Raw genomic sequence first — 56,639 nt, 5'->3', positions numbered from 1 at the left:
ATATTTTGTTGTTCGTTTTTAGCAACGATAAGTACTGATAATTCAATCATGTGTTACCTCTGAACATTGATTTATTGTTGCTAGGTGCTGACTCAGCCCATGTTCACAATAACAGACTTGATTTTTGATGGCGAGTTCAAGCCGTTGGTCATTATCGTTAAGGTTATTTCTTGAATTTTCGTTGTGGTAGAGATGATAAGCAACGCCACCAAAACGTAAATCTTGCCGTACAATATTATTATTGAGTAGTCTGACTACGAATTCGCTATCTTCACGCCCCCAGCCAATAAAGTCTTCATTAAAACCGTTAATTTGCATAATATCTTTATGCCAAGCCGCTAAGTTACAGCTACGAATCGATTGGTGAGATTTTTTAGTCAGTAGTGGACTCAATGCTGTTGATAGGCTCGGGCAACAAATGGCGTTAAGTTTATTTTTGACATTAGATGATAGGAATGGAACATTAATATTTTTATTTTCAAAGAGTTTGTCTGTCAATTGCTGCGTTAAAATAACACGACGGCCTTGAACAAAATGGCTTGGTTTGGCTATTCGTTTATGGTCACGAATAAAATGGCGGTGTAAAACCATATCACCATCAATCATGATGATGTAATCACTAGAGTTCTTAGCAATAGCAAGATTACGTGAACGGCTAGCGCGAAAGCCTAAGTCTTCTTGCCAACTGTGGATAAGAGGAACGGGAAAAGACTGTTGATAGTGCTCAATTAGCTTGCGCGTCTCTTGTTTTGATCCATCATCGGCAATGATCACTTGATTAGGTAGTATTGATTGTGCTTTAACTGATAATAATACTAGCTCAAGTGCTTTAGGCCAGTTATAGGTAGTGACAATTAAAGACACTGATTTTGGTTGCATAATATAATCCAGACAATGTGCTGCGTTATTGAAAGTTAGTATTGTTAGTTTTATTTTAGCTTAATATAATTAAGTACTATATTCGCTAACAATTTTAGCTAAATTTCGGTATGATATAGCTCACAATATCTTTATATCATACACAGGTTTTCAGATGAAAAAAATGCTTACTGCTATTTTTCCTGGTACATTTGATCCAATTACCAATGGGCATGTCGATCTGATTTCAAGGGCGTCTTTACTTTTTCCTCGTTTAATTGTTGCCGTTGCTCAAAGTCCAAATAAAAAAACGTTATTCTCGTTAGATGAGCGGGTTAACCTTGTTTCAACCGCCCTCGAACATTTATTGAATGTCGAAGTTATCGGTTATACAAATTTAATGGCGAATTTTGCTAAAGCGCATCAAGCAACGGTTTTAATTCGCGGCGTTCGTACTACCTATGATTTTGAATATGAAAGACAACTCGCTGAAATAAATCGTAGCTTAAAAGATGATTTAGATACGATTTTTTTAATGCCTTCCATTGCAACAGGTTTTATCTCATCGACGATCGTTAAAGATGTTGCATTACACGACGGCGATATTTCAACACTGGTGCCAAGGCATGTTGAAGTCGCATTATTACAACGCATTGCATAGTTTTGATTAATCATGGTTTTATTTTATTCTCCTCCCAAAAAAGCATTATCAGCGCCAAAAGCGATGACATTAACGGTGCACGCTCTTGATGGTTTTGGTCAAGGAATTGCACATTATCAGGGCAAAACGGTATTTGTTAGAAATGCATTGCCCGGCGAGCAAGTTGATGTGCGGTTAACTGAAGATAAAAAACAGTACGCGAAAGCAAAAGTGTTAAAATATCGGACTAAAAGTGAACAACGCATTGTACCTGTTTGTCGCCATTATACGATTTGTGGTGGCTGTGAAATGCAGCATATGTCAGCCCAAATGCAGCATCAAGCGAAAGTTGATGCTTTCACGTCATTAATTCAAAAAGAGACGGGCCATGATATTGCAGCGATAGATGTTAAAGTGATTAATTCTGCGCCATACCATTATCGGCGCCGAGCCCACCTTGCAATTATGTTTGAAAAAAATCAGTTAGTGGTTGGTTTTCGGCAATTAGAGTCAAAGCAAATTGTTGATATTAAGACTTGTCCAGTTTTAGTTGAGGAATTAGAACAGTTATTAGTGCCATTAAAAGCGTGCTTAAGTTCTTTAAAAGATAAAAAAGTATTAGGTCATCTTGAGCTTATTCATACAGATAGTGGCACGATTTTTGTATTAAGACATATACGTAAGTTTACGGAAAAAGACACTGAGCTGTTAATTGATTTTGCGCAGCAACATAATATCAGTCTTTATTTACATGGTGATGAGTTAGTTCACTTAGTCGGTAGTAAAATACACTATTATTGTATTAATCAATTAAAACTGGTTTTTAGCCCGCTTGATTTTATTCAAGTTAATGAAAATGTTAATTTGAAAATGATTGAGCAAGCAATGAACTGGCTTGAATTGAAGCCACAAGATGATGTTCTAGATCTTTTTTGCGGAATGGGAAATTTTACCTTACCGATAGCGACAATTTGCCGTAATGTAGTTGGTGTTGAAGGGGTTGATGCGTTGGTTGATAAAGCCCAGCAAAATAGAGATCTGAATCGGCAACACTTAGCCGGAGATAGTCAATTTTTTGTAAGTAACCTTGAGCATATTGCTAAAAATCCGGTTTGGTTTTCCGCTGAAGTTAATAAAGTGTTGCTTGATCCAGCAAGGCCTGGTGCTAATGAGGTAATGACTAAAATTGCGCAATATAGCCCGACGCACGTGGTCTATATTTCATGTAATCCCGCTACATTAGTGCGTGATAGCAAAATATTATTAGACGCTGGTTATCAGATCGCAAAAATATCAATTTTAGATATGTTTCCACAGACTAAGCATATTGAATCAATGTTATTGTTTATAAAATAGGAACAAAATAAGATGGTATCAATAAGAGAAGCACATCAGCATAATAATGAGCACTACTCATTAGAGCAGTTCGATGTTGAGCAGTGGGCTAAGCATATATTATCTTTAAATAATCAAAAATCTTATGATAAGTTCAAAACGGTTTGGGATTTTTGTTTTGAAAATAGCGCAGGTTCGTTAGAGCAGCATCACTGTTTTGACAATGCAATTGAGATGGTTGAAATCTTATCGATGCTAAATATGGATATCGATAGCTTATGTGCTGCCTTATTATGTCCTTTTCTTGATGCCAAAATTATTCGCCGTGAAGATATTAGTGAAGAGTTTGATCGTGAAATATTACATTTAGTCAGTAGTATTATTCGAATGAAAGAGATCCGTCAGCTGCGGGCGATTCGTAACGGCACGGCAACTTCTGAGCAAATTGATAGTATTAGGCGAATGCTACTTGCCATGGTTAATGATTTTCGTAGCGTGGTGATTAAACTTGCTGAGCGTATCACTTATTTACGAGACTTGATTGATGCACCAAGAGAAAAGCAGGTGCTTGCAGCTAAAGAGTGTTTTAATATTTATGCACCACTCGCTAATCGTTTGGGAATAGGTCAGCTAAAATGGGAGATTGAAGATTTTTGTTTCCGTTACCTTCAGCCTGATGAATACCGGCTTATTGCTAACCAATTACATGAAAAACGCATGGATCGTGAGCGATATATCAATGATTTTGTCGCTAATTTGCAAAATGTAATGAATCAAGATGATATTAAGGCTGAAGTCTATGGCCGGCCAAAACATATCTATAGTATTTGGCGAAAGATGGAACGAAAAAACCTAACCTTTGATTCACTGTATGATATTCGTGCGGTGCGTATTATTTGTCAGCGCGTTGAAGATTGTTATGCCGCTTTAGGTATTGTTCATAGCCAGTATAAACATATTGCCAAAGAGTTTGATGATTATGTGGCTAATCCAAAGCCAAATGGTTATCAATCTATCCATACGGTGATTTATGGACCAAAAGATAATGCGATTGAAATTCAAATCCGTACAGAGCAGATGCATAATGATGCTGAGTTGGGGATTGCCGCTCACTGGAAATATAAAGAGGGCAGCACCGATAAAATGACGGCCTATGATCAGCGCATTAGCTGGCTTAGAAAACTACTTGCTTGGCAACAAGAGATGTCAGAGAGTGGTGAAATTCAAGAGCAAGTGCGTAGTCAGGTATTTGATGATAGGGTTTACGTTTTCACCCCAAAAGGTGATGTGGTTGATTTACCAACAGGCTCAACGCCACTCGATTTTGCTTATCATATTCATAGTGATGTCGGGCATCGCTGTATTGGCGCTAAAATTGCAGGGCGGATAGTCCCTTTTACCTATCAGTTAAAAATGGGTGACGTTGTTGAAATCATTACCCAAAAACAGTTAAATCCAAGTCGTGATTGGTTAAACCCAAATACCGGATTTGTTAATAGTAGTAGGGCTCGTGCAAAAATTCAAGCATGGTTTAAAAAGCAAGATCGTGATAAAAATATTGCTGCAGGTAAAGAGATCTTAGATAGTGAACTAACACAATTAGAACTGCTAATGAAGGACGTTGAAAAGCTTTTAATCAACCGCTATAACGCGCATAGTTTTGATGAGGTATTAGCGGGAATTGGTAGCGGTGATATTCGTATTAATCAGCTAGTTAATTATCTTAATGCGCAGTTTAATAAACCAACCGCGGAAGAGGAAGACGAGGCTGCGTTAAAACAGTTAACCCAAAAATCGAATACTCAAGCTAAAAATAGTAAGAAAAATAATAGCGAGATTATTATTGAAGGTGTCGGTAATTTGATGATGACGATGGCGAAATGTTGTCGCCCAATTCCCGGTGATGATATTATTGGCTTTGTTACACTAGGGCGCGGTGTATCGATTCACCGTGCAGATTGTGAACAATTGTTGGAATTAAAAGAGCATGCACCAGAACGAATAGTTGATGCTTTGTGGAATCATCAGCGCTTGGGCAGCTATACTATGGTGATGCGGGTTATTGCAAGTGATCGCAGTGGCTTGCTACGCGATATCACAACCATTTTAGCTAATGAAAAAGTCAATGTGCTTGGGGTTTCAAGTCGAAGTGATATTAAACAGCAAATTGCAACGATTGATATGGATATGGAAGTGTCTGATCAAGAATCGCTTAATCGTGTACTTAATAAGCTTACGCAGCTACCTGATGTTATTGAGGCAAGGCGGCTATCTAATTGATGATTTTGTTTGCCTGTTAGCTAATTATTTACCGATTTGACTCGGCTAAAATGCGGTAATTGCTTTATTTAACGTATTGCTGTTCATTGTAATTTAGTGATAAATTTATATGGTGAATTAATCATTTACTATTATTCTTTTTATAAATTAAGCGATATAATGAGCAACTTTTTATTTGGCTATTTTGCTTATGTTTAATATAAAATCATCTTCACGCCATAGTGCTTGGATTAGTGTAATTAGTTTGGGGTTTGCTGCCTTTATTTTTAATACGACTGAGTTTGTTCCTATCGCTTTGCTTTCAGACATTAGTCATTCATTTTATATGAATAAGCAAGATTCAGGAATAATGATAACAGTTTATGCCTGGGTTGTAGCGGCTATGAGTTTACCGCTTATTTTATTATTAGGTAATACTGAGCGTAAACGATTACTCATCTTCGTATTTATTTTATTTATTCTTGGTCATGTCCTGTGCTATTTTGCATCATCGTTTAATTTATTACTCGTTGGTCGAATTATTATTGCAAGTGCCCATGCTATTTTTTGGTCTATTACGGCGGCTCTTGCGATCCGCGTAGCGCCTTATGGTAAAAAATCACAAGCATTAGCCATTATTGCAACGGGGACATCATTAGCCACAATTTTAGGGATCCCAATTGGCCGAGTGATCGGTGAATGGTTAGGCTGGCGTAGTACATTTTTAATGATAGGTGTGCTTGCATTTTTAGTCTTGTTGATTTTAATGAAAGTATTACCTAAGTTACCGAGTATTAATACCGGATCAGCTAAGAACTTACCAATTATAATGAAACGAGGCGCTTTAGTCGGCATTTTTATTATTGCGGCAATCGCGGTATCAGGTAGCTTTACTGCTTATACCTTTATCGAGCAGTTTTCGATTGATTTAGTTGGTATGACGACAAATGAATTGACTGGACTACTACTTTTCTTTGGTATTTCAGGAATTATTGGTAGTGTTATTTTTGGCAAAATTAACCCAAAATATCCGCTAAGTGTGTTACCTATAAGTATTGCATTACTGACTTTGGTATTATTCGTTTTGTATTCTTCAATTATCAGTCTACCGCTATTTTTTATAGTCTGTTTCTTTTGGGGAATTGCATTTACCTGTATGATGTTAAGTCAGCAGATAAAAGTACTTGATCTTGCCTCTGATGCAACCGATATCGCAATGGCAATCTATTCAGGTATTGTCAATGTGGGTATAGGGGCTGGCGCACTTATTGGACATCAAGTTATTCACTATACTAAGGTTAATTGGATCGGTTATGTTGGTGGTGCGATTGTATTTATCGCTTTATGCATAACGCTATTTATTACCTTGCGATATAAAAAACTGTTTATTGAACGGGCTAAAGCAAATACCGGTGCAGAGATTATCCATCATTAATGTATTTAAGGAACTTTAAATTAGTCACTTATGATGCGATTATATTTTATTGATTAATTTAAATAATATATTAAAAAAGCGTGCCAAAACACGCTTTTTTAACTTTTGAATAAAAACATTAATCGTATTAATAAGCACATTTTTTGATGTGAATTAATTGATTATAATAACAAGTGGCATCTTTGTTTCAATCGTAAATAGCGTTAGCGCTTGTCTAAAATCTCAAAAGTATAGTCGTAAGGATTTTTATCGTCAGCTAGGTGTTTTTCTGCCAATGTTTGCTGCCACTTTGCGATAGCCTCGTAATTGGGGAACCAAGTATCACCATCTAAATTGGCATCAATATGAGTTAAATAAAGGCGATTTACATCAGGTAGCGCTTGTTGATAAATATTGCCACCACCAATAATAAATACTTCCTCGCTTTTTTTAGTTGCATCAATTGCGGCAGCAAGTGATGTAACCCAAGTAACTAATGGGTTATCGCTACTTTGCGGCGTTCGGCTAATAATGATATTGTGCCTTGCTGGAAGCGGGCGACCAATTGATTCAAAGGTTTTTCGCCCCATAATGATAGGTTTATTTAAGGTGTTTTTTTTGAACCAGGCTAAATCTGCAGGTAAATGCCACGGCATTTGGTTATTAAGTCCAATAACGCGGTTGTTTGCCATTGCGACGATAATACTTAAAATCATAATTTTCTCTTATTTCAATTTGTTCATTATATTGCGTAACCCAGCGCTTTGATTCTTTGCTGCACATTCGCTGGGAATACAGTTTGTTGCCATAATCGATTGCTGAGTGAAGATAACGATTCTTGCTGATTTGACACGATCCAATTAGCGAGCTGCGTCGCTACATCAGGATAAATAACCGGTGATGGGGATGGCTTAGTTAACCATGTTTGTACTGTTTTTTGATCAAGAAAATCCATTACGGTCGCAAGGTCGAGCTTTGCTAAGCAATCCGCATTATAGATCTGTTCAAATTGCCCAGAAACTGGCTTAGTTAAAATCTTTTTACCAAGTACTAATGCTTCTGAAATAAGTGCAAATCCGGTATTGGTAATAATTCCTGAACAACAAGAAACAGCATTAGTAAATTCATCACGACTTAATGGTTTTAGATGAACGTTGTTATTTATAGTTTCTTGCTTGATTTGAGGATGAAAGCATTCAAACTCATAATCGTGACTAAATGGAATGAGTAAATTAATAATATCTTCAAGTGATTCAAACGGTAGATAAACAATAATTTTGCCATTTTCCTGCTGGCAAACAAGAGGATCTATCATTGGGGGAACTAGCGCATGGCCGAAATGAAACCAGTGTAGGCCAACAGGTTTGGTTACCGGAGCATAAAATTTCATGATAGTATTGGCAACAAAGCCATATTCTTTAGGCTTAAAGTATTGGCAAACGGCTTGATTACTGATCCCTAAACTTTCTCGTCCTTGGTGGTGGGCAGCCCAAGCACTGACAGGTTCAAAATCACTAATAATTGTATCATATTGTGATAAATTAAGATCGCGAACGTCTTTAATTAGGCGAAAGCCTCGGATGCGTTGGATAGTTTTACGCAGGTTTATTTTGCCATTTTTGGTTGCAAAGCTCATACCTTCATAAATTTTATAATTACCAAATGCATCCATACCAAAGTAATCTTTGGCATCTCTGCCGCTAAAAATATAATCAACTTGGGCTCCAGCCTCATCGAGTGCTTTGGCGAGTGTTCTGCATCGGCTAATGTGGCCATTACCCGTTCCTTGAATCCCAAATAGGATCTTCATCATATTTCCTTGCTCGTTGTCGATGATTTCTCTATCAATATGATTATCATACCAGAATTGTCCATCTTTTTTATATAATTGTGATAAGTAAAACAAAATAAGTTCGTTTAGCAGTTTCGTTAATTGATTTGTTGTAATGTAATGTGTTTTTATATCAAGTTATTGTATTTGTGATAATAATCTAAAAACTTCATCTTATAAGATTTGTAGTATACTATGGGGCATTTAGAATTATGATAATTAAATACTATGTTAGCTTTATTCCCGATTAATGCTTGGATTGCTTTTCCTTTATTGCTTATCTCGATGTTATTGGCCTCTTTTCTTCGTTCAAAAAAAGCGAAATTACTGATCATTATTTTAATGACTTCATTGTTAGTTGCAGAATTGATTTCGATCTATTTTAGTGGTGGATTTATTGATTATCAGTTTTATGTCAATCTTAACATTAATGACATTATTGAAGGCCTTGCAATTTTTAAGCTACAGGCTGTTTTGGCAATTTTTGCTTTTTTTGCCTTTCTTATTGTGCAGTTTAAATTGGCGAATATATTACAAGAAAAACTTAATATTTTACTTCGCCTTGTTATTTTAGTGATTGCCGCCTTATCACTGAATTATCGTCATGGGCCAGTTGATAAACTTATTGAAATATATCAAGTCATTAGTGCACCTAAGATACCGTTCACCGAGTCATTAGAAAAGCTGAATATTACTAATTACCCAACTAAAGCACAGATCGAAACGCTTGCAGGTAAAAATATCATTGTTATTTCATTAGAGTCTTTTGAGCAAGGTTTTTTAGGCTTTGGTGATATTACCCCTAATTTGAATCAGTTAACGCAAAAATACACATTTTATCCCAATATTCCGATGGCGACAGGAAGTTCTTGGACCACCGCATCAATGTATACTTATATGACGGGTATGCCATTTTTAGTTGGTGGCACCAATACCACGCCGTTAAGTGATATTACAAAGACCCATTTAGTTAGCTTGGGTGATGTACTACATAAAGGCGGCTATCAAACTCGTTATATTATCGGTAGTCCAACCTTTGCAGGGATCGGTCATATTATTTCGATGTTTGGTATTGATGTTATTTGTGAAAAAAATTATCTAGGTGAATATCCTAAAGCACCATTTGGCTTATATGATAAAGATACTTTTGATATTGCCAAAAGGCAGCTTGGTGAATTGTCGACAAGCGATAAGCCTTTTGCGTTATTTATCTCAACTATTTCAACCCATGCACCTAATGGTTTTTATGATAAAAGAATGGAGCCTATAATTGGTCAAAAAGAGAGTGATATATTATTTTCAGCAGCTTCTTTAGACTATAATTTAAGTCAATTTATTCATTATTTAGAGCAGCAAGGGATCCTTGAAAATACGGTATTCTATATTTTCCCTGATCATTTAATGATGGGATCTGGTACACAAACTATTGCTAATTTATCGCAAAAAGAACGGTTTTTATATTTATTAACGAATGCAAAATCAGCAGATATTGCTGAAAATGTGCAAAGTACGATCTATCAAATAGATTTACCTCGCATTATTTTAGATGGTGCAAAAATTAAAACCAATGCCCGTTTTTTAACTGATTATTTAGATCATAATATGGATAAAAAACAGTTTGTTATCGATCACAAATCAGCTATAGCGACAATCAATCGTTCTGCCGGTAGTGCTGATTAGTTGTTTTAAACCGGTTTCACGGGGTCTGGATTAAATTTAGGATAAAGGCGTTATGCTAAAATTTATTTTTGATAAATTACTCGGCGCTATTCTTACCTTTTTAGGCGTAAAAGTTGCTCTGGGTATTTAATCTATTTTGTTTTCTTCTAGTAAGTTTTGATAAAACGCTTTTTCAAATTTAACAATCGCGCTGTTTTTAGGTTCATTTGGATTATTAAGGTGATTATAACCAGAAATAAACTGAATAAAGGCAATATATTGATTCTCGTTGGTTTTTAGAAAACCAGCAAGGTTATAGTTGCCTTCTAAGTAACCTGTTTTTGCATAGATAATTGACTTTAATTCATTATTCGCAAAGCTTCTGCGGTATTGTAATGTACCATCAATACCTGCAATGGGTAACATTTCAACTATTTTTAAGGTATCGTTATTTGCCGCGATATATTGTAGTACCTGCATGAGTTTATCTGCATCAATAAGATTTAGCCTTGATAGGCCTGAACCATCAACAATTACGGCATTAGCTAAGTCAATATCGGCTTTTTGAAGTAATATTGCTTTTATCGCATCACTTGAGTTTTGCCATGTTCCTGGGATCTTAAAATAGTGAGCACCGATTGTTCTATAGAGCGTATCCGCGATTAAATTATGTGATTTTTTGAGCATAATTGTCAGTAATTCAGATAATGGTGCTGACTGATTAATCGCTAAAGGTACCAGTGATTTTGTGATCGGCTCTTTTGTTTCAGTAATTCGACCAGAAAACTTGATCTTTTTTTGTGCAAGCTCGGTTTTTAGTATTGATGATAAATAGTCAAATCCATCAGTTATGGCAAATTTAAGGTAACTTTTTTGGCTGCTATGCTTAACGCAGCCCGCCAAATGATAGCGATTTTTTTCGCTGGCGATCATGTCAAGTTCACAGTATTTGTCGGCAAATGACTCCGACTTATTACTTATCGTTAAAATATTACTAGTGAGCGTCACCGGGTAAATCGATGATACTGAAGTTGTCGCTTTTTCACCTATATTTTGTGCCGGTAATATTCCAGCATAAAAACAGTTCCCATCAATGATGGTGGCTGATGGTGCAGTATTATAACATGAAGTTAGGTTGTTCCAAGACCAGCCAGAAGCTTTATCATGACCCATAAATATCGAGCTATCAATAATAATATTACCCGTTATTTTATCAACCCCTTTGAGTTTTAATACCATTAACATTTCGTTAAGTTGTTTGCGAGTAAAGGTTGGATCACCACTCATTTGAATAATTAGATCGCCTTTGAGCTGCCTATTACTAATCTTGCCATTGGTTTGTAAGCGAGTAATAAACCGAAAATCAGCGCCTAACTCAAGTTCTGCGGCAAGTGCCGTAATCAATTTTTGAACACTGGCAGGCTGCTTAAATTGATCACTTTGGTAGCTAATTAGTGTCGAGGGCTTTTTTTCGACAGTTTCAACAAGAATTGATAAATCAGTACCTTTCGGTAAAAGTGATAAATATGAAGATAGTTCTGCTTGGTCATTTGCATAGCTATAACTAATGCTGCCAAGTATTACGCTAATTAGGATAAAAACTATTTTTTTCATATTTAATACTTTTAGTTAAAAATTAATTAATCAAAGGGTAAAACTACGCCACCTTGTGGTGTTCGTTTAACCAATTCTTGTGCAGAGATAATCGCTGTTTGTATGGGCTTACAGATATCACCAGTAGTTGCTTCCCCACTTATCACTTGGGCATATGATAATACGCCTGTTGCTCTAGTGATAAGTAATTTGCCTACAATATTTTGTTCATAGCCAAGCAAGCTGTCAGTATAACTATCTTTAATTTTTTTACCTAATCGCATGACTTGGCATTGAGAATCAACGGTTAGTGGATAGTCTAAAATAGCTTCATTATTTTTTGTGGTTAAAATTCTAATTGGGTAAATTTCATTAATGATTTCGTTCTTTATCAAGTTAGCCATTGATTTTAGGGTATTATTAATTGTTGTACCAAAGGTTTCATTATTTGTGGTACTTTTTAATTGATAATTTAATGAATGGCTAAAAATTACCTTATGACTTTTTGCATCAATAATTTGGTAAAGTATCGTTGCGATAACGGTTTTTTCTTCAACCCCTTGGCCTGTCGCTTTTAAGATGCGCACCGTTTCTTGAGTATCAAGTTGATTTAGTGTGCTTTGTAGATAAAAATTAGCATCTTCAAATTGTGGCATAGTATTATCAAGGCCATTAGTAGATGGGTCCTCATTAGCTAGAATATCAAAGCGATGTGTTTCGTATAGTGCAGTTGTTATTTCATGAGATAAGGTGTTAGATAAGCTACTTGGTGAAACGGGAAACGTATTTTGAGTCGTTAAATTAACTTGTGTTGGTAACACTAGCATTTTATAGCGTTCGATTTGTGTTTCCCCGATACCATTTTCATAGCGAGTTTCGCTATTTACTGTTGAAGTATCACTTGCTCCTTCAGTAGATGGATTCGCTAAAGTGTTAGTCTCTACTTCAGGTTTATTATTCGAGCTTGAGCTACAGGCTGATAATAATAAAATAGCAACTAGGGTAATGCTTAACTTTTTAAGTATTTTCATTATTGATTCCTTATTACCAAGCCGTAGACTTATTGCTGCCTAACTTACGAACAGTGCTTTCATTTTCCCAATAAGCAAGGCCGCTTTTAATCTCGGTTAATGTAAGTTGTACATAATATTCAACGAGTTGTTTATTTTTTCCTGTACGCGAAATACGCTGTAAGATTTTACCTGTAAGAGAAAAATCAGGGGCATAAAGTGTGCCTTTACCCGCAATTGTATCTTGTTTAAATTCGTCATTATCTCGTAATTCACGCACGTCATAAATTAAATCATCGACGTTCTTACTATTGCCTGCAATGGCAGTTGTGATGACAGCTTTACCTGATTGTAGCATCCCAATTCGGATTTTTTTGACTAACATATCGGTATCAATTCGTAGTGTTGTATCATTGACTACTTTACCTATTGCAACGATGTAACGCCCGCCACCTGGTTTATTTAATGTATTGCTTGCAAGGAGTGAATTAAGGGCTTCTTGCGCTGCATGTTCAAAGTCTTGGCTATCAAGCCCTAAACTAATTGCATCGTCGGAATTATCAGCAGTAACGTATTCGACGTTAGATGAACATCCGGCCAATATTAGTGTCACTGCTAGCATAATAACGGAGATATATTTATTAAAGGGTTTGCGTAAATTAATCATGTAGAGCCTCATTAACTGTTATGTATAGCACTTTTTTGGATTATGTCGATGATATAATGATCCACTATATCAGATTTAATGTAAATAATAGCATCACGATCAGTGAGTAGGGAATCTATTTCAGTTAATACTGATCCGTCAGGTTTATATATGGTGAGTTTATTTCCATTGATTAACGTTCGAGCAATTTGAAAATTTTTAGGCATCGCTCGCCATTGTCTTACATCTGCGGTATTAGTCGATAATTGGTAAACGTATCCTAGCCATCTTCCACCATATTGTTCAAAATTTTGTTCTAGTAAGAATTGGATAGCTGATTTAAAAAGCATATTTAGCATTCCTTCGGTAAGAATTGCTGGCAGTTTCTTATTAAATTCAATTTGAATAATATTGTCCATATTTGCTATTTCAGTCGTTTTTTGCTTATTAAGTCGTAAATAAGGATAAGACGGTGAGCGTTTATAAATTGTGGGTAAGCTTATATCGGTTGTGACAATTTTATTAGTAAAAAGGTAAGAGGGGAATTGATAACTAAATGAACGTTTAATCATACTTTGGCCATTTTCATAAATTAGCCAAGCATAATGTTGTTTACGAAGTGAACTCTGCTCAGATAAAAGTAAATCCGCTTTTACTTGTTGCTGATTTGGTAACATGCGGGCTGTTTGTTTAAATAAATCATGTGCTTTACTATAATTCCCATCGAAGTAGAAAAACAGCCCGCTTATATATGTGGCAAACGGGTTAACAAAATTTGGGTAGAGGGATTTTGCAGTAATGTCGCCTTGGTAAGCTTTAATTTTTTTGTCAGGACTAACTGGATCGCGAATTTTCTTCATATATTGTGATTGCTGATGCTTCGTATTAGCATTATTAATCTCTTTTTCGAAGAATTCTACCGCACGGCGCTGCCTATCTAATACGCGATTAAACTCAACTCTCGCATTATCAAGATCATGAAGTGACATAAAATTTAAACCTTTATAGACATTCATCATGATTTTTTCATAATTTTCACCTTGGTAGTCATTAATATTATTATTAATAACTACTGAGCCAATAGATTGACCTACCGATTTTATTGTTAGGGCTAGCTCTTGCTCCTTAAACAGGGCTTCTGCTTGATCTAGATATTCAATACTCTTTTTATAATCATGACATTGACGTGCGAGAGCTCCGCCATTTAATGCCCAAAGCAGTGGATCACTATCTAGTTGTTTATCAATCTCTGTATAGTCACAATTATTATTGATTAATTGTTGTTCATATTGATCAAGATCGGTTGAATAACCTAAAAAAACAGAGCACCCACTTAAACCTAATAACCCAACGTTAATTAATAATATACGTACTAATTGAATCATGGTGATTGATTTATTTTATTCGCTGCTTTTTGGCTACATATTGTACAACAGCTATCATAATTAATAGAGGTAAGATACATTCAAGATATTCTTCTTGTGGTTGTTGAAAGGCAACCATCCATCTTGGTGCCATCCAACCCGTTATTTCATTAATCATATTTAACGAGCGGTCGAGTATTTTTGATACCACTAAAACAACAAAAAATATAAATACACTAATTGCATAAGCTTCTTTTTGTTTTAAGTCTTGGTACCAAGCTTTATAGTTATTTAAGATAATATAAAAGATAGCAAACAAGATAACCAATATAATTACTGCCGCCATTGCTTTTGATTGTAAATTGGCTGCATTAGTTAGCCAAAATTTAATTTTTAACATGCTCATGCCAAACACTTTATGTAAATCAGCTTCACGAGCCATCATTGCAAATAGAACAAATGCTAACGAAAAACGATAACTAAATTTGATTGCTTTGAATTGGTAACAAAGTACAAATACAATAGCGATAGCGTAAAAGACTAATGTTAGATTTTCAACAAAATGGTCTTCATCAACAAAATCTAATAACCACTCATGGTCTAAAAAAATAGAACTGAGTAATGCTAATAAAACGGTGATAATGGTTAGCCATAAAGCAGAATATTGTTTTTTTATTATGTTCATTACATGTCTCTCGTATTAGTGGTTACTTATTTTTTTGCTATGATCATATTGCATAATTGCAATAATGATGAGTAGTGGTAATAAGCATTCAAGGTATTCTTCTTGTGGCAGTTGCAGTGCGATAACCCACGTTGGGGCAAGCCAGCTTGTCATTTCATAAATCATATTGACTGATCTATCAATAATTTTAGATACAATTAGAACAATAAAAAAAATTAAAATCGTTACTGCGTAGTATTGACCGTGTTTTAAGTCGATTAGGTAATTTTTAGTAGAGTGACGAATTAGGGTATAAAGTGAAAAAATAAGGAAGATCAATATTAGCGCTGCACAAAATTTGTCGGAGATTGTTGATTCAGCTGTTAACCAGAATTTAATTTTGAGCATGCTCATGCCAAATACTTTATGCAGATCAGCTTCACGTGCAAGCATTGCAAGCATTAATATTGCAATAGCAATTCGGGATGTCAGTTTTATGGTGGTTCGTGGATAGCACAGCACAAATAACGCGGCAATAAGATAGAAGGCTAAAGTTAATGTTTCAATAAAACCGCCTTCATCAACAAAACGGAATAAAAAATCATAATCTAAAGCTAAACTACTCAGTAAGGCTAGTAAGCAGGTTAATAGGGTAATGAGCAAACTAAAATAGCGTTGGTTGATTAGATTCATTTGTTATCAGGTTTAGAAAAGATAGTAGTGAATACTACCATCTATTTGGCTGAACTACATTATTATAAATGTAGTTCATTATAGTAAAGCGCATAATTTGTTTAAAGTTTTTGTAACTTAGCATAGAAAAACCCATCACCACCATGTTCTGTTGGTAGATATTGCTGCACAGGTTCTACTTGTTTTGCATCATGATGCTCTGCTAGAAAACGTAATATTTGTTGGCTATTTTCATCTGGTAAAATAGAGCAAGTCGCATAAACAAGGATACCGTTTGGTTTTAAATAAGGCCAAATATTAGTCAGTATTTGATATTGTAATTTGGCTAGTTCTGCAATATCACTATCACGCCGCAACCATTTTATATCAGGATGACGGCGGATCACACCAGTTGCAGAGCAAGGAGCATCAAGTAAAATTCGGTCGAATTTTTGCCCATCGCACCATTTTTCTGGAGTTAAACCATCGCCGACTTTTACTTCTGCCTGTAATTTTAAACGTTCTAGGTTTTGCTTGATCCGTTTAACGCGTTCACTATCAATATCAACGGCCAGTACCTTTGCTTGTGGTGCAAGTTCTAATATGTGAGTGGTTTTTCCACCAGGCGCAGCGCAAAGGTCTAAGATTGTTTCCCCATTTTGTGGCGCGAGTAAATAAGCAGCATGCTGCGCTGATAGATCTTGTACAGTTGCCGCGCCTAACTCAAATTGTGGTAATTTATTAACCGGTAAAGGTGATAATAATCTTAATGCACTTTTTACCTGTTCATCATTGGTAGATTCTATATCACAATCATTTAATAATTGTTGGTATTGCATAGCATTATAGTGCTGGCTATTTACACGTAACCACATTGGTGGGCGTTGATTGTTGGCATTAATAATCTCAGGCCAGTTTTCACTATATGCAAGTTGTATGCGTTTTAAGAACCAGCTAGGATGAAGTGATGTATTACCATGTAAGATAAACTGATTTTTCAACTCATCTTGTTGACGTAAAAAGGAACGTAGCACCCCATTTACCACCCCTTTGAGTGAGGGTTTTTTTAGACTTATTACTCCGTTTACAGTTTCACTCGCCGCGGCGTGTGGCGGAATACGGGTATAAATAAGTTGATAAAGTCCGACGAGTATTAAGTAATGGATAGAACGGTTTTTACCAGTAAAAATTTTATCCATTAGTTTTTGAGCATAAAATTCGAGTTCGGGTAGCACCCGCATGACGCCAAAACTAATTTCTTGCATTAAGGCTCGATCTTTATCATTAACTTTGTTGCTATAATGTGCAAGTAGTGGGCTAAGTGAATTGCCCTTTTCAAGTACATCAAAAATAATTTGTGCGCAAAAAGCCCGTAAATTATAGTTTTCTTGTTGTGCTTTTATTGGTGATGGCATGTTAGTGACGATCTTAATAGTAAATGCTGTTAAGGATAACGCAATCAATTTTGCTGTAAAGTAAATTTATAAGGATTATATTTAAATATAATCCTTATATTATAGTGAGATATTAAGGCTGTATTTTTTTCGCTATAATTAGTGGTTACAACAAAATTATAACGAGAATATTATCAAGTTATACAGTTAAAGTCTTTTACCTATGCTAAATAACGATTGGCGCGAGTTTAATATATCTGTAGCTGACATCGGTTTTTTGCCCGCTGGCTGTAGCTGAGTTAAGTTGATAATGCCATCTACTGTTGAAATTTGTATCCCATTTTTATCTGCTTGTAAAATAGTGCCCGGCTCTTTGCCACTATTTTGGTTAATCATATTAGCTTGCCAAACTTTAACGGGTTCATCATTGATTTCAAAATAGCTCACTGGCCAAGGATTAAAAGCTCTGATACAGCGCTCCAGTTGTATCGCTGGTAGTTGCCAGTTTAATTTTGCTTCTTGTTTTGATAATTTTTCAGCATAGGTTACTTGTGATTCATCTTGTTTTACGGCAACTATATCACCCGATATAATCAGTTTTATTGTTTTAAGTAATGCATCAGGCCCTAAATTAGCGAGTTTATCATAGAGTGATGCACTGGTATCATTGGCGGTAATTGGGCATGCGGCTTTAAAGAGCATATCGCCAGTATCGAGCCCCGCATCCATTTGCATTATTGTTACGCCAGTTTCAAGATCACCAGCCCAGCATGCTCGCTGTATTGGCGCAGCACCTCGCCAGCGAGGAAGCAATGATCCATGAACGTTTAAACACCCCAGTCTTGGCATATCAAGAACAGCTTGCGGTAAAATAAGTCCATAAGCGACGACAATCATAATATCGGCATTAAGATCACTAATAATTTTTTGGTTTTCGACCTTTTTTAAAGTTGCAGGCTGATAAACCTCAATATTATGCGCTAACGCCAATTGTTTAACAGGGCTTGCCGAGAGTTTATTTCCTCGACCGGCAGGGCGATCGGGCTGAGTTAATACTGCCACCACTTTATGATTTGAATTAATTAACGCGTCTAAATGTTTAGCTGCAAAATCGGGAGTACCAGCAAAGATAATTTTAAGGGGTTGGTTTGAATTTTTATCTGTCATATTTTTTTACCTGTAATCGCAAGTATATAAAGCACCATATTGCTGAGGATCTGTTTATATTTAGTATATATTATTTTGGGACTATTTGGATCTTGGTTATTGTGCCTCTTTTATATTGATAAACAGATTTTTACTTCGTAGGCTAAAAAGGAAAGAATATCGGAACTAATAACAGATCCGCCAATAGTACTAAAAATGTTAATGGCACGCCAACTTTAACAAAATCACTAAAGCTGTATCCTCCGGGAGCTACAATCATAGTTTTAATTGGTGATGAAACCGGTGTGATAAACGATGCTGATGTTGCAATCGCGACTGTCATGGCAAAAGGATAAGGTGAATAACCTAAATCTAACGCAACGTTAATTGCAATTGGCGCAATTAATATTGCGGTAGCGGTATTGGTTATAAATAAGCCAACGCCAGAACAGAGTAGAAATATAAATGTTAGCGCAACATAAGGGCCATAATCGTGTAAGTTATTTTTTAATAGGTCAGTGATTAAAGCAATACCACCTGTTTTATTTAGTGCAATGGCAAATGGCATCATACCGATTATTAAAATTAAGCTTGGCCAATGAATCGATTTATAGGCACTTGTCATGTCAATGCAGCGAGTTGCACCCATCAGTAGGCAAGCGATGAGAGCTGCAACCACATTAGGGACTATACCACTGACCATTAAGGTGATCATTATTGCTAAATTAATAAGGGCAGGCACCGCTTGCGAACTTGCTGGTGCGACATCGTCAATCTCGGCAGGGAAATCTAATACGACAAAGTCTGTCGTTTTAGCTTGTAACTTACGAATAGAGCCCCAGTCACCACAAACGAGTAGTGTGTCACTAATTTCGAGTTTTTCTGCGAATAAGTTATCAGATTCTAGTGGGGCGTGATTACGCCAAATTCCAATTACAGTTAAGAAATATTTACTACGAAAGTCGATTTCATTTAACGTTTTACCATAAAGTGATGATTCAGGTAAGATGGCAACTTCAGCCATTCCGACTTCTTTGACTTGTTCAGAAAAATATTCACCGCGTAAAATTTTAGGTTCAAGTAAATTATTGGTTAAAAATTGTCGATACTCAGCTTCTGCGTGTTCAAAATCAAAGAGTAATACGTCATTTTCCCTAAATTCTGCGGCAGTATTAACTGGAATTAGCACTTTACGAAATTTACGCCATCGTTCAATACCAATGACATTTACCCCTTCTTTACTTCTTAAATGTAAAGAGTTGATTGTTCGTCCAACTAATGGGGAGCCTATTAATATTTGTGCGCGGTGTGCACGGCCTGTAAGTTTATAGTCTTTAATTAAGTCCGTTATTTTGCGTCTTTTAGGCTGTGATTGCGCTTCTTGAGCTTGTTTTGGTGAAATTAACCAGTTTCGACTAATTAAACAGTAAATTAAACCGATAATTAATACACCAAGTCCGATGGGCGTAATTGAGAAGAAACCAAATTGTTGTAAGTTTGCCCGTTCAAGCTCACTATTAACAACTAAGTTAGGCGCAGTTGCAACTAATGTCATCATGCCGCTAATTAATGCTGCAATACATAATGGCATCATGAGTTTTTTGACATGGATCCCTGAACGATTAGCAATACTAATCACAACCGGGATAAAAATTGCTACAACGCCCGTAGAACTCATGACTGATCCTAGCAATGCAACACTGAGCATAATAAGCGCAATAATTCGGATATCATTTTTACCCGCTGCCTTTAGAATAAATTCACTCATTTGATACGATATACCGGTTCTAACTAAGCTTTCACCAATAATAAATAATAGTGCAATTAGAACAATGTTTGGGTCACTAAATCCAGACAAAGCTTCAACCGGCGATAATATACCTGTGATAATTATGGCGGTTATCGCAAAAATAGCAATGACGTCCATACGTAATTTGCTGAAGGAAAAAAGGAAGATGACAACTAGCAGTAGCAGAGATACGCAAATGAGTTGTCCGTGAATAAGAATTGAGTTTGGAAGCAATGCAATAATACTTTGGTAGAGGCTATGTAATTGTTCCATCGGTTTCACAGGTTACTTTCACAGTAAGAATTATGTGTTATTTAGCCGAAAGTTTATCATATTTATTCATGAAATCGAATTATTTATGGTGTATTAGATGTTTAAAATTAGTTATTTATTATAAAGTTATTTTTTTATTAAAAGTTACTCTGATAAAGAATTTCTTGTGATTAGCACTTGCATCATCAAATAATTTACGTATAATAAATCCCACTTTGCCCTTATTAGGCAATGTTATCGATGTTAAAACACAACTTAACATCAATACAATACTCCCGATTTGGGGGTTACGATAAAGAACGGATTACACTCTCCTGTCAATCGAAACAGGACTTGAGGAGTAGTCTTTTGTTATAACTTTTTATAATGGAGCTCTGGTCTCATGCAGAACCAAAGAATCCGAATCCGTCTAAAAGCATTTGATCATCGTTTGATCGATCAATCTACTGCGGAAATCGTTGAAACTGCGAAGCGCACTGGTGCGCAAGTTCGTGGTCCTATTCCATTACCGACGCGCAAAGAGCGTTTCACCGTATTAATTTCACCACACGTTAATAAAGACGCGCGTGATCAGTACGAGATTCGCACTCATAAACGTCTAGTTGATATCGTTGAACCAACTGAAAAAACAGTTGATGCATTGATGCGTCTAGATCTTGCTGCCGGTGTTGACGTGCAGATCAGTTTAGGTTAGTCCTGAGCTGGTAAGGATTGAGAGGTTGATACAATGATTGGTTTAGTCGGTCGAAAAGTAGGAATGACACGAATCTTCACAGAAGAAGGTGTTTCTATTCCTGTCACCGTAATTGAAGTTGAAGCAAACCGCGTTACTCAAGTTAAGACAATTGAAAACGATGGTTATAAAGCTGTTCAGATTACTACTGGTAGCAAAAAAGCTAGCCGTGTAAGTAAACCTGATGCAGGACATTTTGCAAAAGCTGGCGTTGAAGCTGGCCGTGGTCTATGGGAATTCCGTTTTGAAGATGGTGAATTCGCAGCAGGTCAAAGCATTAATGTCGATATTTTTACTGACGTTAAAAAAGTGGATGTTACTGGTACATCAAAAGGTAAAGGATTTGCTGGCGTTGTTAAACGTTGGAATTTCCGTACTCAAGATGCTACTCATGGTAACTCTTTGGCACACCGTGGGCATGGTTCTATTGGTCAAAACCAAACTCCTGGTAAAGTGTTCAAAGGTCGTAAAATGGCAGGTCACTTAGGTAATGAACGTGTAACTGTTCAAAACTTAGATATTGTTCGTGTAGATGCAGAGCGTAACCTTTTATTAATTAAAGGTGCTGTGCCTGGCGCAATCAATAGTGACGTTATTGTTAAACCAGCGATTAAAGCTTAACGTCGAGGAGAGTGAAATGGAATTAGTAGTTAAAGACGCGCAAGCGATCTCTGTTTCTGAAACTACCTTCGGACGTGATTTTAATGAAGCATTAGTTCATCAAGTTGTTGTTGCATATGCATCAGGGGCTCGTCAAGGAACTCGTGCTCAAAAAACTCGTGCTGAAGTTGCTGGTTCAGGCAAAAAACCATGGCGTCAAAAAGGTTCTGGTCGTGCTCGTGCAGGTTCTGTTAAGAGCCCAATCTGGCGTAGCGGTGGTGTAACATTTGCTGCTAAGAATCAGGATCATAGTCAAAAAGTTAACCGTAAAATGTATCGTGGTGCATTAAAGAGTATTTTCTCTGAATTAGTGCGTCAAGAGCGTTTAATCGTGGTTGAGAAGTTCACTGTAGAAGCACCTAAGACAAAATTATTAACTGAAAAGTTAAAATCAATGGATCTTAACGATGTATTGATTATTACTTCTGAAGTTGATGAAAATCTTTTCTTAGCTTCACGTAATATCTATAAAGTAGATGTTCGTGATGTTGCCGGTATTGATCCAGTTAGCTTAATAGCGTTTGAAAAAGTTCTCATGACTGTTGATGCAGTGAAACAAGTTGAGGCAATGTTAGCAGAGGAGAAAGTAGCATGATTCGTGAAGAGCGTCTGCTAAAAGTCCTGCGTGCACCACATGTTTCTGAAAAAGCATCTCTTTCAATGGAGAAAGCAAACACATTAGTGTTAAAAGTTGCTAAAGATGCTACTAAGAAAGAGATCAAAGCCGCAGTTGAACAACTATTTGAAGTTAAGGTAAACGATGTAAATACTTTAGTTGTAAAAGGTAAAGTAAAACGTCGTGGTCAACAAGTCGGTCGTCGAAGCGACTGGAAAAAAGCTTACGTCACTTTAGCGGAAGGTCAGAATTTAGACCTTGCGGGCGTCACTGAGTAATTCGGAGGAGTAAGAACAATGGCAGTTGTTAAGTGTAAACCTACATCTCCGGGTCGTCGCCACGTTGTTAAAGTGGTTAACCCAGAGTTGCATAAAGGAAAACCTTATGCACCGTTGCTTGAATCAAAGAGCAAAACTGGTGGTCGCAATAATAATGGTCGTATTACCACTCGCCATATCGGTGGTGGTCATAAACAACATTATCGTATTGTAGACTTTAAACGAAATAAAGACGGTATTCCTGCAGTAGTAGAGCGTTTGGAGTATGATCCAAACCGTAGCGCGAATATTGCTTTAGTTTTATATAAAGACGGTGAACGTCGTTATATTTTAGCTCCAAAAGGCTTAAAAGCAGGAGATCAAATCCAATCGGGTGTTGATGCATCGATCAAAGCAGGTAACTGTTTACCAATGCGTAATATCCCAGTTGGTTCTACTGTGCACAATGTGGAAATGAAACCAGGTAAAGGCGGACAACTTGCTCGCTCTGCTGGTAGTTATATCCAAATCGTTGCACGTGATGGTTCTTATGTCACACTTCGTCTTCGTTCTGGCGAAATGCGCAAAGTATTAGCTGATTGCCGTGCCACTATTGGTGAAGTTGGTAACTCAGAGCATATGCTTCGTGTATTAGGTAAAGCTGGTGCAAGTCGTTGGCGTGGTATTCGTCCTACTGTTCGTGGTACGGCGATGAACCCAGTAGATCACCCACATGGTGGTGGTGAAGGTCGTAACTTTGGTAAACATCCTGTGTCTCCATGGGGTCAAAAAGCCAAAGGATTGAAAACGCGTAGCAACAAGCGTACTGATAAGTACATTGTTCGTCATCGCAATAAAAAATAATTAAATAGAGGATTAGCTATGCCACGTTCTCTCAAGAAGGGTCCTTTTATTGACCTACACTTGCTGAAGAAGGTAGAGAAAGCGGTGGAAAGCGGTGACAAGAAGCCTTTGCGCACTTGGTCCCGTCGTTCAACGATCTTTCCTAACATGATCGGTTTGACCATCGCTGTCCATAATGGTCGTCAGCACGTACCTGTCTATGTAACCGATGAAATGGTCGGACATAAACTTGGTGAATTCGCGCCGACTCGTACTTATCGCGGTCACGCAGCAGATAAGAAAGCTAAGAAGAAATAAGTAGGGGAAAGAGATGGAAACAATTGCAAAATATCGCCACGCTCGTTCTTCTGCGCAAAAAGTTCGCTTAGTTGCAGATCTTATTCGCGGTAAGAGAGTGTCTCAGGCACTTGATATTTTAACGTACACCAATAAAAAAGCGGCTGTATTAGTTAAAAAAGTATTGGAGTCTGCTATTGCTAATGCAGAGCATAACGATGGTGCTGATATTGATGATCTTAAAGTTGCGAAAATTTTCGTAGATGAAGGCCCAAGTATGAAGCGTATTATGCCTCGTGCTAAAGGTCGTGCAGATCGAATTTTGAAGCGTACGAGTCACATAACTGTGATCGTGTCTGATCGCTAGGTCTGGAGAATAGCAATGGGTCAAAAAGTAAATCCAAATGGTATCCGATTAGGTATTGTCAAACCTTGGACATCTACCTGGTATGCAGATACAAAAGAATTCGCTGACAACTTAGATGGTGATTTTAAAGTTCGCCAATATTTAAATAAAGAGTTAGCGCAAGCGTCAATCTCGAAAATCGTGATCGAGCGTCCAGCTAAGAGTATTCGTGTGACTATTCATACTGCTCGCCCTGGTATCGTGATCGGTAAAAAAGGTGAAGACGTAGAAAAAATACGTAATGCCGTAGCTAACATCGCCGGTGTACCAGCTCAAATTAATATTGCTGAAGTTCGTAAACCTGAACTTGATGCAAAATTAGTTGCTGACAGTATCACTGCACAATTAGAACGTCGTGTGATGTTCCGTCGTGCAATGAAACGTGCTGTACAAAATGCGATGAAAGCAGGAGCCAAAGGTATTAAAGTTGAAGTAAGTGGTCGCTTAGGCGGAGCAGAAATTGCTCGCAGCGAATGGTACCGTGAAGGTCGTGTTCCGTTACATACATTACGTGCGGATATCGATTATGGTTTATCAGAAGCACTAACTACTTACGGTATCATTGGTGTAAAAGTGTGGATCTTCAAAGGTGAGATCCTTGGTGGTATGGCTGCCGTTGAACAAGCAGAGAAACCTGCTGCTCAACCTAAAAAGCAGCGTAAAGGCCGGAAACAATAAGGAGCTTCGCTGATGTTACAACCAAAGCGTACAAAATTCCGTAAAATGCATAAAGGTCGCAACCGCGGTCTTGCTGCAGGTGCCGATATTAGCTTCGGAACTTTCGGTCTTAAGGCTGTAGGTCGTGGTCGTTTGACTGCGCGCCAGATCGAAGCGGCACGTCGTGCAATGACTCGCGCAGTTAAGCGTCAAGGTAAAATCTGGATTCGCGTATTCCCTGATAAACCAATTACTGAAAAACCACTTGAAGTGCGTATGGGTAAAGGTAAGGGTAACGTTGAATATTGGGTTGCACTGATTCAACCAGGTAAAGTCCTCTATGAAATGGATGGTGTACCGGAAGAAGTTGCTCGTGAAGCATTTGCGTTGGCAGCAGCAAAACTGCCGATTAAAACCACCTTTGTAATTAAGACGGTGATGTAAATGAAAGCAAAAGAGCTACGCGAAAAAAGCGTTGAAGAGTTAAATACTGAACTTCTAAACTTATTACGTGAACAATTTAATTTACGTATGCAGTTGGCAGGCGGTCAGTTACAACAAACTCATGTAGTTAAACAAGTGCGTCGTAATATTGCACGAGTTAAAACGTTACTAACTGAAAAGGCGGGTGCGTAATGACTGATAATATTCGTACTCAGCAAGGTCGTGTTATTAGTGACAAAATGGATAAATCTATTACTGTTACTATCGAACGTAAAGTGAAACATCCATTATATGGTAAGTTCATTAAACGTACGACTAAATTGCATGTACATGATGAGAATAATGAGTGTGGTATTGGTGATACTGTTGAAATTAAAGAGTGTCGTCCATTATCTAAGACTAAGTCTTGGACTCTAGTTCGAATCGTAGAAAAAGCAGTTATCTAATCTTTTTGATTGAAAACTGTACATAATAAAATAAACGGCTGTAATAGCCGTTTATTTTATACTACCCATTTTATTTTAGTGGTGTTATACTGTGCACCCTCATATAAATGGGATTTTTTGGTTGTCTATTCTTATCCATGGTAGTTGAGGTGGATGAAGGTAGATTAGGCAATAATTTAATAATACGGAGCATTAAAATGATCCAAGAACAGACTAGGCTTGATGTCGCTGATAATTCAGGCGCACGTAGCGTAATGTGTATCAAGGTTCTGGGCGGATCGCACCGTCGATATGCTGCAGTAGGTGATATCATTAAAGTTACCATTAAAGAAGCAATTCCTCGTGGTAAAGTTAAAAAAGGTGATGTGCTTAAAGCAGTTGTGGTGCGTACTAGAAAAGGTGTTCGTCGTCCTGATGGATCTGTCATTCGTTTCGATCGTAACGCTTGTGTTATTTTAAATAATAACAGCGAGCAGCCGATTGGTACGCGTATTTTTGGACCGGTCACGCGTGAACTTCGTTCTGAGAAGTTTATGAAGATCATTTCACTAGCACCAGAAGTACTGTAAGGAGCGGGTAATGGCAGCGAAAATCCGTCGAGAAGATGAAGTTATCGTGTTAACTGGTAAAGATAAAGGTAAACGCGGTAAAGTTAAAAGTGTTTTGTCTACTGGCAAAGTGGTTGTTGAAGGTATTAATTTGGTGAAAAAACACCAAAAACCAGTACCAGCATTAAACCAAGATGGTGGAATTGTTGAGAAAGAAGCGGCAATTAACGTTTCTAACGTCGCAATCTACAATGATGCTACAGGTAAAGCAGATCGCGTAGGCTTTCGTATGGAAGATGGCAAAAAAGTCCGCTTCTATAAGTCTACTAATGAAACAATTAAGTAATTTGGAGTGTACGATGGCGAAACTGCATGATCACTACAATGAACAGGTAGTAAATAAACTGAAAGAACAGTTTGGCTACAAATCTGTCATGCAAGTCCCTCGGATAGAAAAGATCACCTTGAATATGGGTGTCGGTGAAGCGATAACTGATAAGAAATTATTAGATAACGCGGTTGCAGATTTAGCTGCAATCAGTGGTCAAAAACCACTAGTCACTAAAGCACGCAAATCAGTTGCTGGTTTTAAAATCCGTCAAGGGTATCCTATTGGTTGTAAAGTGACTTTACGCGGCGAGCGTATGTGGGAATTTTTTGAGCGTTTTGTTTATATTGCATTACCTCGTACTCGAGATTTTCGTGGTTTAAGCGCAAAATCTTTTGATGGTCGTGGTAACTACAGTATGGGTATACGTGAACAAATCGTTTTCCCTGAAATCGATTATGATAAAGTCGATCGTGTTCGTGGTTTAGATATTACTATCACCACTACCGCACAATCAGATGAAGAAGGCCGAGCGTTATTATCAGCCTTTAACTTCCCATTTCGTAAGTAAAGGTAGGGTAAACTAATGGCTAAACAATCAATGATTGAGCGTGATAAAAAACGCGTAAAGCTAGCAAATAGATACTTTGCAAAGCGTCAAGAATTAAAAGCGATCATCTCTGATTTAAATTCAACAGATGAAGATCGTTGGAATGCAGTGCTTAAATTGCAAACGCTTCCTCGAGATTCTAGTCCATCACGTCAACGTAATCGTTGTCGTCAAACGGGTCGTCCTCATGGCGTCCTTCGTAAGTTTGGTCTAAGCCGTATTAAGGTCCGTGAAACTGCCATGCGTGGCGAGATTCCTGGTCTTAGAAAGGCAAGTTGGTAATCAGAGGAGTTTTATAGATGAGCATGCAAGATCCTATCGCAGACATGTTGACCCGAGTTCGTAATGGTCAAGCTGCGAACAAAGTTGCGGTCATTATGCCTTCCTCTAAGTTGAAATTGGCTATTGCCAACGTACTGAAAGAAGAAGGGTATATAGAAGACTACAAAATTATAGGTGACACTAAACCTGAATTGGAAATTACTTTAAAATATTTCCAAGGTAAGGCTGTTGTAGAAAGTATTAAACGTGTTAGCCGTCCTGGTTTACGTATTTATAAACGTAAAGATGAATTACCAAAAGTAATGGCAGGATTAGGTATCGCAGTTATTTCTACTTCTAAAGGTGTTATGACTGATCGAGCAGCACGCCAAGCAGGTCTTGGTGGTGAAATTATCTGCTACGTAGCGTAAGGGAGAAAAAAATGTCTCGTGTTGCTAAAGCACCTGTCGTTATTCCTGCTGGCGTAGAGGTAAAACTCAACGGTCAGGTAATTTCGATTAAAGGTAAAAATGGCGAGTTATCTCGTTCAATTAATGATGCTGTTGTTATTAATCAAGAAGATGGAGTGATTAAATTTTCTCCACGTGAAGGCGTATCTGATGCTTGGGCTCAAGCAGGAACCGCACGAGCACTTATTAATTCAATGGTAGTTGGTGTTACTGACGGATTCACTAAAAAACTTCAGCTAGTTGGTGTCGGTTATCGTGCACAACTTAAAGGTAATGCTATTGGTTTATCTCTTGGGTTTTCACATCCAATTGAGCACCAATTACCTGCAGGTGTAACTGCTGAGTGTCCTTCTCAAACTGAAATCATTCTGAAAAGTGCTGATAAACAGTTGATCGGACAAGTAGCAGCAGATATCCGTGCTTATCGTCGTCCTGAACCTTATAAAGGTAAAGGTGTTCGTTACGCCGACGAAGTCGTGCGTACTAAAGAAGCTAAGAAGAAGTAAGGTAACACTATGGATAAGAAATCAGCTCGAATCCGTCGTGCAACAAAAGCGCGAGCAAAGATGCGTGAATTATTGGCTACTCGCCTTGTTATTCACCGTACTCCGCGCCATATCTATGCGCAAATTATTGCACCAAACGGATCTGAAGTACTGGCAGCCGCTTCTACATTAGAAAAAGCTATCAGTGAAAATTTAAAATACACAGGAAATAAAGAAGCTGCGCAAGCTGTAGGTAAAGCTATTGCTGAGCGCGCATTGGCGAAAGATATTAAAGTAATTTCTTTCGACCGTTCTGGTTTCCAATATCATGGTCGAGTTCAGGCGCTAGCAGATGCTGCTCGCGAAGCTGGCCTACAGTTCTAAGGTAGGAGTTAAAGATGTCAAACATCGAAAAACAAGCTGGTGAACTGCAGGAAAAATTAATCGCAGTGAACCGTGTTTCAAAAACCGTTAAAGGTGGCCGTATTTTTAGTTTTTCTGCACTAACAGTAGTTGGTGACGGTAACGGCCGTGTCGGTTTTGGTTATGGTAAAGCGCGTGAAGTTCCAGCAGCGATCCAAAAAGCAATGGAAAAAGCACGTCGTAACATGATTAACGTCGCGTTAAATAATGACACGTTACAGCATCCGGTTAAAGGTGCTCATACTGGTTCACGCGTTTATATGCAACCAGCGTCAGAAGGTACAGGTATCATTGCCGGTGGTGCAATGCGTGCAGTACTTGAAGTTGCAGGTGTTCGTAACGTTCTTGCTAAAGCATATGGTTCTACAAACCCGATTAACGTGGTTCGTGCAACTATTGATGGATTAGAAAATATGAATTCACCAGAAATGATTGCAGCAAAACGTGGTAAATCAGTCGACGAAATTTTGGGGTAATTCACCATGTCAAAAATGATTAAAATTACACAAACTCGTAGTTCGATTGGTCGCTTACCGAAGCATAAAGCTACGCTACGCGGTTTAGGATTACGTGGGATTGGTCATACTGTTGAACGTGAAGATACACCTTCAATGCGCGGTATGGTAAGCCAAGTTCATTACATGGTCAAAGTAGAGGAGTAATAGGTAATGCGTTTAAATACTTTATCTCCTGCTGAGGGTTCAAAACCTGTCGGTAAGCGTCTAGGACGAGGAATCGGTTCTGGATTAGGTAAAACTGGTGGTCGTGGTGTTAAAGGCCAAAACTCTCGTTCAGGTGGCGGCGTTCGTCGTGGCTTCGAGGGTGGTCAAATGCCATTGTATCGTCGTTTGCCTAAATTTGGTTTTACTTCGCGTAAATCCTTAGTTACAACGGAGATTCGTCTTTCTGATTTAATGAAAGTTGAAGGTGATGTTGTAGATTTAAATTCGCTTAAAGCCGCAAATGTGATTAGTTCACAAATTGAATTTGCAAAAATTATGTTAGCAGGTGAGATTAGCAAACCAGTAACAATTCGTGGAATTCGTGTAAGTAAAGGCGCGAAAGCTGCAATTGAAGCCGCTGGTGGAAAAATCGAGGAATAATTGGAAAGATGGCAAAGCAACCAGGATTAGATTTTCAAAGCACAAGAGGCGGTAGCGGTGAGCTAAAAAGACGATTACTATTTGTTCTTGTAGCGCTTATTGTTTTCCGTATTGGTTCTTTTATTCCCGTTCCTGGTATCGACACTGAGGCGTTAACCAATTTACTCTCACAAGCTGCGAGTAATAATGGTATTATTGGCATGTTCAATATGTTCTCAGGTGGTGCGTTAAGCCGAGCTTCAATTTTTGCATTAGGTATCATGCCTTATATTTCTGCTTCAATTATTGTGCAGTTATTGACGGCAATTAATCCTAAACTTGCAGAGTTGAAAAAAGAAGGTGAATCTGGTCGTAAAAAAATCAGTCAGTATACTCGTTATGGTACATTAGTACTTGCGATTGTTCAGGCTGTTGGAATTGCAACTGGTTTGCCTCAGATCCCAGGGTTTGGTCAAGTAGTGATTAATCCTGGCTTCTCTTTTTATTTTATCGCCTCAGTAAGTTTAGTTACTGGCACTATGTTTCTAATGTGGCTAGGTGAACAAATTACCGAAAGAGGAGTTGGTAATGGTATCTCAATTATTATTTTTGCAGGTATTGTTGCTGGTCTTCCTCATGCTATCGGTGAAACTATTGCAAAAGCTCGTTTAGGAGAATTGCATCCCCTGTTATTATTAGTTGTGGCAGCACTCGTTATTGGTATTACCTATTTTGTTGTGTTTGTTGAACGTGGTCAACGACGTATTGTTGTTAACTATGCTCAGCGTCAGCAAGGTCGCCGAGTCTATGCTGCTCAAAGTACTCATTTACCTTTGAAGATAAATATGGCCGGAGTTATTCCAGCAATTTTTGCTTCAACGATCATTATGTTACCAGCAATGATGGCATCTTGGTTACAAGGTGATGGAGAAGGTTGGCGTTATATTTTTGTTGTTATAGGACAGTATTTGTCTCATGACCAGCCGCTATATTTAATTCTTTATGCTGCTGCGATTATCTTTTTCTGTTTCTTTTACACGGCATTGGTATTTAATCCTCGTGAAACTGCTGATCAACTAAAAAAATCAGGCGCATTTATTCCAGGAATTCGCCCAGGTGAACAAACGGCTAAATATATTGATAAAGTCATGACTCGTTTAACACTAGTTGGTGCACTTTATATTACCTTTGTTTGTTTAGTTCCAATGTTTATGACTTCAGCAATGAAGATTCCAGTGCAATTTGGTGGAACATCTTTATTAATTGTTGTAGTTGTAATCATGGATTTTATGGCACAAGTACAGACTCTAATGATGCCAAATCGTTATGAGTCAGTTTTAAAGAAAGCAAACCTTAAAGGCTATGGCCGATAAGCAAGCAGAAGTTACGGAGAAATAACATGAAAGTTCGTGCTTCAGTCAAGAAGTTATGCAGAAATTGTAAAATCATCAAACGAGATGGCGTTGTTCGTGTCATCTGTATTGAAGGTAAGCATAAACAACGTCAAGGTTAATATAGTTTGACCTTTGATGTTGTACTTTTGCATTTTTTACTTGCCAAAGTATAGTAAAGCTGGCTAGAATAGCCAGCCTATAATTTTTTTGAGGTCCCTTTATTTGAGTATCCTGAAAACGGGCTTTTCGGTATAAAGGTGACTAAATTATATTTACATTAACAAATAGGAGTGCATAGTGGCCCGTATCGCAGGCATTAACATTCCTGATCAACAACATACTGTAATTGCATTGCAAGCGATTTATGGTATCGGAAATACTCGTGCAAAGTTAATTTGTAAAGAAGCGGGTATTGATGAACATGTTAAGATCAGAGAACTATCTGAAGATCAGATTGAACAGTTACGTGAACAAGTTGCAAAATTCACTGTTGAAGGTGATTTGCGTCGTGAAGTGACTATGAGTATCAAGCGTTTATTAGACCTTGGTTGTTATCGTGGTATACGTCATCGCCGTGGACTTCCAGTTCGTGGACAACGTACAAAGACTAACGCACGTACCCGCAAGGGACCGCGTAAGCCTATCAAGAAATAATCGGGGTAATTAACAATGGCAAAGACACCTGTTCGTGCACGTAAACGTGTAAAAAAACAAGTTTCTGATGGTATAGCTTATATTCATGCATCTTTTAACAATACAATCGTTACTATTACCGATCGTCAAGGTAATGCATTAGGTTGGGCAACCGCTGGTGGTTCAGGATTCCGTGGCTCTCGTAAGTCAACTCCGTTTGCGGCACAAGTTGCAGCTGAACGTTGCGCTGAAGCAGTTAAAGAATACGGAATTAAGAATCTGGAAGTTATGGTAAAAGGACCTGGTCCTGGTCGTGAGTCAACAATCCGTGCATTAAATGCAGCGGGTTATCGCATCACTAATATTACTGATGTTACTCCGATCCCTCATAACGGTTGTCGTCCACCAAAGAAACGTCGTGTTTAATCACTTGGCGTTTTAGGATTATTGGAGAAAGAAAATGGCAAGATATTTGGGACCAAAACTCAAATTAAGTCGTCGTGAAGGTACTGATTTATTTTTAAAATCAGGTGTTCGCGCGGTAGAGAGTAAATGTAAGCTAGAACAAGCTCCTGGTCAGCATGGTGCGCGTAAACCGCGTTTATCTGATTATGGTGTTCAGTTACGTGAAAAACAAAAAGTTCGTCGTACTTATGGAATTTTAGAAAAACAATTCCGTAATTATTATAAAGAAGCAGCTCGAATCAAAGGTAATACAGGTGAAAATCTATTAAACCTTTTAGAATCTCGTTTAGATAACGTTGTTTATCGTATGGGATTTGGTGCGACTCGTGCGGAATCTCGTCAGTTAGTAAGCCATAAAGCTGTATTAGTTAATGGTCATGTTGTGAATATCGCTTCTTATAATGTTTTACCTGAAGATGTGATTAGTGTTCGTGAAAAAGCTAAAAAGCAAGCACGAGTTAAAGCAGCATTAGAATTAGCTGAACAACGTGAGAAGCCGACTTGGTTAGAAGTTGATGCCGGTAAAATGGAAGGGACATTTAAACGTATGCCTGAACGCTCAGATTTATCTGCTGACATCAATGAACATTTGATTGTTGAACTTTACTCTAAGTAAAGTTTAGTACTTAAGAGAGGACACAATGCAGGGTTCTGTAACAGAGTTTTTAAAACCTCACCTAGTTGATGTTGTTCAATATAATCATACTCATGCGAAAGTGACTTTAGAGCCACTTGAGCGAGGGTTTGGTCATACACTAGGCAATGCACTGCGCCGTATTTTATTATCATCAATGCCGGGATGTGCTGTAACGGAAGTTGAGATCGATGGCGTATTGCATGAATACAGTACTAAAGAAGGCGTCCAGGAAGATGTGCTTGATATTCTTCTCAATTTGAAAAAATTGGCGATCAAAGTACACAACAAAGATGATGTAATGCTTACAGTGAATAAATCTGGCGCGGGTGTTGTTACTGCTGCTGATATTACTCATGATGGTGATGTTGAAATCGTCAATCCTGATCTTGTGATCTGTCATCTCACTGACGCTAATGCTTCAATTAGTATGCGTATTCGTGTACAACGAGGCCGTGGATATGTTCCCGCTTCTGCTCGAGTTAGAGCTGAAGATGATGAACGTCCAATTGGTCGTTTATTAGTTGATGCTTGTTTCAGTCCTATTGACAGGATTGCATATTCTGTAGAAGCTGCCCGTGTTGAACAGCGTACGGATTTAGATAAATTAGTTATCGATATGGAAACTAATGGAACTATTGATCCTGAAGAGTCAATTAGACGTGCCTCTACAATTTTGGCTGAACAACTTGAAGCTTTTGTTGACTTAAGAGATATTCGTCAACCTGAAGTAAAAGAAGACAAACCAGAATTTGATCCAATTTTACTACGACCTGTAGATGACTTGGAATTAACTGTTCGATCTGCAAACTGCTTAAAAGCAGAAGCAGTTCATTACATTGGTGATTTAGTTCAACGTACTGAAGTTGAGTTATTAAAAACCCCTAATCTTGGTAAGAAATCACTTACTGAAATTAAGGATGTACTCGCTTCTCGTGGTTTATCTCTAGGCATGCGTCTTGAGAATTGGCCGCCTGCAAGTATTGTTGAAGACTAATCTAAAGTTTATTTAAGAAGGATAAAGTTATGCGCCATCGTAAAAGTGGTCGTCAACTTAATCGTAATAGCAGCCACCGTCAGGCGATGTTTCGTAATATGACAAGTTCACTTGTTGAACACGAAATCATCAAGACAACTTTACCTAAGGCTAAAGAGCTGCGTCGAGTAGTTGAACCTTTAATTACGTTAGCTAAGACTGATAGTTTAGCTAATCGTCGTTTGGCTTTTGCTCGTATCCGTAATACGGATGCAGTAAAAAAATTATTCTCAGACCTAGGTCCTCGTTTTGCAAATCGCCCTGGTGGTTATATTCGCATTATGAAATGTGGCTTCCGTGCTGGTGATAATGCACCAATGGCTTATATTGAGTTGGTTGATAGACCAACTGCAGATGCTGCGCAAGCAACAGCTGAGTAAAATATAGCGTTATAAAAAGCCGACATTTAGTCGGCTTTTTTTATATTTAATTATCTAAATTTTGTTATTTATAACTGGTATTTTTATCCCCGCGTGATTTTGAATGGTTATTAATTAGTAATGAGGGGGAGGGGTTTCTTCCGACATATTTGCTATATTTGATGATTGTGAAGTTTGCAATTTTTTTGAAAGAAGAGAAAGTTGTTCTTTTAATTTTAGCATCTCAGCCTGTAGTTGAATGACCATTTGATTTAACTCTTCTATCGTTATTTCTTGAAAACTTATTTTAGTTTCTAATTGTTCTAAACGATATTCTTGTTGTTTTTTCATAGTATTTTTCCAAATTATTCATATCGTATTATAACGTAATTAAATTAGATCTAATATACTTACGTGAGTTATCATGCCCTAATCATTTTATAGCCAACCTCTTTCTGCAAACGATACGTATTCACCTTTTCCAATAACAAAATGGTCGAGAATTCGTATATCAACTAGATCACATACCTGTTCAATTTGTTTTGTCATTATTCGATCTGCTTCACTTGGTTCAGCCATTCCAGAGGGATGGTTATGGGCAAGAATTAATGCCGCAGCATTACACTTTAATGCTTTACGAACAATTTCTCGAGGATGAACCTCTACCGAATTGTAAGTACCCACAAACATTTCTTCGGTATAGATTACGTTATTTTGATTATTAAGAAAAATAACTAAAAATATTTCACGATCTTTGTCCGCTAGTCGGCTAGCAAGATAATGATGAGTTAAATTTGGTGACGTTAATGAGCTGTCTTGTGTTACTCTTACTTGCAAATATCGATAAGATAATTCTATTACTGCTTTTAACTGAGTATACTTTGTTATTCCTAAACCTAACTTTCTACAAAATTCATCTTTATTAGCGCTCATTAAATGGTATAGAGAGCCAAATTCATCTAATAAGTTTTGAGATAATTTAAGGACATGTATCCCTTTTGTTCCTGTCCTTAGGAAAATTGCAAGTAATTCATAATCAGATAGTGAATCAGCACCAAATTGTAAGAGTTTTTCTCTTGGCATCATATTTTATTTAACCTCAAATTAGCTTAGGTAATCTAAAGGATTATTTTGCAAAAATAAGATTATTAGACAAATACAAAGATATTTTTATGAGAATCATTTCACAAAAAATAAATTTTTATATAAAAAAAGCACCCTTTGAGAGTGCTTTTTTATTAATTCATACTTTTAGTGCTTACAGCCGCAACCACCATTTCCGCCGCCACAACAACCATCATCTTGATCATCGTCATCATTACTACAGCAGCTATCATCACTGTCATCACATCCACAGCCACCATGATGATGTCCATGTGCACCATGAACATGCCCATGAGTTAATTCTTCTTCTGTTGCTTCTCGAACGTTAATTACTTCAACATTAAACTTTAAGTCTTGTCCTGCTAACATATGATTACCATCAACAGTGACTTTATCGCCGTCAATTGCCGTAATTTCAACTGGAACTGGACCATGCTCAGTATCAGCTAAAAATCGCATGCCAACTTCAAGTTCATCAACACCAACAAATACATCTCGTGGAACTTGCTGTACAAGGTTATCATTATAATCGCCATAAGCATTATTTGAGCTAACTTCCACATCGAATTTGTCACCAGCTTGGCGGCCGGTTAACGCATCTTCTAGTCCCTTAATTAAGTTACCAGCACCTTGTAAATATTCAAGTGGAGTAACAGATGTCGCTTCGTCTACAAGTACACCATCTTTTGTTCTAACTTGATAAGCTATACTCACAACACTATCTTTTGCTATTTTCATTTCATCTCCGGTCATTAGCGAGAAAGATTTAACAATTCTATCTGAAAAATAGCCTAATGTATCTTTTTTTTAAAAATAATATTCGCAATATATATCTTTATTAATCTGTCTTAAAAAATACGTTTTTTAGTATTTTTGTTTTAAAATGATATCTTACAATAATATTTCAACGATACATTGTTGAATTAAGCCTTACATATATATAAAGTCTTTATGGTATTTTATTATTGATTTCACAACCTATTAATATTCATCTATAATTTATGTAAGTTTATCGAGTTAATGGTCCTTATTAATATGAACAGCACTGTACCTGCTTATTTTCAACTAATGCGTTTAGATAAACCGATTGGTACTTTGCTTTTACTTTGGCCAACATTATGGGGACTTTTGCTGACAGGTGCCCCAACATTTCTCTTATTTATCAAATTTACCTTTGGCGTTTTTTTTATGCGCGCGGCTGGTTGTGTTATTAATGATTTTGCTGATAGAAAATTAGATTGTCATGTTGAAAGAACAAAAACTCGCCCTCTAGCAAGTGGTAAAGTTAATGCAAAACAGGCATTAGTGTTATTTTTGTTTTTAATTTTTCTGTCTATTATATTGTTACTTACCTTACCGCCACTAACTTGGCTATTTGCTTGCTTTGCTTTTTTGACTACATTGATTTATCCATTTATGAAGCGTTTTACACATCTTCCCCAGGTTATACTTGGAATAGCATTTAGCTGGGGAATTCCGATGGCATATGCAGCGGCTATCGGTTCACTTCCTTTAACATGCTGGCTTTTATGTATTGCTAATATTTGTTGGACGATTGGTTATGATACGCAGTATGCGATGGTCGATCGTAATGATGATTTGAAAATAGGAATAAAGTCGACAGCTATTTTATTTGCGCAGTACGATAAATTAGTAATTGGTATATTGCAGTGTTTTACCTTATTTTTGTTAGTTTTTATTGCTATCTATAATCATTTACCATTACTTTTTTATATAGGATTAGTCTTTGTAGCTGCTCTTTTTACCTATCAACAAATATTAATTGCTAATAGGCAAAGAGAGCGGTGTTTTAAAGCATTTCGTAATAATAATTATGTTGGTCTAACTCTCTTTATTGGATTATTATTTAGTAGCTTTTAATCGATTTCTTCAATCGTTTGTAGTACTCGGCTAGTTATTAATGGCTTGAGTGTTTCATTCATTAATTTTATTTTTTCTAAGCTAGCGTCATCTTTATCATCAAGGTATCCCTGTTCTCTTAATGTTGAAACCAAAGTTGAAAAAACACCTTTATCAAAAAATTCGGGAGCATTAATACCATGTAGCACAGATAATCTTTCAGCAATCAATCTGCTCTCTTTTTCGAGTACTACACGGCTTATTGATGGATTTTTTTGTAATAAAGAAAATGCAACCGCATAACGTTGTAAGGTATCATTTGAACCTGAAGCAATTAATTGTAGTGAAGTTATTTTGAGATAATTAAGAGTAATACGTTCAGGCGTATAGTTAATTAAATTTAGTTCTGAAAAACATTTAATTAACTTACTTACATAGTCTAAAAGCTGCTTTTCATCATAATAAATAAATAATTCAGCTTTAATTAACGGATATAATCGTAGAATTTGTTCAATCAATTGAGTCGGAGAAAGACGATTTTGTTTTACAATGATTCTTGCAATAATCGCAGGTATAATTATTAAGTGCTGAATATTGTTTCGGTAATAAGTCATTAAAACAGCTTGTTCTTGGCTTAGGCTAACAATTTCGCCAGCCTCATCTTCCGTGATAATAAATTTCCCCATCGCCTTAGCATGTTCAAATAGTTCCTCTGCACTTTTATTGGGGATGGTGACTAAACTTGAGTATGGTACATTTCTTAATAATATTAAGGCGGCATCGAGATATTCAATTAATCTTTTTTGGCTCATTGCTCGTTGTTGTGATGCTAGTAAAATTGAGCAACATAAATTCATCGCATTAACGGCAGCAGATGCATTTATCTTTTCCATAATATTTTGTGATAATAGATTAGTCGTTGGTGTTAACCAATTTGGACGAGCGCTACCTGTTGGGTCGATAGCATCTCGCCATTCAGGAATATGTTGATTTAAAAATTGATTTAATGGAATTGGTTGACCAAAGTTAACATAACCTAATCCTAACTTTTTCAATTTAAAAAAAGCTTTCGTTGTTTGCCATAAGCTTTCTTTCTTTTTTGCTGCTCCGCGCAATTCGTTAGCATAAGTGGCCACCTCTAATACATGTTCATAACCTATATATACAGGAACAATTGAAATAGGTCTTAAATCCCCTCGTAAAAATGTTTGTAGGGTCATCATTAACATACCCGTTTTAGGATCAAGTAAACGACCAGTTCGAGAGCGCCCACCTTCAATAAAATATTCAACTGAGTAACCGCGGATAAATAGTTCTGCTAAATATTCACGGAACACTGCGGTATAAAGTTTGTTTCCTCGAAATGAGCGCCGAATAAAAAAGGCCCCTAAACGGCGAAATATTGGTCCAGCTGGCCAGAAATTAAGATTAATGCCCGCTGCGATATGTGGCGGTACAAGTCCCTGTCGATAAAGGACATATGAAAGTAGCAAATAATCCATATGACTACGATGGCATGGCGCATAAACAATCTCATGCCCATTTTGAGCCAGCTCTCGAATTGGATCTGCATTTGTAACTTTTAAACCTTGATATAATCGGCTCCATGCCCACGTTAGTACATAATCTGTTAGTTTTAAAGCTCTATAAGTAAAATTAGCTGCAATTTCATTAAGCATTGATAGCGCGTTTTTTCTGGCTTTTTCTTGTGAAATATTCTTACTTTTAGCCTCTTCAATTATGGCATCACTTAGTGCTTGTCCATTAAGTAATGAATTGAGCATTTGCTGTCTTATTGGTAGTGTTGGGCCGACTGAGGCGGTGCGTTGTTTTGAGAAATGAATACGAGCAACTCTAAATAATTTTTTTGCTAAATCTGCAATTTGATCTGTTTTTACAGATGCTGTAATATTTTTAAAAGATACAGTGTTTGAATACCGAGTATAGCAGTCTCGCCCAGAAAATATCATTTTGATAAATTTTTGCATTCCACCTAATACTTGCAGTGAAAGTTTCTTTTTTCCTTCTTTATCTGGTGCTCGGCTAAACATGACTGACACTGGCAACATTTGTACATCAAGTGCATTATCTTGTTGATGTGCCTCTATATACTCCCTGATAATATCGACCGCTTTCTTTTTTTGCTCTTTAGATGCAAAAATACCTGGACCTTTATCAATATAAAGAAAAGCGGGTAATATTTTAGATTGGGTTTTAATACCCGCTAATGGATCAGGAAGTTGATATTTTTCCGATAGTGAACGAACAACCATCAAATCAATTTTTGAGTTGTACGGCAATACATATAGAATAGGTTTATTTCTATCTATACCAAGTTCTTCAATGGGATCGGTAGGAATTGGCTTAGTTTGTACGAAAAGTTTTACTGGAATATGAATTATCCAAAAACAAGCCTTGGTCCATAAAGACATTTTCCATTTTGACATAATATAAACAACTCAGAATTATTGGTTTTTTAATTAGCACATAGTAGCAAAAATCAGCAAAAAAATATAGCCTACCATCAATTAAAAATGTTATAAAACTATTGTTAACAATTGTGGTTATTGGTTTACATATAATTATATAAGAAAACTATTTAATTAAATCGTACCTAGATTTATGCATTCCTATATATTGAAATTTATTTCTTTTTAATAAGAAAAATTTTTTGGAAGCTAAAAATTGCAATAATACTTGAGAATTTTTGCATTACGGCGTATACTTCGCTACCTTAATTATTGTGGGTGTGGTATGGGTGGTCGGTTTATTAGCTGTTAAGACTTATCTAAACAACCTAATCGAAGACTAAAGCCTGACGAGGTTAATGTTCCATTAACATATTATACCCAAGGCCTAAGCATTGAAATTTCGGAGAATTATTGACATGTCACGAGTATGCCAAGTAACAGGCAAAAAACCATTAGTAGGAAACAATCGTTCGCATGCGATGAATGCTACTAAACGTCGTTTTCTGCCAAATCTTCAATCTCACCGTTTTTGGGTTGAGAGTGAAAAACGTTTTGTAAAATTACGTGTATCAGCTAAAGGTATGCGTACTATTGATAAAAAGGGTATCGACGCAGTTTTAGCTGAACTTCGTGCCCGTGGTGAAAAATACTAAGAAGCTATAGAGGAAGGAGAATTATCATGGCTAAAGGTGCACGTGAAAAAATCAGATTAGTTTCTTCTGCTGGTACTGGTCATTTTTATACCACTAGCAAAAATAAAAGAACTATGCCTGAAAAAATGGAGATCAAAAAGTATGATCCCGTTGTTCGTCAGCATGTAGTTTATAAAGAAGCTAAAATTAAATAGTATCTATTTTATTTAAATGAAAAAGCCTAGCAATTGCTGGGTTTTTTGTTTTTTATCGAAAGATAAAAATCATAAACTTATTGCCTTATCACTTTGTAGCTAAATACTCATATCATACAATGTGCTTTAATTAAATCACTAATCGTCGTTTCGCTTTATTGTCAGTTAGTACTAACTTTCTGTAAATCAAGTAATCTAACTAATTTAAAGTCTACAGCTATCAGTATGTGATAACACTAGTTTAATTTGTGTCGCGTTTGATAATTTTTTGAGCTTTTCATTATTACGTAATTCGATCAATCTGCTCAGCAGTCATTCTGTTATAGAAAAAATTTTGAGCATTAGATTTCTTCATCATAAATGATATCACTTGGATATGAGAATCGATAATAATTGTCCAAGGCTGCTATACATGATTTGACGAGTACCGTTTAAGGCTATTTTAAATAATAGAAAAGGCTATATTATGACGCTATACCGTAACAGGCTTTTATAGTAAAATGACGACAATGTTTAAATTAATAATATCAAGATAATTTTAGGGGTAAATGTGAGTAATATAAATAAAAAAACTATCGTCCTAGTGATTTTAGATGGTTATGGTCATCGAGAAGATCAAAAAGATAACGCTATTGCAGCTGCAAAAAAACCTGTAATGGATCATCTGATTAAAACTCAACCAAATACATTAATTAATGCTTCAAGCATGGAAGTTGGATTACCATTTGGTCAAATGGGTAATTCAGAAGTAGGGCATACTAATATTGGTGCAGGAAGAGTTGTTTATCAGGATCTAACTCGTGTCACGAAAGCTATCATGGATGGTGAATTTTCTCAAAATGTAGTATTAACGACAGCAATTAATGATGCAGTAAAAAATAACAAAGCTGTACATATTATGGGATTAATCTCTCCTGGCGGCGTACATAGTCATGAAGAACATATTATGGCTATGGTTGAACTAGCTGCTGATCGTGGCGCAGATAAAATTTATTTACATGCCTTTTTAGATGGGCGTGATACACCACCAAGAAGTGCACAAGCAAGTTTGCAGATTTTTTCTGACAAGTTTAACGCATTAGGTAAAGGAAGAGTCGCCTCTTTAGTTGGGCGTTATTATGCGATGGATCGCGATAATCGTTGGGATAGAGTTGAGCAAGCCTATAATTTATTAACGGATGCTAAAGGTGAATTCACTTATTCATCTGCTGTTGAGGGATTACAAGCAGCATATAGCCGTGACGAAAATGATGAGTTTGTTAAACCAACAGTAATTCAAGGGGTAGGTGAACCTAGTTCAATAATGCAAGATGGTGATAGCCTGATTTTTATGAATTTCCGAGCTGATCGTGCACGTGAAATTTCTCGGGCTTTTGTTAGTGAAGATTTTGATGGTTTTGTGCGTAATCGAGTTGTTAATTTTGCTCACTATGTTTCCTTGACTGAGTATGCAACAGATATTCAGTCTGAAGTGGCTTATTCTCCTGAGTCATTAACCAATACACTTGGTGAGTGGCTAGCAAAAAATAATAAGACTCAACTTCGTATATCTGAAACAGAAAAATATGCACATGTTACTTTCTTTTTCAATGGTGGCCTTGAGGCTCCATTCAATAATGAAGATCGTATTTTGATTAACTCACCAAAAGTTGCGACGTATGATTTACAGCCTGAAATGAGTTCAATCGAACTAACTGACAAACTAACAGCGGCGATTGAAAGTCAAAAATATGACGTCATTATTTGTAACTATCCAAATGGTGATATGGTTGGACATACTGGTATATTTGATGCTGCAGTTAAAGCTGTTGAGGCTTTAGATCATTGTATTGGACGCGTTGTTGAATCTGTTAATAAAATTTCGGGCCAATTATTAATTACCGCTGATCATGGTAATGCAGAAAAAATGCGAGATGATGAAACCGGTCAAGCACATACTGCTCACACTAACCTACCTGTTCCACTTATCTATGTCGGTTCAAAATCAGTTAAAGCTATCGATGGCGGTAAATTGTCAGATTTAGCACCAACAATACTAACCTTAATCGATATGCCAGTACCGGCTGAGATGACAGGTAATGTATTATTTATTAATAAATAATTTTATCTATCAATAATCATTAAAGCGCTTTTTAATAAAGCGCTTTTTAGATATTCTATTTGTCAGCTATTATGCAATCAGTTATAGTTGACTCATTAATATTAATGTAATTCTTGGCTTTAAAATACAATTAACATGCGGCATATTTATTTTTATCTACTATTAACACTATGTGGAAGTTTTTCCACCTTACACTATTGTTATGCTGATAATAAAAGTGATTTGCAATCGGTTCGTCAATCGATTGCTGATCAAGAAAAAAAACTCGCAGAACAAAAGAAGCAACGAATAAAATTTGTCGAAGACCTAAAAAAACAAGAAACAGCTATTGCTAGATTATTAGCATCATTAGATAAATCAGATAAATTACTCGCCACATTATTACAAGATATTGGTGAACTTAATCCTCAAATTAATGACTTGGAAAAGAAACAAGTCACTCAACGACAAATTTTAGCAAAGCAGCTAGAAGGTGCGTTCAAACTTGGTAAAACAAGTAGTATGGAATTGGTATTTGCGGGGCAAGAAAGTGAGCGGAATGAGCGAATTATCACTTATTATAGATATATTAATGAAGAGCGACAAAATCGGATTAATAATCTTAAAAAGATTCAAGATGAAATAAATAGTAAAAAAATATTATTAGAACAAAAACATCAATCTCAACTTGCATTGCAACAGAAGCAAAAAGAGCAAAGGGATAATCTTTTAGTAAATCAACAGCAACGGAAAAACACAATTTCAGCGCTTGAACAATCAATGCAGTTAAATCAACAAAAACTCGATGAACTTAAAGAAAATGAAGTTGCATTACAACAGCAGATTGCTAAAGCCGAACGTGAAAGTAAAAAAATTGCTGAGGATGAAGCTAAACAAGCTGCACAAATAAAAGCTAAACAGCAAAATTATAACTATAATCCAACAAAAGATGAAAAAGCCTTAATGGCAAGAACAAGCGGGATCGGTAAACCAAACCATATATTAAGTTGGCCTGTAACTGGGAGTATTTTATATCAATTTGGCGAACCACAGCAAGGTGAGCTTCGCTGGAAAGGATTAGTCATTAATGCAAAAGAAGGTACTAAAGTTAAAGCAATTGCGGATGGCCGTGTCATTTTAGCGAATTGGTTACAAGGATATGGTTTTATTGTCGCGATAGAACATGGTAAAGGTGATATGACACTATATGGCTATAACCAGCGAGTATTAGTTGATGTGGGTGATAAAATTGAGGCCGGTCAGGATATTGCATTAGTGGGAACCACTGGAGGACAGGGTAATTCATCACTCTATTTTGAAGTTAGGCGAGATGGTAAGGCACTGGATCCAAGTGCATGGTTAAAAAAATGAAACAAAGAAGTGTATTATATAAGTTTGGATTGTGTTTATTTCTATTTTTCATTATTCCCATAACCTACGCGGCAAAGCTAGCCTTAGTAATTGATGACTTTGGTTATCGAGAACAAAATGAAGAGCAGGTTATTTTATTATCTCCCGAAATTACTATTGCTGTGTTACCAAACACGCCAAATGGCACTCATATTGCTACATTTGCTCATCAAAATGGTAATGATGTTATTATTCATTTACCAATGGCACCGATAAGCAAGCAGCCACTAGAGGTCAATACATTAGTACCCTCAATGAGTGAAGATGAAATTCAGCGTATTGTTGGTCAATCAATTGAGAAAGTACCTTATGCAATTGGTATGAATAATCACATGGGAAGTTTAATGACTGCTGATTTAGCCGGAATGGAAAAAGTGATGAAAAGTTTATCTCACTATTCATTATTTTTCCTTGATAGTAAAACAATAGCAACGAGTAAAGGGATTTTAGCTGCAAAAAAATATCGCGTACCGACAGTTGTTCGCGATATTTTTCTTGATGATACACAAAATGAGGCCGCTATTGCGCATCAATTTAATTTAGCAATTAAACATGCCCAAAAATATGGTAGCGCTGTTGCTATTGGCCATCCTTATAGTACGACTGTCAAGGTGCTGAAAGAAAAACTGGCACAACTTCCACCTGATATTGAATTAGTTAAAGTCAGTACATTGGTGCAAAAACCAGAAAAAATTAAGCTATGTGATTTAGTTGAGAAATATAAAGTAGATGTTGAACAGTGTATATTTGAATATATGATAATAAAACAATCTCAATAAAAAATAAGCTTCAAATATTATTAAGAGCAAGATATAATGCCACGGCAAAGATATAAAATTATATTAAATAAGGATGTTTATAATGGTTGATATGGTTTATTGTTCAGGATGCGGAAATCAAATTCATAAAACTGCATTGTCGTGCCCTAGTTGTGGCGCTGTAACTCAAGCAAATATAAAAAAAAGTAATAAGAGTAAAGTCGTTGCTGGTTTATTAGCATTATTTTTTGGTGGGTTAGGTGTTCATAAATTTTATTTAGGGCAGATTGGTTTAGGTGTTTTGTACTTGGTTTGTACAATATTAGGTCTATTTTTGTTGGGTATACCTACGCTTATAATTGCAATTGTTTCTTTTATTGAAGCAATTGTTTATTTTTGTTCTTCAGATGAAAATTTTGATAAGAAATACAATAAATAAAGTCTTTTTATTGGCTAGACCTTATTGCTCAATATTAGATTAATCTAATCTGTTATGGGTAAGTTGTTTTAAAAATAGTTGTATTATTTATACCCATTCAGATGAATGGGTATAATTTATTTTTTATATAATTCCTTTTCAAGGCTACGATGACGAGTTTGTACTTGTTGTCCATGCGTCCTGAACAAATCAGCTAATTTTTCAGCAACATAAACAGAACGATGTTGCCCACCAGTGCAACCAATAGAGATAGTTAAATAACTTCTATTATTTTTTTGTAATAAAGGTAGCCACTGCTGCATATAATTTGCAGTTTGATAAATGAAATTATTTACTTCCCAGTGCTTGGTTAAATATTCTTGAACCGGTTTATCCAGTCCAGTTAAGGGGCGCAAACTTGGGTCCCAATGTGGATTGGGTAAGAATCTCACATCAAAGACAAAATCTGATTCACTAGGTAAACCATGTTTAAAACCAAATGACTCAAAGATAATTGTTAGTTCACGCTCTTTTTTCCCGAGAATCCTTTGCCGCAAAATATCAGATAGTTCATGGGTCGATAAATTATCAGTATTAATTCTTAAATCAGCACGATCTCTTAATGGTTCGAGGTATTGTTCCTCTAGGTCAATTGCTTCTTCTAGTGAGCAGCCTTGTATCGACAATGGGTGAATACGCCTTGTTTCGCTGTAACGACGAATAAGAGTATTGCGGCTACTTTCAAGAAAAAGGAACTGTGGCGTAATTGACTCTGGTAATTGCCCCATAATTTCACCTAGCTGAGTAAAACTTGCGGGCAGATTTCGAATATCAACGCTAACTGCTACCGGCGTTTTAGTATCGCCTAATGCTTTAGCTAATTCTGGTAATAAAATAATCGGAATATTATCAACACAGTAAAAACCGATATCTTCTAGCGCTCTTAAGGCAATTGATTTGCCTGAACCAGATCGACCACTTACTATCATTAAAAGCATATTTTTATCCTTTAATTTGCTGATTAATTAATCGTAACCATTTATTTTAGTGTTTTTCGTTGGCTTGATGATGGAATTGATAATAGTTCTCTATACTTTGCAATTGTTCGCCTTGCAACAATAATTCCTTGCTCTTCAAGTAAGTTTGCTATTTTATTATCGCTTAGTGGCTTTTGGCAACTTTCTTGACTGATCCACTTTTTAATTAAAGCTCTTATTGCTGTAGAGGATGCCTCACCTCCTGATTCTGTATTAACATGGCTCGAAAAAAAATATTTTAACTCAAAAATTCCACGAGGGCATTGCAAATATTTTGAGGCAGTAATTCGAGAAATGGTTGACTCATGCATATTAATCGCATTGGCAACGTCGGCTAAGATCATTGGCTTCATATATTCCTCGCCATGATCAAGAAAACCTTGCTGATGCTTTACGATGAATCTACTCACTTTTGTAAGTGTATCGTTACGGTTTTCAATGCTTTTGATTAACCAATTGGCATCTTGTAATGCTTGATGGATATATTTGCTATCGTTTTCATTAGTTATTTTTTCCATTGCGGCGTAGTGCTGATTGATTCTTAAACGAGGGATAGCGTCATTATTAATAAGTACTAACCATTTTTCTGCTATTTTTTTTACAAATACATCTGGAATAATATACTCAGGAGCGGATGTGTTAATCAAGTCACCTGGATAGGGATGTAGTTGTTGAATTAAATTAATTGTATGTTTGAGTGACTCTTGGTCGATACTTAGCTTTTTCTGTAGTGATTTGAAGTCTTTTTGACCAAGTAATTCTAAATAATTATCAATAATTATTTTTGCATATCTTAATTCGTTAGTTATCGGGTAAAGTTGATTCACTTGCAAAGTTAGGCACTCTTGCAATGTTCTTGCTCCGATACCAACTGGGTCAAAGTGCTGAATTCGTTTGAGTACCGCTTCGACTTCATCAAGTTCGACTTCATCATTACCTTGTTCTTCTAAAATATCTTGTATTGAGCAGCTTAAATATCCTTTCTCATCAATTGATTGGATCAATGAAATGGCGATAGCTTTATCTCGTTCGCTAAACGGTGTTAAATTTAATTGCCACATTAAATACTCATTTAACGTTTGATGTGTTTCTCCTTGATAGATAGGCAGCTCATCATTGTGATAGTCGGAAAAAGTGCCTGACGGTGTGCCAGCGCTATAAATATCATCGAGAGATGCATCAAGTGATATATCAATTGAAATTTCCCGATTTTCCATCATTTCTGATGTATCAATATTATCTGATTCAGGACTACTCTCAATGCTGATTTCATTGAAATTATCATCGATTTCAAGTAAAGGATTATTTTCTAGTAAGACTTGAATTTCTTGGCATAATTCTTGAGTAGATAGTTGCAACAGGCGAATTGCTTGTTGCAATTGTGGCGTCATAGCCAACTGCTGTGAAATTTTTAATTGTAGACTCTGTTTTATCATAACCTAAATTCTTCACCTAAATAGACTTGTTTTACCAATTCATCATTTAGGATTGTATTCGGGCTGCCTTCTGCAATTAAGTGTCCTTTACTCACTATATAAGCTCGTTCACAAACATCAAGTGTTTCTCGAACATTATGATCTGTGATTAATACACCAAGACCTCGGTCTCTTAGATCACGAATAATATTTTTAATATCAATAACTGAAATCGGATCAACCCCAGCAAAAGGTTCATCAAGTAAAATAAATTTAGGATCTGCGGCTAGTGCCCTTGCTATTTCCACTCTGCGCCTTTCACCGCCAGATAATGCTTGACCCAAGCTATCTTTGATGTGAGAAATATGAAATTCTTCAAGTAAGCTTTCTGCTTTAGAAACCCTCTCTTCTTTTGTTAACAACTTGCGTGTTTCAAGAATAGCCATAATATTATCAAATACGGATAAACGACGAAAAATTGATGCTTCTTGTGGCAAATATCCAATCCCAATTTGTGATCGCTCATGCAATGGTAATAAACTAATATCCTTATCATCAAGATAGATACGACCAGCATTAAGTGAAACAATGCCAACTACCATATAAAATGTTGTTGTTTTTCCTGCACCATTTGGACCTAATAAACCAACGATTTCACCTGAGTTTACTTCTAAACTAACGTTTTCGACAACTCGGCGTTGCTGATATACTTTCGCTAAATTTGTTGCTTTTAAAGTTGCCATATTATCGTTGAATCTCTTTAACTTGGTTCGGAACAATCGTTGTTTTCACGCGGTTACCATTTCCTGGTTGTGCCTGAATTTTTTGTTGTTCAACATCATAAACGATTTTATTACTAACAATGTGGTTATCTTGTTGGAATAACTCTGCATGTCCTGTTAAGGTAACTGAATTTTGTTTTACCTGGTAGACTAATTGATCAGCATGGCCTGTAATAGTTTGTTTATCATTATTTTGATAAGTCTGCTCAAAGTAGACAGGGGTGCCGTACGCAGTCATTATTTGGTTATCTTTGCTTTGCATATCAGTTATGACAACTGTATTTGCCTTTATTTTTAAACTATCTTGAATAATCACAACATTGCCTGTAAATGTAATCGTATTTTTTTGTAAATCGATCTGTTGATTATCAGCATCAATAGAGATTGGTTGATTATTAATTGTTGGATTAGATATTTCTTGTGCCATAGATAATGGCGAAAGCAAAGTAATTAATATACTAATAAGTACGCATTTTGCTTTGGTAGAACGTGGTGAAATACATTGAATCATATAATAATGCCCTTAGTTCGTACTGTTATTTGTCATATTCGGGGGATTGTAATAAGTTTTTACATTTTCTAATATATCCGCAGTTTTATCATGTAAATTACCAAGTAATCCTACCCCTGTTGACGTAAAATTAGTACCTTCAATGGTAACTTGATCGCTAGATGTGACCATTTGTGTTGTTAAGTCAATTTTTGCATTATCTGTCATTATTTTATGCAATTGAGAATCCGTTAGCAAATTAGTCAAAACGACTTGCTCATTTAAAAATAATAGTTTATCTCGTGTCAGTGTGGCGTGCTTTGCCAATATGTGCCAAGTTTTTATCTTATCGCTATTATATAACGTAACATCGGGTGATTCAAATAGGGTTTCCCCTGTATTATCAAACCGTTTTACTGTATCGGCAATAATTTTATAAGTTAGTTTTCCTGTCGGATCATAAATCATTGTTTCCATTCGATCACTTTGATAGATAGGTTGAGTAGATAGATCGACTACGTCAATATTATTTAATCCCGATTCATCGTGTTGATAATAATAAATGCTAGTTACCAAAATAATTAGTAAAATATAAATTATGTTTCTTTTTTTCATTATTAATACTACTTACCCTTATAATTAATATTTCACATTCGAACATCTATTTTACGTCAATTTCTGCGAAATTAATATCTCACACTAAAATCAGTATATTTTTCACTAGGCGAAATATTTTTAACTGAAAAGTCTTTTATATCGGCAGAACTTGGTCCACCTAAGCTGATCCATCGAATTAATGCCTCAAGTTGTATTTTTTTACCACAAGCAACGATTTCAACTTCACCATCAATTAAATTCCTAACATAACCGACCAATTTTAATTTATGCGCTTTTTGATAAGTAAAAAAGCGAAATCCAACATTTTGAACTCTACCGCTAACTCGAATTAGTATATTGCTATTATCATCTAAATTTATCATATTTTGCATATTTATTATCTTATGATGTTACTGTTATTTTCATAATCATTACAATTTATTTCAAGTTATCAGTAGCGATAGTTAGCTATTTTACATTAAAATGGTAATAATATTTATTTGTTTTTATATTATTAAAAGAATGTTATTCATTAGGGGTGAGTTAATTAATGTTGTTATTAAAAAAAGTAAAATTTAAATATATGATTTTGTTAGTGCTCATACTAGTTGTCGCTTATGGAATCAAGTCAATATTTTTTACTACACAATCAATGCCGCGCTATATTACCGCTCGTGTCGAGCAGGGTAATGTAGAAAAGACAGTGTTAGCGGATGGTCAAATTAGTGCCTTTAAATTAGTTAATGTTGGGGCGCAAGTTTCAGGGCAAATTCAAAAATTATATGTACAACTTGGTGATGAGGTTAAAGTTGGCGATATGATTGCTGATATTGATGACTTGAAACAAAATAATGACTTGAAGCAGTCAGAAGCTTCATTAGCCAGTTTAGAAGCTCAGCGAAAAGCAAAAGAAGCTAATCTAAAAAATTATCAACTCATTTACGATCGCCAACTAAAGTTAGTTAAACGTGGAGTCGGTGCGCAATCGGATCTTGATTCTGCTGAGGCTCAGTTGGATTCGGTGAAGGCCGAAATAACATCATTAGATGCTGATATTGTTCGCGCTAAAATTGCTGTTGATACAGCAGAGGTCAATTTAGGCTATACAAAAATTATATCACCGATTAATGGTGTGGTTGTTGCAATACCGATCGAGGAAGGTCAAACAGTTAACTCGGTACAAAGTGCACCAACAATTGTTAAAGTTGCTCAGTTAGATAAAATGACAATTGAAGCACAAATTTCGGAGGCAGATGTTATTAATGTAAAAAAAGGCATGCCAGTATATTTTACTATTTTGGGTAGACCCAATGAGCGATTTAGTGGGCAGACCTTAAGAGCAATTGAGCCAGCACCAACATCAATTAATAATGAAACGTCAACAACGTCTACAACAAGCACCGCTATTTATTATAATGGTTTATTTGATGTAGATAATCCTGATCATATTCTGCGAATTTCAATGACGGCGCAAGTTTATATAGTGTTAGATGAAGCCGATAATGTGCTCTATATTCCTTCTGCCTCAATACAACAGAATCTTGGTAATGGAAAAGCAACAGTTTTTATTTTAGATAATGAGCAAAACGTTCATGAAAAAGAGATCGAAATTGGCGTAGATAATAATGTCAATGTTGAAGTGAAATCAGGTTTAAATTTAGGTGACACCATTGTACTTAGTAGCTTTGATGGATCTTCTATTAGTAATAGAACACCAAGGGTAAGATTCTAAATTTATGAAAGAAATCCCATTAATCCAATTAAGTGATATTACGCGTGAATTTCCTGCTGGGGATTCAATTATTCGAGTTTTGAAAAGTATTAATCTAACGATTAATGCCGGTGAGATGGTTGCCATTATTGGTGCATCTGGCTCTGGTAAATCTACGCTAATGAATATATTAGGTTGTTTAGATAAACCAACACAAGGTGTATATACAATTAGTGGCAGAGTAACTAGCCAGCTTTCACCCGATGAGTTAGCCGAACTACGACGTGAGCATTTTGGTTTTATTTTTCAACGTTATCATTTACTTAATGCTTTAACTGCTGAGGGAAATATTGAAGTCCCAGCTATTTATTCTGGTTTGAAAAAAGAAGAACGACATAAAAAAGCAGTTTCAATTTTAACTCGATTGGGCCTCGCCGATAAAATAGATAATAAACCAACCCAATTATCAGGAGGACAACAACAGCGAGTGAGCATTGGGCGTGCATTAATGAATGGCGGCCAAATAATTTTAGCTGATGAACCAACCGGGGCTTTAGATCAAAAAAGTGGTCATGAAGTGATGTCTATTTTACGTGAACTACATGCTCAAGGACATACAATCATCATTGTTACTCATGATTCCAAAATTGCTCAGAGTGCCGAGCGTATTATTGAAATTAGTGATGGCAATATTATTGCTGATAAGCAAAATCCATTGTTTACATTAGAGGATGAACAGTCACATCAAATTAAAAATGTAGAAACGATAAAAACTCAAGATACATTGTCGGCAAAGATTGACCGTTTTAAAGATGCATTTAAAATGGCTATTTTATCTATGCTTTCACAAAGGCTTCGGACTTTTTTAACCATGCTCGGGATTATTATTGGGATTGCGTCAGTCGTTTCTGTTGTAGCATTAGGTGAGGGATCACGGCAGCAAATTTTAGCCGATATTAGTTCTATGGGAACAAGTACATTAGAAATTTTCCCAGGTAGTGGCTTTGGTGATCGCAACGCTGGCCGAATTAATACCTTACGTTCTGCAGATGCGGATGCTTTATCTAAACAAGGTTACATTCATAGTGCAACGCCCAATGTTTCAACGAGTGTCTACTTCAGGAAGGATAACCAAGCACTTTCTGGCTCTGTAAATGGTGTTGGTGAACAATTTTTTGCTGTTCGAGGTTATGATATTATTCAAGGTAAAGCATTTGATGCAAATAGCGTCAATACTTCGGCACAAGATGCTGTTATCGATGGAAATACGGTTAAACGTCTATTCCCCGATGAAGACCCAATAGGACAAGTTTTTTATGTTGGTCAATTACCTGTAAGAGTTATTGGTGTTGCAAAACAAAAAAATCAAGGATGGGGCAGTAATGAAAGCCTCAATGTTTGGTTACCTTACTCAACAGTTATTAATCGAATGATTGGGCAAACTACATTAAGGAGCATTACAGTCAGAGTTAATGATAATATCGATTTAGGTGTGGCAGAACAAGCAGTCGAACGAATTATGTTAAAGCGTCATGGTGCAAAAGACTTTTTTATTTTTAACTCTGATAGTATAAGACAAACTATTGAATCGGCAACTGCAACAATGACTTTATTGGTATCGGCAATTGCCTTAATATCATTAATTGTTGGTGGAATTGGTGTTATGAATATTATGCTGGTGTCGGTAACTGAGCGTACTCGTGAAATCGGTGTTAGGATGGCGGTAGGTGCAAGATCGAGTGATATATTGCAGCAATTTTTAATTGAAGCTGTCTTGGTTTGCATTATCGGCGGAACTCTCGGTATTTTATTGTCATTATTAATTGGTGCAATATTTGCCTACTTTGTAACGACATTTTCGATGATATTTTCATTATCAGCAATCGTTGCAGCTTTTGCCTGTTCGAGTTTCATTGGTATCGTTTTTGGTTATTTTCCTGCTAAGCGAGCCGCTAAATTAGATCCTATCTACGCATTAGAGCGAGAGTGATATTTACTGCCACGAGGTATTATCCTAACGTGGCAGTATTTGAAAGTCGCTATTACATATCTTTAGCAAAATAGTTGTTTGAACTTAATAAAAGCATTACGCCTATTATTGCACCTAAAGAAAATAATGAAATAACGTAAAATGCAGGTGATAATTTATTAAAAAAATCCGTAAAAACTGACAATAATAGTGGCGTTATCCCACCAGCTATTGCGTAAGCCATATTAAATGAAAACGAAACACCGCTGTAGCGTATATTAGTTGGAAAGGCCTTAACCATAAAATAAGCAAAGGCGCCAACAACACCGATACCTAAACCTGCTAAAGGATAAGTGATGAATAAAAAGTGGCGATGATTTTCAAGTGAAAAATAGAAACAGGTAATTGTGACTACTGCGATGATGCAGCCGTAAATTAATACTTTACCAATCGGAAACTTATCGGCTAATGCTCCATATACGGTACAGCTAATGATAAGTCCGATAATCGCCAATGTATTAGATTGTGATGATTCTATTGCCGAGAAATCAAACTGCTTTTGCAAGTAAATTGGGGCCATCAAAATAACCACCATGATCCCTGCAGATAATATCCATGTTAATAACATCGATAATAATGCTTGCGGAAAATAATTTTTTAATACACTTAAAACTGGCAGCTGTTTATTTTTTTCATTTGACTTTTGCTGTTGCATCTCAATAAAAACTGGGGTTTCTTTTAGCCATCTGCGTAGGTACATAGCTAAAAAACCGAATATGCCGCCAATAAAAAATGGGATCCTCCAGCCCCAAGATGTCATCGCTTCACCAATAAATAAAGTATTAATAAGCATCGAAATAAGAGAACCAAATAAAATACCTAAACTTAAGCCACTCGTTAAAATGCCACAAGCGACGCCAATTCTGTTTTTTGGTACATGCTCTGCAACAAAGGTCCAAGCGCCTGGTACTTCACCACCAACAGCTAAACCTTGGCATAAACGCATTAATAATAGCAATATTGGTGCAGCATAACCAATTGTTGCATAAGTTGGTAATAAGCCGATTAGTAACGTGGGTAATGCCATCAGTAAAATACTCAAGGTAAACATTTTTTTTCTACCCAATAAGTCACCAAAGTGAGCCATTACAATACCACCGAAAGGTCGAATTATATAACCTGCTGCGAATATTCCAAATGTCTGTATTTGGCTTAACCATTCAGGCATATCTGGCGGAAAAAATAGATGGCCGATAACTAAAGAGAAAAATACAAAAATAATAAAATCATAAAATTCTAATGCGCCTCCAAGCGATGATAGCGCTAATGTTTTATAATCGTGTGCGTTTAAATTGCGATGCTTTATAAGGGGATTTACTAAATGAGTCATTTTATATAACCGAGTTTTTATTATTGGTTCATTATGAGGTAATCACTATGGTTTTTCAATATCGAGTCAAGCAAGGATTAGATAGAAATATTTGTTATATCTATATTACCGGTTTAATTTTTTAAATTAGCACTATTTCACCATGAACGATTAATCGAGAGGTTTAGAATAACAATAACAATCATTGATTTTTAGGGGTATTAAAATGACTAAAAAACGGATATCACGTAGAAAATTTAATTGCATGGAGCAGTTATCTAACCAAGATGGTATTATCGCGGCTTTAGCTATAGACCAGCGTGGTTCGATGGTTAAAATGTTAGAAAATGCTGTCGGAAAAGAACGTTATCATATTGATATGGTTTATGAATTTAAAGAGTTAGTATCTAAAGAATTAACTAAATATGTTAGTGCGATTTTACTCGATGAAGAGTATGGATTTAAAGGCATGAAAGCCAAAAACGCCAATGCTGGATTAATCTTATCGTATGAAAAAACGGGATATGATGTTAATACGGCTGGGCGTTTACCGGAAATATTAGCTGACGAATCGATCCAAAGATTGGTAAAAAAAGGTGCCGACGCTGCTAAGGTGCTGGTTTATTATAACCCCGATGATCCTCAAGCTATTTTAGATAAAAAACATGCCTTTCTAGAGCGATTGGGGGATGAGGCAAGAGCTGCTGATCTACCAGTATTTGTTGAGCCTATAGTTTATGATAATACTATTTCAGATGATAAAAGCCCTGAATTTGCAAAAATAAAACCAAGTAAAGTGATCCGAACAATTGAGGAATTTACTAAAAATTGCTATCACATAGACGTGCTAAAAGTTGAGGTACCTGTTTTATTTAAATATGTTGAAGGATTTAATGATAATAATTGTGTTATCTATTCTCAAAAAGATGCTGCGGCTTATTTTAAAACCGCAAGTGATGCGGCAACAAGACCTTTTATTTATTTAAGTGCAGGCGTACCAACTAAAACGTTTCATGACGAATTAATTTTTGCTGGACAATCTGGTGCAAAATATTGCGGAATTTTAGGCGGAAGAGCAACATGGTTTGACGGCGTCGCTGCTTATGCTCAAGGTGGCAAAGATGGGCTAAATAAGTGGTTAGATACCGTAGGTCGAGATAATGTCGAACATCTGAACAAGATTTTAAAACAATATGCAAGACCTTGGTACGATATCTATGGTAGTAAGGATAATATTGAAGTTTTTGATATTAACTTAGCCGACTAATTTTCATTTACTCAATAAAAAATCACCATACTAATATGGTGATTTTTTATTGATAAATTAAATGCGAATATTAGTATCACCAATTCCATTTTTTTTAACTTCATTTACCGCCATATCTGGATTTTCCGAAGTTGTGGTGCCAATAAGCTCATAACCTTTATTAATTAGATCCTTTTCTCGCAAAAAATTACCTCTAATACCGAGGAAAATTGCCGTGAGGAGCATGACTAGATTTGACAACAGTCCAGAAAATATAGTAGAGCTAGATTCATACTCATAAGAATATGGATCTGGTGCCGTTACTTCAACAAGTATGCCTGATATGATCCCAATAGCAACTAGAACCCCTGCAACTAGCCATAATTTTTTTACTAAAGCCCAAATAAAACCAAAAAAGAAACCTGGCCAAGACCAACCTTG

68 protein-coding genes (2 of these 68 cut by a window edge) are annotated in these 56,639 nt (G+C 36.4%); 43 read left to right on the top strand and 25 right to left on the bottom strand.

Features of this window, described 5'->3' with window-relative positions:
• Together RHO14_12780 and RHO14_12775 are read right to left on the bottom strand one after the other, a co-directional pair.
• A protein-coding gene (locus RHO14_12780) for a glycosyltransferase family 2 protein (GenBank protein ID WVD71200.1) crosses the window boundary here: on the bottom strand, window positions 1-50 show its beginning. 709 nt of this gene lie to the left of the window's left edge; the window shows 50 of its 759 coding nt (coding positions 1-50); its start codon is at window positions 48-50; the stop codon falls past the left edge of the window.
• Window positions 43-879 carry a glycosyltransferase family 2 protein gene (locus tag RHO14_12775; GenBank protein ID WVD71199.1) on the bottom strand — a complete coding sequence of 279 codons (837 nt, stop codon included), beginning with the start codon at window positions 877-879 and terminating at the stop codon, window positions 43-45. The genes RHO14_12780 and RHO14_12775 overlap by 8 nt, the downstream gene beginning before the upstream one ends.
• Before the next feature lie 163 nt (window positions 880-1,042).
• On the opposite strand from RHO14_12775, the gene coaD reads away from it, so the two are divergent.
• The 4 genes from coaD (at window position 1,043) to RHO14_12755 (ending at window position 6,527) form a co-directional block, all read left to right on the top strand.
• Window positions 1,043-1,519, top strand: a complete 477-nt coding sequence (gene coaD / locus RHO14_12770) for a pantetheine-phosphate adenylyltransferase (GenBank protein WVD72514.1) — start codon at window positions 1,043-1,045, stop codon at window positions 1,517-1,519.
• Between the two features lie 12 nt (window positions 1,520-1,531).
• On the top strand, window positions 1,532-2,854 hold the full coding sequence (gene rlmD / locus RHO14_12765; protein WVD71198.1) for a 23S rRNA (uracil(1939)-C(5))-methyltransferase RlmD: 1,323 nt from the start codon (window positions 1,532-1,534) through the stop codon (window positions 2,852-2,854).
• Window positions 2,855-2,866: 12 nt separating this feature from the next.
• Window positions 2,867-5,113: a GTP diphosphokinase gene (gene relA / locus RHO14_12760; GenBank protein ID WVD71197.1), complete on the top strand. Its 2,247-nt coding sequence runs from the start codon at window positions 2,867-2,869 to the stop codon at window positions 5,111-5,113.
• Between the two features lie 190 nt (window positions 5,114-5,303).
• Entirely contained in the window at window positions 5,304-6,527 is a 1,224-nt protein-coding gene (locus tag RHO14_12755) for a sugar transporter (GenBank protein WVD71196.1), read from the top strand.
• 203 nt (window positions 6,528-6,730) lie between these two features.
• On the opposite strand, the gene folA is transcribed toward RHO14_12755, so the two are convergent.
• Both folA and RHO14_12745 read right to left on the bottom strand, forming a co-directional pair.
• A complete protein-coding gene (folA, locus tag RHO14_12750; GenBank protein WVD72513.1) occupies window positions 6,731-7,219 on the bottom strand; it encodes a type 3 dihydrofolate reductase in 489 nt (162 codons plus the stop codon).
• Between the two features lie 29 nt (window positions 7,220-7,248).
• Entirely contained in the window at window positions 7,249-8,412 is a 1,164-nt protein-coding gene (locus RHO14_12745) for a glycosyltransferase family protein (GenBank protein WVD71195.1), read from the bottom strand.
• Between the two features lie 153 nt (window positions 8,413-8,565).
• Between RHO14_12745 and RHO14_12740 the strand changes: the two genes are divergently transcribed.
• The gene (locus RHO14_12740; GenBank protein ID WVD71194.1) at window positions 8,566-10,017 is read left to right on the top strand and encodes an LTA synthase family protein; all 1,452 of its coding nucleotides are present in this window, start codon (window positions 8,566-8,568) and stop codon (window positions 10,015-10,017) included.
• 126 nt (window positions 10,018-10,143) lie between these two features.
• On the opposite strand, the gene dacB is transcribed toward RHO14_12740, so the two are convergent.
• The 9 genes from dacB to RHO14_12695 form a co-directional block, all read right to left on the bottom strand.
• A complete protein-coding gene (gene dacB, locus RHO14_12735; protein WVD71193.1) occupies window positions 10,144-11,610 on the bottom strand; it encodes a serine-type D-Ala-D-Ala carboxypeptidase in 1,467 nt (488 codons plus the stop codon).
• 26 nt (window positions 11,611-11,636) lie between these two features.
• Window positions 11,637-12,620, bottom strand: coding sequence for a hypothetical protein (locus RHO14_12730; protein ID WVD71192.1), 984 nt, complete (start codon window positions 12,618-12,620; stop codon window positions 11,637-11,639).
• A gap of 13 nt (window positions 12,621-12,633) precedes the next feature.
• Window positions 12,634-13,266, bottom strand: coding sequence for a penicillin-binding protein activator LpoB (gene lpoB / locus RHO14_12725; protein WVD71191.1), 633 nt, complete (start codon window positions 13,264-13,266; stop codon window positions 12,634-12,636).
• 11 nt (window positions 13,267-13,277) lie between these two features.
• The gene (locus RHO14_12720; GenBank protein ID WVD71190.1) at window positions 13,278-14,630 is read right to left on the bottom strand and encodes a hypothetical protein; all 1,353 of its coding nucleotides are present in this window, start codon (window positions 14,628-14,630) and stop codon (window positions 13,278-13,280) included.
• A 10-nt stretch (window positions 14,631-14,640) separates the two neighbouring features.
• Window positions 14,641-15,294 (bottom strand): hypothetical protein, encoded by a 654-nt coding sequence (locus tag RHO14_12715; GenBank protein WVD71189.1) that lies wholly within the window; start codon window positions 15,292-15,294, stop codon window positions 14,641-14,643.
• 15 nt (window positions 15,295-15,309) lie between these two features.
• A complete protein-coding gene (locus RHO14_12710; protein ID WVD71188.1) occupies window positions 15,310-15,966 on the bottom strand; it encodes a hypothetical protein in 657 nt (218 codons plus the stop codon).
• Window positions 15,967-16,067: 101 nt separating this feature from the next.
• Window positions 16,068-17,360 carry a 16S rRNA (cytosine(967)-C(5))-methyltransferase RsmB gene (gene rsmB / locus RHO14_12705; protein ID WVD71187.1) on the bottom strand — a complete coding sequence of 431 codons (1,293 nt, stop codon included), beginning with the start codon at window positions 17,358-17,360 and terminating at the stop codon, window positions 16,068-16,070.
• 186 nt (window positions 17,361-17,546) lie between these two features.
• Window positions 17,547-18,506, bottom strand: coding sequence for a methionyl-tRNA formyltransferase (gene fmt, locus RHO14_12700; protein ID WVD71186.1), 960 nt, complete (start codon window positions 18,504-18,506; stop codon window positions 17,547-17,549).
• Window positions 18,507-18,648: 142 nt separating this feature from the next.
• Window positions 18,649-20,547, bottom strand: coding sequence for an SLC13 family permease (locus RHO14_12695; GenBank protein WVD71185.1), 1,899 nt, complete (start codon window positions 20,545-20,547; stop codon window positions 18,649-18,651).
• Between the two features lie 382 nt (window positions 20,548-20,929).
• On the opposite strand from RHO14_12695, the gene rpsJ reads away from it, so the two are divergent.
• From rpsJ to rplQ, 28 genes are all read left to right on the top strand, one after another.
• The gene (rpsJ, locus tag RHO14_12690; protein ID WVD71184.1) at window positions 20,930-21,241 is read left to right on the top strand and encodes a 30S ribosomal protein S10; all 312 of its coding nucleotides are present in this window, start codon (window positions 20,930-20,932) and stop codon (window positions 21,239-21,241) included.
• Window positions 21,242-21,274: 33 nt separating this feature from the next.
• Complete coding sequence (gene rplC, locus RHO14_12685; protein WVD71183.1) at window positions 21,275-21,901, top strand: 50S ribosomal protein L3; 627 nt, start codon at window positions 21,275-21,277, stop codon at window positions 21,899-21,901.
• Between the two features lie 16 nt (window positions 21,902-21,917).
• Window positions 21,918-22,535, top strand: a complete 618-nt coding sequence (rplD, locus tag RHO14_12680; protein WVD71182.1) for a 50S ribosomal protein L4 — start codon at window positions 21,918-21,920, stop codon at window positions 22,533-22,535.
• Window positions 22,532-22,834, top strand: coding sequence for a 50S ribosomal protein L23 (gene rplW / locus RHO14_12675; protein WVD71181.1), 303 nt, complete (start codon window positions 22,532-22,534; stop codon window positions 22,832-22,834). Before rplD ends, rplW begins: the two co-directional genes overlap by 4 nt.
• Window positions 22,835-22,852: 18 nt before the next feature.
• Window positions 22,853-23,677 (top strand): 50S ribosomal protein L2, encoded by an 825-nt coding sequence (gene rplB, locus RHO14_12670; GenBank protein ID WVD71180.1) that lies wholly within the window; start codon window positions 22,853-22,855, stop codon window positions 23,675-23,677.
• Between the two features lie 18 nt (window positions 23,678-23,695).
• The gene (gene rpsS, locus RHO14_12665; GenBank protein ID WVD71179.1) at window positions 23,696-23,974 is read left to right on the top strand and encodes a 30S ribosomal protein S19; all 279 of its coding nucleotides are present in this window, start codon (window positions 23,696-23,698) and stop codon (window positions 23,972-23,974) included.
• 13 nt (window positions 23,975-23,987) lie between these two features.
• Window positions 23,988-24,320, top strand: coding sequence for a 50S ribosomal protein L22 (gene rplV, locus RHO14_12660; GenBank protein WVD71178.1), 333 nt, complete (start codon window positions 23,988-23,990; stop codon window positions 24,318-24,320).
• 15 nt (window positions 24,321-24,335) lie between these two features.
• Window positions 24,336-25,037 (top strand): 30S ribosomal protein S3, encoded by a 702-nt coding sequence (gene rpsC / locus RHO14_12655; protein ID WVD71177.1) that lies wholly within the window; start codon window positions 24,336-24,338, stop codon window positions 25,035-25,037.
• Between the two features lie 12 nt (window positions 25,038-25,049).
• Entirely contained in the window at window positions 25,050-25,460 is a 411-nt protein-coding gene (gene rplP / locus RHO14_12650) for a 50S ribosomal protein L16 (GenBank protein WVD71176.1), read from the top strand.
• The gene (rpmC, locus tag RHO14_12645; GenBank protein WVD71175.1) at window positions 25,461-25,652 is read left to right on the top strand and encodes a 50S ribosomal protein L29; all 192 of its coding nucleotides are present in this window, start codon (window positions 25,461-25,463) and stop codon (window positions 25,650-25,652) included.
• Entirely contained in the window at window positions 25,652-25,906 is a 255-nt protein-coding gene (rpsQ, locus tag RHO14_12640) for a 30S ribosomal protein S17 (GenBank protein ID WVD71174.1), read from the top strand. Before rpmC ends, rpsQ begins: the two co-directional genes overlap by 1 nt.
• 197 nt (window positions 25,907-26,103) lie before the next feature.
• Window positions 26,104-26,475 carry a 50S ribosomal protein L14 gene (rplN, locus tag RHO14_12635; protein WVD71173.1) on the top strand — a complete coding sequence of 124 codons (372 nt, stop codon included), beginning with the start codon at window positions 26,104-26,106 and terminating at the stop codon, window positions 26,473-26,475.
• Window positions 26,476-26,485: 10 nt separating this feature from the next.
• On the top strand, window positions 26,486-26,800 hold the full coding sequence (gene rplX, locus RHO14_12630; GenBank protein WVD71172.1) for a 50S ribosomal protein L24: 315 nt from the start codon (window positions 26,486-26,488) through the stop codon (window positions 26,798-26,800).
• Between the two features lie 13 nt (window positions 26,801-26,813).
• The gene (rplE, locus tag RHO14_12625; protein WVD71171.1) at window positions 26,814-27,353 is read left to right on the top strand and encodes a 50S ribosomal protein L5; all 540 of its coding nucleotides are present in this window, start codon (window positions 26,814-26,816) and stop codon (window positions 27,351-27,353) included.
• A gap of 15 nt (window positions 27,354-27,368) precedes the next feature.
• Window positions 27,369-27,674, top strand: a complete 306-nt coding sequence (rpsN, locus tag RHO14_12620; GenBank protein ID WVD71170.1) for a 30S ribosomal protein S14 — start codon at window positions 27,369-27,371, stop codon at window positions 27,672-27,674.
• A 17-nt stretch (window positions 27,675-27,691) separates the two neighbouring features.
• Complete coding sequence (rpsH, locus tag RHO14_12615; GenBank protein ID WVD71169.1) at window positions 27,692-28,084, top strand: 30S ribosomal protein S8; 393 nt, start codon at window positions 27,692-27,694, stop codon at window positions 28,082-28,084.
• Window positions 28,085-28,095: 11 nt separating this feature from the next.
• Complete coding sequence (gene rplF, locus RHO14_12610; GenBank protein ID WVD71168.1) at window positions 28,096-28,629, top strand: 50S ribosomal protein L6; 534 nt, start codon at window positions 28,096-28,098, stop codon at window positions 28,627-28,629.
• Between the two features lie 9 nt (window positions 28,630-28,638).
• On the top strand, window positions 28,639-28,992 hold the full coding sequence (gene rplR, locus RHO14_12605; protein ID WVD71167.1) for a 50S ribosomal protein L18: 354 nt from the start codon (window positions 28,639-28,641) through the stop codon (window positions 28,990-28,992).
• 14 nt (window positions 28,993-29,006) lie between these two features.
• Window positions 29,007-29,507 (top strand): 30S ribosomal protein S5, encoded by a 501-nt coding sequence (gene rpsE / locus RHO14_12600; GenBank protein WVD71166.1) that lies wholly within the window; start codon window positions 29,007-29,009, stop codon window positions 29,505-29,507.
• A gap of 6 nt (window positions 29,508-29,513) precedes the next feature.
• Entirely contained in the window at window positions 29,514-29,693 is a 180-nt protein-coding gene (rpmD, locus tag RHO14_12595; protein ID WVD71165.1) for a 50S ribosomal protein L30, read from the top strand.
• Between the two features lie 6 nt (window positions 29,694-29,699).
• Entirely contained in the window at window positions 29,700-30,134 is a 435-nt protein-coding gene (gene rplO, locus RHO14_12590) for a 50S ribosomal protein L15 (protein WVD71164.1), read from the top strand.
• An 8-nt stretch (window positions 30,135-30,142) separates the two neighbouring features.
• On the top strand, window positions 30,143-31,486 hold the full coding sequence (gene secY / locus RHO14_12585) for a preprotein translocase subunit SecY (GenBank protein ID WVD71163.1): 1,344 nt from the start codon (window positions 30,143-30,145) through the stop codon (window positions 31,484-31,486).
• A 26-nt stretch (window positions 31,487-31,512) separates the two neighbouring features.
• Entirely contained in the window at window positions 31,513-31,626 is a 114-nt protein-coding gene (gene rpmJ, locus RHO14_12580; protein ID WVD71162.1) for a 50S ribosomal protein L36, read from the top strand.
• Window positions 31,627-31,804: 178 nt separating this feature from the next.
• Window positions 31,805-32,161: a 30S ribosomal protein S13 gene (gene rpsM, locus RHO14_12575; GenBank protein ID WVD71161.1), complete on the top strand. Its 357-nt coding sequence runs from the start codon at window positions 31,805-31,807 to the stop codon at window positions 32,159-32,161.
• 15 nt (window positions 32,162-32,176) lie between these two features.
• Window positions 32,177-32,566 (top strand): 30S ribosomal protein S11, encoded by a 390-nt coding sequence (gene rpsK, locus RHO14_12570; GenBank protein WVD71160.1) that lies wholly within the window; start codon window positions 32,177-32,179, stop codon window positions 32,564-32,566.
• 34 nt (window positions 32,567-32,600) lie between these two features.
• On the top strand, window positions 32,601-33,221 hold the full coding sequence (gene rpsD / locus RHO14_12565) for a 30S ribosomal protein S4 (protein WVD71159.1): 621 nt from the start codon (window positions 32,601-32,603) through the stop codon (window positions 33,219-33,221).
• 25 nt (window positions 33,222-33,246) lie between these two features.
• A complete protein-coding gene (gene rpoA / locus RHO14_12560; GenBank protein ID WVD71158.1) occupies window positions 33,247-34,236 on the top strand; it encodes a DNA-directed RNA polymerase subunit alpha in 990 nt (329 codons plus the stop codon).
• Window positions 34,237-34,265: 29 nt separating this feature from the next.
• A complete protein-coding gene (gene rplQ / locus RHO14_12555; GenBank protein WVD71157.1) occupies window positions 34,266-34,655 on the top strand; it encodes a 50S ribosomal protein L17 in 390 nt (129 codons plus the stop codon).
• Window positions 34,656-34,769: 114 nt separating this feature from the next.
• Here rplQ and RHO14_12550 read toward each other — a convergent pair whose 3' ends face one another.
• The 3 genes from RHO14_12550 to slyD form a co-directional block, all read right to left on the bottom strand.
• Window positions 34,770-34,985, bottom strand: coding sequence for a SlyX family protein (locus RHO14_12550; GenBank protein ID WVD71156.1), 216 nt, complete (start codon window positions 34,983-34,985; stop codon window positions 34,770-34,772).
• An 87-nt stretch (window positions 34,986-35,072) separates the two neighbouring features.
• Complete coding sequence (gene radC / locus RHO14_12545; GenBank protein ID WVD71155.1) at window positions 35,073-35,720, bottom strand: DNA repair protein RadC; 648 nt, start codon at window positions 35,718-35,720, stop codon at window positions 35,073-35,075.
• Window positions 35,721-35,885: 165 nt separating this feature from the next.
• Window positions 35,886-36,476, bottom strand: coding sequence for a peptidylprolyl isomerase (gene slyD, locus RHO14_12540; GenBank protein ID WVD71154.1), 591 nt, complete (start codon window positions 36,474-36,476; stop codon window positions 35,886-35,888).
• 297 nt (window positions 36,477-36,773) lie between these two features.
• Between slyD and ubiA the strand changes: the two genes are divergently transcribed.
• Window positions 36,774-37,619: a 4-hydroxybenzoate octaprenyltransferase gene (ubiA, locus tag RHO14_12535; GenBank protein ID WVD71153.1), complete on the top strand. Its 846-nt coding sequence runs from the start codon at window positions 36,774-36,776 to the stop codon at window positions 37,617-37,619.
• Here the strand turns inward: ubiA and plsB are convergent.
• Window positions 37,616-40,045 (bottom strand): glycerol-3-phosphate 1-O-acyltransferase PlsB, encoded by a 2,430-nt coding sequence (plsB, locus tag RHO14_12530; protein WVD71152.1) that lies wholly within the window; start codon window positions 40,043-40,045, stop codon window positions 37,616-37,618. The genes ubiA and plsB overlap by 4 nt on opposite strands.
• 440 nt (window positions 40,046-40,485) lie before the next feature.
• Here plsB and rpmB point away from each other — a divergent pair, with 440 nt between their 5' ends.
• The 6 genes from rpmB (at window position 40,486) to RHO14_12500 (ending at window position 45,603) form a co-directional block, all read left to right on the top strand.
• Window positions 40,486-40,722 (top strand): 50S ribosomal protein L28, encoded by a 237-nt coding sequence (gene rpmB / locus RHO14_12525; protein WVD71151.1) that lies wholly within the window; start codon window positions 40,486-40,488, stop codon window positions 40,720-40,722.
• A 26-nt stretch (window positions 40,723-40,748) separates the two neighbouring features.
• Entirely contained in the window at window positions 40,749-40,916 is a 168-nt protein-coding gene (gene rpmG / locus RHO14_12520) for a 50S ribosomal protein L33 (protein WVD71150.1), read from the top strand.
• Between the two features lie 550 nt (window positions 40,917-41,466).
• Window positions 41,467-43,017 (top strand): 2,3-bisphosphoglycerate-independent phosphoglycerate mutase, encoded by a 1,551-nt coding sequence (gene gpmM, locus RHO14_12515; protein ID WVD71149.1) that lies wholly within the window; start codon window positions 41,467-41,469, stop codon window positions 43,015-43,017.
• Between the two features lie 135 nt (window positions 43,018-43,152).
• Window positions 43,153-44,367, top strand: coding sequence for a murein hydrolase activator EnvC (envC, locus tag RHO14_12510; protein ID WVD71148.1), 1,215 nt, complete (start codon window positions 43,153-43,155; stop codon window positions 44,365-44,367).
• The gene (locus tag RHO14_12505; protein WVD71147.1) at window positions 44,364-45,185 is read left to right on the top strand and encodes a divergent polysaccharide deacetylase family protein; all 822 of its coding nucleotides are present in this window, start codon (window positions 44,364-44,366) and stop codon (window positions 45,183-45,185) included. The genes envC and RHO14_12505 overlap by 4 nt, the downstream gene beginning before the upstream one ends.
• A gap of 82 nt (window positions 45,186-45,267) precedes the next feature.
• Window positions 45,268-45,603 carry a TM2 domain-containing protein gene (locus tag RHO14_12500; protein ID WVD71146.1) on the top strand — a complete coding sequence of 112 codons (336 nt, stop codon included), beginning with the start codon at window positions 45,268-45,270 and terminating at the stop codon, window positions 45,601-45,603.
• 116 nt (window positions 45,604-45,719) lie between these two features.
• Here the strand turns inward: RHO14_12500 and rapZ are convergent, their stop codons facing one another.
• The 6 genes from rapZ to yccX all read right to left on the bottom strand — a co-directional run bounded on the left by rapZ (window position 45,720) and on the right by yccX (window position 50,295).
• The gene (gene rapZ, locus RHO14_12495) at window positions 45,720-46,580 is read right to left on the bottom strand and encodes an RNase adapter RapZ (GenBank protein ID WVD71145.1); all 861 of its coding nucleotides are present in this window, start codon (window positions 46,578-46,580) and stop codon (window positions 45,720-45,722) included.
• Window positions 46,581-46,621: 41 nt separating this feature from the next.
• Window positions 46,622-48,052 carry an RNA polymerase factor sigma-54 gene (locus RHO14_12490; protein WVD72512.1) on the bottom strand — a complete coding sequence of 477 codons (1,431 nt, stop codon included), beginning with the start codon at window positions 48,050-48,052 and terminating at the stop codon, window positions 46,622-46,624.
• Complete coding sequence (lptB, locus tag RHO14_12485; protein ID WVD71144.1) at window positions 48,052-48,777, bottom strand: LPS export ABC transporter ATP-binding protein; 726 nt, start codon at window positions 48,775-48,777, stop codon at window positions 48,052-48,054. The genes RHO14_12490 and lptB overlap by 1 nt, the downstream gene beginning before the upstream one ends.
• 1 nt (window position 48,778) lies before the next feature.
• Entirely contained in the window at window positions 48,779-49,327 is a 549-nt protein-coding gene (gene lptA / locus RHO14_12480) for a lipopolysaccharide transport periplasmic protein LptA (GenBank protein ID WVD71143.1), read from the bottom strand.
• Window positions 49,328-49,339: 12 nt separating this feature from the next.
• A complete protein-coding gene (gene lptC, locus RHO14_12475) occupies window positions 49,340-49,921 on the bottom strand; it encodes an LPS export ABC transporter periplasmic protein LptC (GenBank protein WVD71142.1) in 582 nt (193 codons plus the stop codon).
• A gap of 71 nt (window positions 49,922-49,992) precedes the next feature.
• Window positions 49,993-50,295, bottom strand: a complete 303-nt coding sequence (yccX, locus tag RHO14_12470) for an acylphosphatase (GenBank protein ID WVD71141.1) — start codon at window positions 50,293-50,295, stop codon at window positions 49,993-49,995.
• 158 nt (window positions 50,296-50,453) lie between these two features.
• Here yccX and RHO14_12465 point away from each other — a divergent pair, with 158 nt between their 5' ends.
• Entirely contained in the window at window positions 50,454-51,635 is a 1,182-nt protein-coding gene (locus tag RHO14_12465; GenBank protein ID WVD71140.1) for an efflux RND transporter periplasmic adaptor subunit, read from the top strand.
• 4 nt (window positions 51,636-51,639) lie between these two features.
• Window positions 51,640-53,604 (top strand): MacB family efflux pump subunit, encoded by a 1,965-nt coding sequence (locus RHO14_12460; GenBank protein WVD71139.1) that lies wholly within the window; start codon window positions 51,640-51,642, stop codon window positions 53,602-53,604.
• Between the two features lie 52 nt (window positions 53,605-53,656).
• On the opposite strand, the gene RHO14_12455 is transcribed toward RHO14_12460, so the two are convergent.
• Window positions 53,657-54,973: an MFS transporter gene (locus RHO14_12455; protein WVD71138.1), complete on the bottom strand. Its 1,317-nt coding sequence runs from the start codon at window positions 54,971-54,973 to the stop codon at window positions 53,657-53,659.
• A gap of 205 nt (window positions 54,974-55,178) precedes the next feature.
• On the opposite strand from RHO14_12455, the gene RHO14_12450 reads away from it, so the two are divergent.
• Window positions 55,179-56,219, top strand: coding sequence for a tagatose 1,6-diphosphate aldolase (locus tag RHO14_12450; protein ID WVD71137.1), 1,041 nt, complete (start codon window positions 55,179-55,181; stop codon window positions 56,217-56,219).
• Window positions 56,220-56,276: 57 nt separating this feature from the next.
• On the opposite strand, the gene RHO14_12445 is transcribed toward RHO14_12450, so the two are convergent.
• Window positions 56,277-56,639, bottom strand: the 3' portion of a protein-coding gene (locus tag RHO14_12445) for a DUF2628 domain-containing protein (protein ID WVD71136.1). 54 nt of this gene lie beyond the right edge of the window; 363 of the gene's 417 nt are visible here — the last part of the coding sequence; its start codon lies off the right edge, out of view; its stop codon occupies window positions 56,277-56,279.

The sequence above is a fragment of the Orbaceae bacterium lpD04 genome (genome assembly GCA_036251935.1).
Taxonomy (GTDB): domain Bacteria; phylum Pseudomonadota; class Gammaproteobacteria; order Enterobacterales; family Orbaceae; genus Orbus; species Orbus wheelerorum.
The sequence above is the reverse complement of the archived record's forward strand: the minus strand, read 5'-3'. Positions and strand labels throughout refer to the sequence as shown.

What these genes read in the sequence shown, in the direction of transcription:
- RHO14_12775 (WVD71199.1), bottom strand. Translation starts at nt 879, where the DNA reads ATGCAACCAAAATCAGTGTCTTTAATTGTCACTACCTATAACTGGCCT.
- coaD (WVD72514.1), top strand. Translation starts at nt 1,043, where the DNA reads ATGCTTACTGCTATTTTTCCTGGTACATTTGATCCAATTACCAATGGG.
- rlmD (WVD71198.1), top strand. Translation starts at nt 1,532, where the DNA reads ATGGTTTTATTTTATTCTCCTCCCAAAAAAGCATTATCAGCGCCAAAA.
- relA (WVD71197.1), top strand. Translation starts at nt 2,867, where the DNA reads ATGGTATCAATAAGAGAAGCACATCAGCATAATAATGAGCACTACTCA.
- RHO14_12755 (WVD71196.1), top strand. Translation starts at nt 5,304, where the DNA reads ATGTTTAATATAAAATCATCTTCACGCCATAGTGCTTGGATTAGTGTA.
- RHO14_12740 (WVD71194.1), top strand. Translation starts at nt 8,566, where the DNA reads ATGTTAGCTTTATTCCCGATTAATGCTTGGATTGCTTTTCCTTTATTG.
- dacB (WVD71193.1), bottom strand. Translation starts at nt 11,610, where the DNA reads ATGAAAAAAATAGTTTTTATCCTAATTAGCGTAATACTTGGCAGCATT.
- RHO14_12730 (WVD71192.1), bottom strand. Translation starts at nt 12,620, where the DNA reads ATGAAAATACTTAAAAAGTTAAGCATTACCCTAGTTGCTATTTTATTA.
- lpoB (WVD71191.1), bottom strand. Translation starts at nt 13,266, where the DNA reads ATGATTAATTTACGCAAACCCTTTAATAAATATATCTCCGTTATTATG.
- RHO14_12720 (WVD71190.1), bottom strand. Translation starts at nt 14,630, where the DNA reads ATGATTCAATTAGTACGTATATTATTAATTAACGTTGGGTTATTAGGT.
- RHO14_12715 (WVD71189.1), bottom strand. Translation starts at nt 15,294, where the DNA reads ATGAACATAATAAAAAAACAATATTCTGCTTTATGGCTAACCATTATC.
- RHO14_12710 (WVD71188.1), bottom strand. Translation starts at nt 15,966, where the DNA reads ATGAATCTAATCAACCAACGCTATTTTAGTTTGCTCATTACCCTATTA.
- rsmB (WVD71187.1), bottom strand. Translation starts at nt 17,360, where the DNA reads ATGCCATCACCAATAAAAGCACAACAAGAAAACTATAATTTACGGGCT.
- fmt (WVD71186.1), bottom strand. Translation starts at nt 18,506, where the DNA reads ATGACAGATAAAAATTCAAACCAACCCCTTAAAATTATCTTTGCTGGT.
- RHO14_12695 (WVD71185.1), bottom strand. Translation starts at nt 20,547, where the DNA reads ATGGAACAATTACATAGCCTCTACCAAAGTATTATTGCATTGCTTCCA.
- rpsJ (WVD71184.1), top strand. Translation starts at nt 20,930, where the DNA reads ATGCAGAACCAAAGAATCCGAATCCGTCTAAAAGCATTTGATCATCGT.
- rplC (WVD71183.1), top strand. Translation starts at nt 21,275, where the DNA reads ATGATTGGTTTAGTCGGTCGAAAAGTAGGAATGACACGAATCTTCACA.
- rplD (WVD71182.1), top strand. Translation starts at nt 21,918, where the DNA reads ATGGAATTAGTAGTTAAAGACGCGCAAGCGATCTCTGTTTCTGAAACT.
- rplW (WVD71181.1), top strand. Translation starts at nt 22,532, where the DNA reads ATGATTCGTGAAGAGCGTCTGCTAAAAGTCCTGCGTGCACCACATGTT.
- rplB (WVD71180.1), top strand. Translation starts at nt 22,853, where the DNA reads ATGGCAGTTGTTAAGTGTAAACCTACATCTCCGGGTCGTCGCCACGTT.
- rpsS (WVD71179.1), top strand. Translation starts at nt 23,696, where the DNA reads ATGCCACGTTCTCTCAAGAAGGGTCCTTTTATTGACCTACACTTGCTG.
- rplV (WVD71178.1), top strand. Translation starts at nt 23,988, where the DNA reads ATGGAAACAATTGCAAAATATCGCCACGCTCGTTCTTCTGCGCAAAAA.
- rpsC (WVD71177.1), top strand. Translation starts at nt 24,336, where the DNA reads ATGGGTCAAAAAGTAAATCCAAATGGTATCCGATTAGGTATTGTCAAA.
- rplP (WVD71176.1), top strand. Translation starts at nt 25,050, where the DNA reads ATGTTACAACCAAAGCGTACAAAATTCCGTAAAATGCATAAAGGTCGC.
- rpmC (WVD71175.1), top strand. Translation starts at nt 25,461, where the DNA reads ATGAAAGCAAAAGAGCTACGCGAAAAAAGCGTTGAAGAGTTAAATACT.
- rpsQ (WVD71174.1), top strand. Translation starts at nt 25,652, where the DNA reads ATGACTGATAATATTCGTACTCAGCAAGGTCGTGTTATTAGTGACAAA.
- rplN (WVD71173.1), top strand. Translation starts at nt 26,104, where the DNA reads ATGATCCAAGAACAGACTAGGCTTGATGTCGCTGATAATTCAGGCGCA.
- rplX (WVD71172.1), top strand. Translation starts at nt 26,486, where the DNA reads ATGGCAGCGAAAATCCGTCGAGAAGATGAAGTTATCGTGTTAACTGGT.
- rplE (WVD71171.1), top strand. Translation starts at nt 26,814, where the DNA reads ATGGCGAAACTGCATGATCACTACAATGAACAGGTAGTAAATAAACTG.
- rpsN (WVD71170.1), top strand. Translation starts at nt 27,369, where the DNA reads ATGGCTAAACAATCAATGATTGAGCGTGATAAAAAACGCGTAAAGCTA.
- rpsH (WVD71169.1), top strand. Translation starts at nt 27,692, where the DNA reads ATGAGCATGCAAGATCCTATCGCAGACATGTTGACCCGAGTTCGTAAT.
- rplF (WVD71168.1), top strand. Translation starts at nt 28,096, where the DNA reads ATGTCTCGTGTTGCTAAAGCACCTGTCGTTATTCCTGCTGGCGTAGAG.
- rplR (WVD71167.1), top strand. Translation starts at nt 28,639, where the DNA reads ATGGATAAGAAATCAGCTCGAATCCGTCGTGCAACAAAAGCGCGAGCA.
- rpsE (WVD71166.1), top strand. Translation starts at nt 29,007, where the DNA reads ATGTCAAACATCGAAAAACAAGCTGGTGAACTGCAGGAAAAATTAATC.
- rpmD (WVD71165.1), top strand. Translation starts at nt 29,514, where the DNA reads ATGTCAAAAATGATTAAAATTACACAAACTCGTAGTTCGATTGGTCGC.
- rplO (WVD71164.1), top strand. Translation starts at nt 29,700, where the DNA reads ATGCGTTTAAATACTTTATCTCCTGCTGAGGGTTCAAAACCTGTCGGT.
- secY (WVD71163.1), top strand. Translation starts at nt 30,143, where the DNA reads ATGGCAAAGCAACCAGGATTAGATTTTCAAAGCACAAGAGGCGGTAGC.
- rpmJ (WVD71162.1), top strand. Translation starts at nt 31,513, where the DNA reads ATGAAAGTTCGTGCTTCAGTCAAGAAGTTATGCAGAAATTGTAAAATC.
- rpsK (WVD71160.1), top strand. Translation starts at nt 32,177, where the DNA reads ATGGCAAAGACACCTGTTCGTGCACGTAAACGTGTAAAAAAACAAGTT.
- rpsD (WVD71159.1), top strand. Translation starts at nt 32,601, where the DNA reads ATGGCAAGATATTTGGGACCAAAACTCAAATTAAGTCGTCGTGAAGGT.
- rpoA (WVD71158.1), top strand. Translation starts at nt 33,247, where the DNA reads ATGCAGGGTTCTGTAACAGAGTTTTTAAAACCTCACCTAGTTGATGTT.
- rplQ (WVD71157.1), top strand. Translation starts at nt 34,266, where the DNA reads ATGCGCCATCGTAAAAGTGGTCGTCAACTTAATCGTAATAGCAGCCAC.
- RHO14_12550 (WVD71156.1), bottom strand. Translation starts at nt 34,985, where the DNA reads ATGAAAAAACAACAAGAATATCGTTTAGAACAATTAGAAACTAAAATA.
- radC (WVD71155.1), bottom strand. Translation starts at nt 35,720, where the DNA reads ATGATGCCAAGAGAAAAACTCTTACAATTTGGTGCTGATTCACTATCT.
- slyD (WVD71154.1), bottom strand. Translation starts at nt 36,476, where the DNA reads ATGAAAATAGCAAAAGATAGTGTTGTGAGTATAGCTTATCAAGTTAGA.
- ubiA (WVD71153.1), top strand. Translation starts at nt 36,774, where the DNA reads ATGAACAGCACTGTACCTGCTTATTTTCAACTAATGCGTTTAGATAAA.
- plsB (WVD71152.1), bottom strand. Translation starts at nt 40,045, where the DNA reads ATGTCAAAATGGAAAATGTCTTTATGGACCAAGGCTTGTTTTTGGATA.
- rpmB (WVD71151.1), top strand. Translation starts at nt 40,486, where the DNA reads ATGTCACGAGTATGCCAAGTAACAGGCAAAAAACCATTAGTAGGAAAC.
- rpmG (WVD71150.1), top strand. Translation starts at nt 40,749, where the DNA reads ATGGCTAAAGGTGCACGTGAAAAAATCAGATTAGTTTCTTCTGCTGGT.
- envC (WVD71148.1), top strand. Translation starts at nt 43,153, where the DNA reads ATGCGGCATATTTATTTTTATCTACTATTAACACTATGTGGAAGTTTT.
- RHO14_12505 (WVD71147.1), top strand. Translation starts at nt 44,364, where the DNA reads ATGAAACAAAGAAGTGTATTATATAAGTTTGGATTGTGTTTATTTCTA.
- RHO14_12500 (WVD71146.1), top strand. Translation starts at nt 45,268, where the DNA reads ATGGTTGATATGGTTTATTGTTCAGGATGCGGAAATCAAATTCATAAA.
- rapZ (WVD71145.1), bottom strand. Translation starts at nt 46,580, where the DNA reads ATGCTTTTAATGATAGTAAGTGGTCGATCTGGTTCAGGCAAATCAATT.
- lptB (WVD71144.1), bottom strand. Translation starts at nt 48,777, where the DNA reads ATGGCAACTTTAAAAGCAACAAATTTAGCGAAAGTATATCAGCAACGC.
- lptA (WVD71143.1), bottom strand. Translation starts at nt 49,327, where the DNA reads ATGATTCAATGTATTTCACCACGTTCTACCAAAGCAAAATGCGTACTT.
- lptC (WVD71142.1), bottom strand. Translation starts at nt 49,921, where the DNA reads ATGAAAAAAAGAAACATAATTTATATTTTACTAATTATTTTGGTAACT.
- yccX (WVD71141.1), bottom strand. Translation starts at nt 50,295, where the DNA reads ATGCAAAATATGATAAATTTAGATGATAATAGCAATATACTAATTCGA.
- RHO14_12465 (WVD71140.1), top strand. Translation starts at nt 50,454, where the DNA reads ATGTTGTTATTAAAAAAAGTAAAATTTAAATATATGATTTTGTTAGTG.
- RHO14_12460 (WVD71139.1), top strand. Translation starts at nt 51,640, where the DNA reads ATGAAAGAAATCCCATTAATCCAATTAAGTGATATTACGCGTGAATTT.
- RHO14_12455 (WVD71138.1), bottom strand. Translation starts at nt 54,973, where the DNA reads ATGACTCATTTAGTAAATCCCCTTATAAAGCATCGCAATTTAAACGCA.
- RHO14_12450 (WVD71137.1), top strand. Translation starts at nt 55,179, where the DNA reads ATGACTAAAAAACGGATATCACGTAGAAAATTTAATTGCATGGAGCAG.